This is a genomic window from Peribacillus sp. NPDC060253 (assembly GCF_042727425.1).
Classification (GTDB): Bacteria; Bacillota; Bacilli; order Bacillales; family DSM-1321; genus Peribacillus.
In genome coordinates, this window is the sequence record NZ_JBHXAS010000031.1 from 1 (window position 1) to 45,872 (window position 45,872).

General features: G+C 41.8%; 49 protein-coding genes and 1 other annotated feature. Of the genes, 43 read left to right on the plus strand and 6 right to left on the minus strand.

Translation table 11 applies throughout. The features are described from left to right. Positions 1-69 precede the first annotated feature (69 nt). Positions 70-855: a phosphatidylserine decarboxylase gene (locus ACFWE9_RS10615; protein WP_377356701.1), complete on the plus strand. Its 786-nt coding sequence runs from the start codon at positions 70-72 to the stop codon at positions 853-855. A 60-nt stretch (positions 856-915) separates the two neighbouring features. On the opposite strand, the gene ACFWE9_RS10620 is transcribed toward ACFWE9_RS10615, so the two are convergent. Continuing rightward, positions 916-1,056, minus strand: a complete 141-nt coding sequence (locus ACFWE9_RS10620; RefSeq protein ID WP_034311351.1) for a sporulation histidine kinase inhibitor Sda — start codon at positions 1,054-1,056, stop codon at positions 916-918. A gap of 465 nt (positions 1,057-1,521) precedes the next feature. Between ACFWE9_RS10620 and ACFWE9_RS10625 the strand changes: the two genes are divergently transcribed. The 8 genes from ACFWE9_RS10625 to ACFWE9_RS10660 are packed head-to-tail and all read left to right on the plus strand — an operon-like array spanning position 1,522 to position 6,537. Continuing rightward, entirely contained in the window at positions 1,522-2,043 is a 522-nt protein-coding gene (locus ACFWE9_RS10625) for a YqeG family HAD IIIA-type phosphatase (RefSeq protein ID WP_230155214.1), read from the plus strand. After that, positions 2,040-3,149, plus strand: a complete 1,110-nt coding sequence (gene yqeH / locus ACFWE9_RS10630) for a ribosome biogenesis GTPase YqeH (protein WP_377356704.1) — start codon at positions 2,040-2,042, stop codon at positions 3,147-3,149. Before ACFWE9_RS10625 ends, yqeH begins: the two co-directional genes overlap by 4 nt. Positions 3,150-3,171: 22 nt before the next feature. After that, entirely contained in the window at positions 3,172-4,014 is an 843-nt protein-coding gene (gene aroE, locus ACFWE9_RS10635) for a shikimate dehydrogenase (RefSeq protein ID WP_230155217.1), read from the plus strand. Then, positions 4,008-4,298 carry a ribosome assembly RNA-binding protein YhbY gene (gene yhbY, locus ACFWE9_RS10640; protein ID WP_230155220.1) on the plus strand — a complete coding sequence of 97 codons (291 nt, stop codon included), beginning with the start codon at positions 4,008-4,010 and terminating at the stop codon, positions 4,296-4,298. Before aroE ends, yhbY begins: the two co-directional genes overlap by 7 nt. A gap of 11 nt (positions 4,299-4,309) precedes the next feature. Next, positions 4,310-4,879: a nicotinate-nucleotide adenylyltransferase gene (locus tag ACFWE9_RS10645; protein ID WP_230155222.1), complete on the plus strand. Its 570-nt coding sequence runs from the start codon at positions 4,310-4,312 to the stop codon at positions 4,877-4,879. Then, complete coding sequence (yqeK, locus tag ACFWE9_RS10650) at positions 4,869-5,441, plus strand: bis(5'-nucleosyl)-tetraphosphatase (symmetrical) YqeK (RefSeq protein ID WP_377356707.1); 573 nt, start codon at positions 4,869-4,871, stop codon at positions 5,439-5,441. Before ACFWE9_RS10645 ends, yqeK begins: the two co-directional genes overlap by 11 nt. Next, positions 5,441-5,797, plus strand: coding sequence for a ribosome silencing factor (rsfS, locus tag ACFWE9_RS10655; protein WP_101222622.1), 357 nt, complete (start codon positions 5,441-5,443; stop codon positions 5,795-5,797). The genes yqeK and rsfS overlap by 1 nt, the downstream gene beginning before the upstream one ends. Beyond that, on the plus strand, positions 5,794-6,537 hold the full coding sequence (locus ACFWE9_RS10660) for a class I SAM-dependent DNA methyltransferase (protein ID WP_230155226.1): 744 nt from the start codon (positions 5,794-5,796) through the stop codon (positions 6,535-6,537). The genes rsfS and ACFWE9_RS10660 overlap by 4 nt, the downstream gene beginning before the upstream one ends. Positions 6,538-6,640: 103 nt before the next feature. Here ACFWE9_RS10660 and comER read toward each other — a convergent pair whose 3' ends face one another. Further along, positions 6,641-7,471, minus strand: a complete 831-nt coding sequence (comER, locus tag ACFWE9_RS10665; RefSeq protein ID WP_290370506.1) for a late competence protein ComER — start codon at positions 7,469-7,471, stop codon at positions 6,641-6,643. Positions 7,472-7,581: 110 nt separating this feature from the next. On the opposite strand from comER, the gene ACFWE9_RS10670 reads away from it, so the two are divergent. The 3 genes from ACFWE9_RS10670 to ACFWE9_RS10680 all read left to right on the plus strand — a co-directional run bounded on the left by ACFWE9_RS10670 (position 7,582) and on the right by ACFWE9_RS10680 (position 11,194). Next, a complete protein-coding gene (locus tag ACFWE9_RS10670; RefSeq protein ID WP_377356710.1) occupies positions 7,582-8,220 on the plus strand; it encodes a helix-hairpin-helix domain-containing protein in 639 nt (212 codons plus the stop codon). Positions 8,221-8,307: 87 nt separating this feature from the next. Continuing rightward, positions 8,308-8,868 (plus strand): ComE operon protein 2, encoded by a 561-nt coding sequence (locus tag ACFWE9_RS10675; protein WP_377356712.1) that lies wholly within the window; start codon positions 8,308-8,310, stop codon positions 8,866-8,868. A 19-nt stretch (positions 8,869-8,887) separates the two neighbouring features. After that, positions 8,888-11,194: a DNA internalization-related competence protein ComEC/Rec2 gene (locus tag ACFWE9_RS10680; protein ID WP_377356714.1), complete on the plus strand. Its 2,307-nt coding sequence runs from the start codon at positions 8,888-8,890 to the stop codon at positions 11,192-11,194. Between the two features lie 76 nt (positions 11,195-11,270). Here the strand turns inward: ACFWE9_RS10680 and ACFWE9_RS10685 are convergent, their stop codons facing one another. After that, positions 11,271-11,405 (minus strand): YqzM family protein, encoded by a 135-nt coding sequence (locus tag ACFWE9_RS10685; protein ID WP_081108861.1) that lies wholly within the window; start codon positions 11,403-11,405, stop codon positions 11,271-11,273. Positions 11,406-11,747: 342 nt separating this feature from the next. Here ACFWE9_RS10685 and holA point away from each other — a divergent pair, with 342 nt between their 5' ends. Then, entirely contained in the window at positions 11,748-12,761 is a 1,014-nt protein-coding gene (gene holA, locus ACFWE9_RS10690; RefSeq protein WP_230155234.1) for a DNA polymerase III subunit delta, read from the plus strand. Positions 12,762-12,852: 91 nt separating this feature from the next. Here holA and rpsT read toward each other — a convergent pair whose 3' ends face one another. Then, a complete protein-coding gene (gene rpsT, locus ACFWE9_RS10695) occupies positions 12,853-13,119 on the minus strand; it encodes a 30S ribosomal protein S20 (RefSeq protein ID WP_034308554.1) in 267 nt (88 codons plus the stop codon). A gap of 274 nt (positions 13,120-13,393) precedes the next feature. Here rpsT and gpr point away from each other — a divergent pair, with 274 nt between their 5' ends. The 13 genes from gpr (at position 13,394) to deoC (ending at position 28,554) form a co-directional block, all read left to right on the plus strand. Further along, complete coding sequence (gene gpr, locus ACFWE9_RS10700; protein ID WP_230155236.1) at positions 13,394-14,512, plus strand: GPR endopeptidase; 1,119 nt, start codon at positions 13,394-13,396, stop codon at positions 14,510-14,512. Between the two features lie 86 nt (positions 14,513-14,598). Then, on the plus strand, positions 14,599-15,798 hold the full coding sequence (spoIIP, locus tag ACFWE9_RS10705) for a stage II sporulation protein P (RefSeq protein ID WP_230155238.1): 1,200 nt from the start codon (positions 14,599-14,601) through the stop codon (positions 15,796-15,798). Positions 15,799-15,818: 20 nt separating this feature from the next. Beyond that, a complete protein-coding gene (locus tag ACFWE9_RS10710) occupies positions 15,819-16,142 on the plus strand; it encodes a YqxA family protein (protein ID WP_230155240.1) in 324 nt (107 codons plus the stop codon). Between the two features lie 164 nt (positions 16,143-16,306). Beyond that, positions 16,307-18,142, plus strand: a complete 1,836-nt coding sequence (lepA, locus tag ACFWE9_RS10715; RefSeq protein WP_230155243.1) for a translation elongation factor 4 — start codon at positions 16,307-16,309, stop codon at positions 18,140-18,142. An 88-nt stretch (positions 18,143-18,230) separates the two neighbouring features. Further along, the gene (gene hemW, locus ACFWE9_RS10720) at positions 18,231-19,382 is read left to right on the plus strand and encodes a radical SAM family heme chaperone HemW (RefSeq protein ID WP_377356717.1); all 1,152 of its coding nucleotides are present in this window, start codon (positions 18,231-18,233) and stop codon (positions 19,380-19,382) included. A 123-nt stretch (positions 19,383-19,505) separates the two neighbouring features. Then, positions 19,506-20,534, plus strand: a complete 1,029-nt coding sequence (hrcA, locus tag ACFWE9_RS10725; RefSeq protein WP_230155253.1) for a heat-inducible transcriptional repressor HrcA — start codon at positions 19,506-19,508, stop codon at positions 20,532-20,534. A 98-nt stretch (positions 20,535-20,632) separates the two neighbouring features. Next, entirely contained in the window at positions 20,633-21,217 is a 585-nt protein-coding gene (gene grpE, locus ACFWE9_RS10730) for a nucleotide exchange factor GrpE (protein WP_290370507.1), read from the plus strand. Between the two features lie 37 nt (positions 21,218-21,254). Beyond that, positions 21,255-23,090 (plus strand): molecular chaperone DnaK, encoded by a 1,836-nt coding sequence (gene dnaK / locus ACFWE9_RS10735; RefSeq protein ID WP_230155255.1) that lies wholly within the window; start codon positions 21,255-21,257, stop codon positions 23,088-23,090. A gap of 305 nt (positions 23,091-23,395) precedes the next feature. After that, entirely contained in the window at positions 23,396-24,511 is a 1,116-nt protein-coding gene (gene dnaJ, locus ACFWE9_RS10740; RefSeq protein ID WP_230155257.1) for a molecular chaperone DnaJ, read from the plus strand. A 36-nt stretch (positions 24,512-24,547) separates the two neighbouring features. Next, entirely contained in the window at positions 24,548-25,489 is a 942-nt protein-coding gene (gene prmA, locus ACFWE9_RS10745) for a 50S ribosomal protein L11 methyltransferase (protein WP_230155259.1), read from the plus strand. Positions 25,490-25,628: 139 nt separating this feature from the next. Then, a complete protein-coding gene (locus tag ACFWE9_RS10750) occupies positions 25,629-26,381 on the plus strand; it encodes a 16S rRNA (uracil(1498)-N(3))-methyltransferase (protein ID WP_377356721.1) in 753 nt (250 codons plus the stop codon). A gap of 6 nt (positions 26,382-26,387) precedes the next feature. Beyond that, entirely contained in the window at positions 26,388-27,725 is a 1,338-nt protein-coding gene (gene mtaB, locus ACFWE9_RS10755; protein WP_377356723.1) for a tRNA (N(6)-L-threonylcarbamoyladenosine(37)-C(2))-methylthiotransferase MtaB, read from the plus strand. A 157-nt stretch (positions 27,726-27,882) separates the two neighbouring features. Then, positions 27,883-28,554: a deoxyribose-phosphate aldolase gene (gene deoC / locus ACFWE9_RS10760; RefSeq protein WP_230155265.1), complete on the plus strand. Its 672-nt coding sequence runs from the start codon at positions 27,883-27,885 to the stop codon at positions 28,552-28,554. Positions 28,555-28,680: 126 nt separating this feature from the next. Here deoC and ACFWE9_RS10765 read toward each other — a convergent pair whose 3' ends face one another. Next, complete coding sequence (locus ACFWE9_RS10765; RefSeq protein ID WP_377356725.1) at positions 28,681-29,166, minus strand: hypothetical protein; 486 nt, start codon at positions 29,164-29,166, stop codon at positions 28,681-28,683. A 162-nt stretch (positions 29,167-29,328) separates the two neighbouring features. Beyond that, the gene (locus tag ACFWE9_RS10770; protein ID WP_230155277.1) at positions 29,329-30,261 is read right to left on the minus strand and encodes a Na/Pi symporter; all 933 of its coding nucleotides are present in this window, start codon (positions 30,259-30,261) and stop codon (positions 29,329-29,331) included. A gap of 224 nt (positions 30,262-30,485) precedes the next feature. Between ACFWE9_RS10770 and rpsU the strand changes: the two genes are divergently transcribed. The 17 genes from rpsU to glyS all read left to right on the plus strand — a co-directional run bounded on the left by rpsU (position 30,486) and on the right by glyS (position 45,754). Beyond that, positions 30,486-30,659, plus strand: a complete 174-nt coding sequence (gene rpsU, locus ACFWE9_RS10775) for a 30S ribosomal protein S21 (protein ID WP_028391853.1) — start codon at positions 30,486-30,488, stop codon at positions 30,657-30,659. A 14-nt stretch (positions 30,660-30,673) separates the two neighbouring features. After that, entirely contained in the window at positions 30,674-31,117 is a 444-nt protein-coding gene (locus tag ACFWE9_RS10780; RefSeq protein WP_230155278.1) for a GatB/YqeY domain-containing protein, read from the plus strand. 340 nt (positions 31,118-31,457) lie between these two features. Next, entirely contained in the window at positions 31,458-32,741 is a 1,284-nt protein-coding gene (locus ACFWE9_RS10785; RefSeq protein WP_377356735.1) for an NfeD family protein, read from the plus strand. 27 nt (positions 32,742-32,768) lie between these two features. Further along, positions 32,769-33,788 carry a flotillin-like protein FloA gene (floA, locus tag ACFWE9_RS10790; protein ID WP_230155281.1) on the plus strand — a complete coding sequence of 340 codons (1,020 nt, stop codon included), beginning with the start codon at positions 32,769-32,771 and terminating at the stop codon, positions 33,786-33,788. A 22-nt stretch (positions 33,789-33,810) separates the two neighbouring features. Continuing rightward, positions 33,811-34,311, plus strand: a complete 501-nt coding sequence (locus ACFWE9_RS10795) for a hypothetical protein (RefSeq protein WP_377356728.1) — start codon at positions 33,811-33,813, stop codon at positions 34,309-34,311. Positions 34,312-34,433: 122 nt separating this feature from the next. After that, the gene (gene yqfC / locus ACFWE9_RS10800; protein ID WP_230155285.1) at positions 34,434-34,718 is read left to right on the plus strand and encodes a sporulation protein YqfC; all 285 of its coding nucleotides are present in this window, start codon (positions 34,434-34,436) and stop codon (positions 34,716-34,718) included. 15 nt (positions 34,719-34,733) lie between these two features. Then, entirely contained in the window at positions 34,734-35,921 is a 1,188-nt protein-coding gene (yqfD, locus tag ACFWE9_RS10805; RefSeq protein ID WP_230155287.1) for a sporulation protein YqfD, read from the plus strand. 3 nt (positions 35,922-35,924) lie between these two features. Then, the gene (locus ACFWE9_RS10810; RefSeq protein WP_230155289.1) at positions 35,925-36,887 is read left to right on the plus strand and encodes a PhoH family protein; all 963 of its coding nucleotides are present in this window, start codon (positions 35,925-35,927) and stop codon (positions 36,885-36,887) included. 192 nt (positions 36,888-37,079) lie between these two features. Beyond that, positions 37,080-39,236 (plus strand): HD family phosphohydrolase, encoded by a 2,157-nt coding sequence (locus tag ACFWE9_RS10815; protein WP_377356730.1) that lies wholly within the window; start codon positions 37,080-37,082, stop codon positions 39,234-39,236. Between the two features lie 14 nt (positions 39,237-39,250). After that, positions 39,251-39,727 carry an rRNA maturation RNase YbeY gene (gene ybeY, locus ACFWE9_RS10820; protein ID WP_230155382.1) on the plus strand — a complete coding sequence of 159 codons (477 nt, stop codon included), beginning with the start codon at positions 39,251-39,253 and terminating at the stop codon, positions 39,725-39,727. Further along, positions 39,705-40,082, plus strand: coding sequence for a diacylglycerol kinase family protein (locus ACFWE9_RS10825; protein WP_063233011.1), 378 nt, complete (start codon positions 39,705-39,707; stop codon positions 40,080-40,082). Before ybeY ends, ACFWE9_RS10825 begins: the two co-directional genes overlap by 23 nt. Before the next feature lie 39 nt (positions 40,083-40,121). Continuing rightward, positions 40,122-40,520: a cytidine deaminase gene (gene cdd / locus ACFWE9_RS10830; protein ID WP_230155384.1), complete on the plus strand. Its 399-nt coding sequence runs from the start codon at positions 40,122-40,124 to the stop codon at positions 40,518-40,520. Further along, complete coding sequence (gene era / locus ACFWE9_RS10835; RefSeq protein ID WP_230155291.1) at positions 40,513-41,442, plus strand: GTPase Era; 930 nt, start codon at positions 40,513-40,515, stop codon at positions 41,440-41,442. The genes cdd and era overlap by 8 nt, the downstream gene beginning before the upstream one ends. Before the next feature lie 99 nt (positions 41,443-41,541). Continuing rightward, the gene (locus ACFWE9_RS10840) at positions 41,542-41,685 is read left to right on the plus strand and encodes a YqzL family protein (protein ID WP_230155292.1); all 144 of its coding nucleotides are present in this window, start codon (positions 41,542-41,544) and stop codon (positions 41,683-41,685) included. A gap of 31 nt (positions 41,686-41,716) precedes the next feature. Further along, entirely contained in the window at positions 41,717-42,469 is a 753-nt protein-coding gene (gene recO / locus ACFWE9_RS10845; RefSeq protein ID WP_230155293.1) for a DNA repair protein RecO, read from the plus strand. A 57-nt stretch (positions 42,470-42,526) separates the two neighbouring features. Further along, positions 42,527-42,704 (plus strand) — a binding site (T-box leader). 100 nt (positions 42,705-42,804) lie between these two features. Then, the gene (glyQ, locus tag ACFWE9_RS10850) at positions 42,805-43,701 is read left to right on the plus strand and encodes a glycine--tRNA ligase subunit alpha (protein ID WP_230155294.1); all 897 of its coding nucleotides are present in this window, start codon (positions 42,805-42,807) and stop codon (positions 43,699-43,701) included. Continuing rightward, a complete protein-coding gene (gene glyS, locus ACFWE9_RS10855; protein WP_377356733.1) occupies positions 43,688-45,754 on the plus strand; it encodes a glycine--tRNA ligase subunit beta in 2,067 nt (688 codons plus the stop codon). The genes glyQ and glyS overlap by 14 nt, the downstream gene beginning before the upstream one ends. The last annotated feature ends 118 nt before the right edge of the window (positions 45,755-45,872 follow it).

The following is a 45,872-nucleotide window of genomic DNA, read 5'->3' on the forward strand; positions in this document are numbered from 1 at the left end:
ATAATATTTTATTTAACACAATTTATGCAAGGTATTTTTGAATAATTTTACAATTTGGAGTGGTTTTATTTGTATCAGTCTTTGTATCGCATTCTTATTGAACTGACGAATGGAAGGTATTCATCAGGTTTATTAAAGCATTTTAGCCAATCGCGCTGGAGCAGGCCCTTAATTTTACTATATGTAAAAACATTCAACCTTAATCAACAAGAATTTGGAAAGGATATAAAAGCGTATAGCAATTTGCACGAGCTATTTACAAGGCAATTAAAGGCAGAAGCCAGGCCGATTACGGCAGTCCCGTCTGCGGTGGCATGTCCCGTGGATGGTGTTCTTGAGGATTCAGGGGAAATACGCACGGATAAAAAGATCGTCGTTAAAGGAAAAGTATATTCAATGGAGGAAATGGTCGGGGATGAGCTATTTTTGGAAAAGTACTTAGGCGGCAAATATCTCGTGTTATACTTAAGCCCGAGTCATTACCATAGGATCCACGCACCAATCAAGGGTTCAGTGGTCAAACGTTGGACGCTTGGAAGGAAATCGTACCCCGTTAATAAATGGGGGATGAAATATGGAAAAGAGCCTTTGTCAAAAAATTATCGCACAATAACTGAGCTTCAAAATGAAGCGGGAAATTTGGCAATGGTGAAAGTTGGTGCCATGTGTATCAATTCGATCGTCATTACTGATGAATCGGATAAATTGGAAAAAGGACAGGAATTTTCCTATTTCAGTTTTGGCTCGACAGTCGTCCTTCTTTTTGAAAAAGGCAGTTTTGAACTGGAAGGGAATTTATCCATTCCCGCCGATGTCCGTGTCGGTGAAACAATCGGATACATGAGAGCCGTTTAACCTTAACCACATAGTAAAAATAAGAAGGCTGACATATGATGTCAGCCTATGTATTTCATATTAAAATATTGATCGGATTTTATGTGTTAAGGATCTTCGATGAATTTCCGTTTCTATGAGGCGGATGAAATCGGTACTTAACTTTAAATTCTGCGCTTTAAAATAGGATTCCAGCAACAGGTCATCAGATAGTTTTTGCATTAGAACGCCACTTACGGCTGCTCACCTCCAGTAGAAATTGCGAGGAATAGTTTGGTGTTTCCTTGCATATATTGATAAGTCATCCTTGATGTACCCCTACTGTATCAGAAATAAACGTGGAGAACAATCGTTCTGTTATCCACAGTTGAAAGTGGATAACCTGTGGTTAAGTTGTTTACAAAGTGAATGAAATGATGCACATCAGTATGGGAAATGTTAGTAAAGTTATCCACAGGTTGGGTAAATGAATTTTTTGTCGAAATCTTTTGGGAATAATTAGTTCTTTTGTTCTGTTCGACCCACTAATTTCTCCTTCTTTAATAAAAAATGCCTTCCCATATCAGAAAACTTACATTATGATGTTTTTTTACCGTCAGCCATTCTTTTCTAATTTTTTTTGAAAGTAAGCCGGAAATTCGATATGATGGAGACGGTAAATTTTAATGAAAATATAGAGGTGCAATTATGCTTAAATTATTTTTGCCGAGTGAACATGTTAAAAGCATTTTTAATATAGATCCTCAAGAATTGAAAAAAAGAGGGATTAAGGGAGTCATTACCGATTTGGATAATACTCTCGTTGAATGGGACAGGCCAACGGCTACCCCTGATTTAATCAAATGGTTCGACAATATGCGGGACCATGGGATTTTAGTGACGATTGTGTCCAATAATAATGAAAAACGGGTTCGGTCATTTTCCGATCCGCTTCAAATTCCGTTCATTCATCAGGCTAGGAAACCGATGGCAAAAGCTTTTCATAAAGCCCGTAAGACGATGGGACTGAAGTTAGAAGAAACAGTGGTAATCGGCGATCAGTTATTGACGGATGTATTGGGAGGGAACAGAGGCGGGTTTCATACGATTTTAGTGGTCCCTGTCGCCCAAACCGACGAATTCAGAACGAAAATCAATCGTTATTTTGAAAGAAAGATCATGGCGTTTTTTAAACGAAAAGGAATGATAAAATGGGAGGATCACAATTGAACAATCATCAAGAATTAGTATGCATCGGGTGTGGCGTGAAGGTCCAGACGGAAGATCCGAAGGAGTTGGGCTTTGCGCCTCAATCAGCTCTGGAAAAAGAGAGCATCGTTTGTCAGCGCTGCTTTAAATTGAAACATTATAACGAAGTTCAAGATGTATCCTTAACAGACGATGACTTCTTGAAAATCTTGAATAAAGTAGGCGAAACCGATTCCTTAATCGTCAAAATCGTCGATATTTTTGATTTCAATGGAAGCTGGCTTCCGGGCCTACATCGATTTGTTGGAAGAAATGATGTTCTTCTCATTGGTAATAAGGTCGACTTATTGCCTAAATCAGTAAAACCGAACAAATTGATTAATTGGATGAAGAAATCGTCGAAGGAGCTGGGGCTAAACCCGGTTGATGTCCTGCTTGTCAGTGCAGAAAAGGGAAAGCACGTACTGGAAGCGGCTGATGCGATTGAACGGTATCGCAGAGGAAAGGATGTCTATGTCGTGGGCTGTACGAATGTAGGTAAATCGACTTTCATAAACCGACTTATAAAAGCAGTGAGTGGAGAAGGTGATATCATTACGACATCCCACTTCCCAGGCACAACTTTGGATATGATTGAGATTCCTTTGGATGATGGACAGGCATTGATCGATACACCAGGAATCATTAATCATCATCAAATGGCTCATTATGTGGACAAACGGGATTTCAAGGTGATTATGCCTAAGAAGGAAATCAAACCGAGGGTGTATCAATTGAATGAAGGGCAGACGTTATTTTTCGGAGGATTGGCTCGGCTGGATTATGTTTCCGGGGGAAGACGTTCACTGACTTGCTACCTTTCAAATGAATTGAACATCCACCGTACGAAATTGGAAAATGCCGATGAATTGTATGAAAATCATGCCGGGGAATTATTGACGCCCCCACGTCCTGATCAAATCGAGGAGTTTCCGAAGTTGATTCCACATGAATTCTCCTTAAAAGATGGTAAAATGGATATTGTGTTTTCTGGTCTTGGCTGGGTTACGGTCAATGAGCCGGGAGCGAAAATCGTTGCGCATGTCCCGAAAGGCGTCAATGTGATCGTTCGTAAATCATTAATCTAAATATATAGGGGTCGTCTAGTCTATGAAAAAGATATATGGGGTAATGGGAGATCCAATTGCACATTCAATGTCACCAGACATTCATAATGATGCATTTGAAAAAGAAAATATAGAAGCGGTTTATCACCATTTTCATGTGACGAAAGAAGGTTTGGGCGATGCTGTAAAAGGCATGAAAGCCCTTGGTATAGAAGGGTTTAACATCACGATTCCTCATAAGACTTCCATCATTCCGCTCCTTGATGAAGTGGATGAACTGGCCCTTGCAATTGGGGCTGTAAATACGGTTGTTAACAAAAATGGTCGATTTATAGGGTATAATACAGACGGAAAAGGATTTTTCAAATCTTTATGCGATGAAATATCAGGTGACATTAAGGCTAAAAATACGTTAGTGATCGGAGCGGGCGGTGCTGCGCGTGCGATTTATTTTACCCTTGTAAAAGAAGGGGTAAAGCAAGTTGATATTGCAAATCGGACAAAGGAAAAAGCGGCCGGACTTGTTTCTGATTGCCCATATGATAAAGTATCGAAGGCACTCTCGATTATCGAAGCGGAAGAAAGCTTATCACAATATGATTTAATCATCCAAACGACTTCTTCTGGGATGAGTCCGGAAGTGGATCATTCACCGTTGAAGATCGACCAGCTCAAAACCGGTGCAATCGTCAGCGATATCATCTATAACCCTCTGCAGACCAAGCTGCTGCGTGAAGCGGAGGAAAAAGGGGCGGAAACGCAAAATGGTTTGGGGATGTTCATCAACCAGGCTGCGCTCGCTTTTGAGATATGGACAGGCATTATGCCGGATACAGCAAGAATGACAGATATTGTCTTGAACAAACTAGGAGGTAACACATGTTAACAGGAAAACAAAAAAGATTCTTACGATCAAAGGCCCATCACCTGAATCCAATTTTTCAAGTTGGTAAAGGCGGAGTCAATGATAATCTCATCAAGCAAATTGGTGAGGCGCTTGAAGTACGTGAAATAATCAAGGTCAGCATCCTGCAAAACTGTGAAGAGGACCGCAATGATGTGGGACTTTCTTTATCAAAAGGAGCAAGGGCGGAATTGGTTCAGATTATCGGCAACACAATTGTGCTGTATAAAGAATCAAAAGAAAACAAACAACTTAAATTACCTTAAGGAACCTATCTATGAAAAAAATTGGAATTCTTGGCGGTACATTCAATCCCCCGCATATCGGTCATTTAATTATAGCGAATGAAGTGCTGGACGCTCTTGAGCTAGATGAAATTAGATTCATGCCAAATCATGTTCCTCCTCACAAGGAAAAATCGGAGGAAGTAACTGATATGGACAGGCTGGCAATGTTGGAAAACGCGATAGCCGGAAACCCATCTTTTTATATTGAGGGTATTGAAATAGAAAGAAAAGGCACATCTTATACGTATGATACGATAAAATTGCTGAAAGAACTTGAGCCAACCAATGAGTTCTATTTCATAATTGGCGCAGATATGATTGAGTATTTACCTAATTGGCACCGTATTGAAGAACTGATGGACCTGGTCAATTTCGTCGGGGTGAAGCGCCCTGGCTATAATGAAAAGACCGTATACCCAATCACGATGGTAAAAGTCCCGCAGATGTTCATATCATCTTCCATGATACGCAGGAAGTTAAGAACGGGAAAAACCGTGAAATATTTAATAGCAGATCCAGTGGTGAAGTATATTAAAGGGAATGGTTTATATGAATCGTGAGAAAGCATTGGCGCTGGTCAAGGAGCAAATAACCGAGCGCAGGTACATTCATACTTTAGGTGTTGTAGAATCAGCCATTGAACTTGCCGAAATGTATGGAGCTGACGTCAAAAAAGCGGAACTGGCAGCAATTTTCCATGATTATGCAAAATTTCGTCCGAAAGAGGAAATGGATCAAATTATAATCTCTGAAAACATGGCGCCGGATTTACTCCAATATAATATGGAGTTGTGGCATGCTCCTGTCGGGGCTTATCTCGTGAAAAAGGAAGCAGGTATCACCGACGTTGAAATATTGGATGCGATTGCCTATCATACGTCCGGCAGGGTTGGCATGAGCCTATTGGATAAGGTCGTATATCTTGCTGACTATATTGAGCCCGGACGTTCTTTTCCCGGAGTCGATGAAGTCAGGCAGACTGCCAAGCAAAATTTGGACCATGCTGTCATCCAGGCTTTAAGGAATACAGTTGTTTTTTTAATGAAAAGAAATCAGGCAATTTACCCTGACACATTTAAGACATATAATGATTTGATCATGAATTTGAAGGAGAAGATGTAATGACTGAACGTGAACTTCTTGTAATTGCAGCAAAAGCGGCGGATGATAAAAGGGCCGAAGATATCGTAGCACTGAACATGCAAGGGATATCCCTTGTCGCGGATTACTTTTTAATCTGTCACGGTAATTCTGAAAAACAAGTTCAAGCCATAGCTCGTGAAATGAAGAGCAAAGCTGATGAATCAGGAATCAATGTAAAACGCCTTGAAGGTTTTGACGAAGCGAAATGGGTGCTAGTGGATCTTGGCGATGTAGTGGCCCACATTTTCCATAAGGATGAAAGAAACTATTATAACCTCGAACGTTTATGGGGAGATGCACCTTTTGAGGATCTAGAGAGTGAACTGACTACATGACCTACGAACGCTTTGCCTATGTATACGATGAATTGATGAAGGACGCTCCCTATGAAAAATGGCTGGTGATCCTTACGGCGAAGCTGGAGCAGTACGGAATTGACGGAAGGAAGGTCCTGGATTTAGCGTGTGGAACCGGGGAAATGACCGTTGAATTGGCGCAACACGGATTTGAAGTCACGGGCGTGGATTTATCGGATGAAATGCTTCTGGTTGCCAATGAAAAAGCGGTCAAGCTTGGATTATCGATTCCTCTTTTCCAACAGAATATGGCAGAACTCGAGGGACTTGGTCAATTTGACTGTGTCACGATTTTTTGTGATTCGTTGAACTACCTTCGTGACGAAGCGGATATAGTTAAAACGTTTAACCGGGTTCATGAGCATTTGAAGGATGGCGGATTATTTTTGTTTGATGTCCATTCCATTTATAAAATGGAAAAAGTCTTTCAAAATCATACGTTCGCGGTCAATGATGAAGAAGTATCTTATATCTGGGACTGTTTCCCGGGTGAAGAACCTTACAGTGTGGAACATGATTTAAGTTTTTTTGTAAGGGACGATGAAAGTGGTCTGTATGACCGTTTTGATGAGTTGCATTATCAACGGACCTATCCAGTTGAACAATATAAAAAGTGGCTGCAGCAAGCAGGTTTTACGGTTTCTGAACTACTGGCGGATCTTGAAGAAGCACCGCTTGTAACGGAAACCGAAAGAATCTTGTTTGTAGCCAGTAAATAATGAAGAGGTCAAGAATCTCCGTTCGTACATCACGCGTACGAGTGGAGGTCTGACCTCTTCTTTTTTTTATATTAAGAAGGAAAATAGATATAGATTACGAATATTAATAAGGATGGCCGAACTGCTTTTCAACTTCGTGAAGATCTTCAGCAAACTTTTCATGTGTCGCTTGAAAAAGATGATGGAACATTTCCCCGGTTTCAGCTTCTAAAACCTTGATCCCCTCACCTGTTATTCCACCCTTTACACACACCTTTTCCTGTAAGGCCGGCAATGTATAAACTCCCTTCCCAAGTAGTTCCCCTAAGCCTATCAGCATGTTCTCAGTCAAAGTCGTAGCGGTTTCCTTGTCTATCTTCGTCGTTTGGCAGGCCGCGTCAATAAAAGCTTGTGCTAAATAGCTAAAGAAAGCCGGACCGCAGCTGACGATGTCGGAAGAGACCCGGGTGATATCATTTTCAATGATGACCGGTGCCGATATGGCGGATGCCAAATCATATAAAGAAGACTTTGTCTCCACACTGCAGCTTTTTCCAAAGCTTAGTAATGATACCCCTGAACCCACACGGTTCGTTATGCTAGGGATAAAACGGGCACAAGGGGCACTCACTGCCGATTCAAGCTGAGAGACTGAAAGCGGACTTGTAATGGAGATAAGTAGTTGTTCTTTTTTTATATGATGTTTGATGCCCTGTAATAGGCTATCAATTTGTAATGGTTTTACACAGATAAAAATAAAGTCCGCTTGTTGGGCTATTTCGACTGCGCTTTTTGCAACCTCGATACCTGGGTGCTTTTCTTTCAGCATTAATGCTTTGGAAAGTGTTCGGTTCGTTATCAATAAATCTGCCGGATTCAATTTTTTTGCCTCCAGCCAAGCCTCAATTAAGATGGTACCCATATTGCCGGTTCCAATTACACCGATTTTCTTCAATGCCGATCAACTCCTCTCTCTTAAAGCGATTGATTCTCCTAAAAACACTATGTATTTTTAATCTGTCCTATGACAATGTATTATCCGATATCTAGCAAGGAGGCAAAGAAATGGATGGAATTTCAAAAAAGAAAATGGTGATGACAGCCGCTGCAATGGCAACTGTAGTAGCGGCGATTTCCTTTTTTTTGCAACCAGGAAAGGATCCGGTTAATCCGCAGCCGGAAGATATATTTGCCGTTTCTGCAAAAAAGGATGGAATGGAACAAAGTGAAAGTGAAATCGATGAAGAACCTCCTATCATTAAAGTCGATGTAAAAGGAGCGGTACTGGCCCCAGGCGTATTTACTGCCCAGGCGGGTGACAGGGTAATCGATTTGATTTCGGCTGCGGGCAGTTTTACGGACAGGGCCGATAAGAATAAAGTGAATTTTGCCCAAATTGTCGAGGACCAAATGGTCATTTATGTACCGGAAGTAGGTGAAGAAGACGGGGGAATAACGGAGAATATACAAGTCGCTTCATCTGGCTCTGCTTCACTAGGGACGTCAAGTGGGCAGGTGAACTTGAACACGGCTACCCAGGAAGAGCTGGAGACCCTGACGGGAATTGGACCATCCAAAGCGGCCGCGATCTTGGAGTATAGGGAAACGGTAGGGAAATTCGAGCAGGTTGATGACTTGAAGAAGGTATCGGGGATCGGCGATAAAACATTTGAAAGGTTACAGGCTTCCATTTCGGTGAAATGAATGATTGAATAGGCTACACAAAAGGACAAGAAGAGGGTAAAATTGAAGAAAATCATTCAACCGAATTAGGGGATTGGGGATAACAACATGAACAGAATTAGTTGGGATCAATATTTTATGGCGCAAAGCCATTTATTAGCTTTAAGGAGCACATGCACACGCCTCACTGTCGGCGCGACGATCGTCAGGGATAACCGAATCATTGCTGGAGGATATAATGGATCCATTGCAGGAGGGACGCACTGTATTGATGAGGGGTGTTATGTCATTGATAACCATTGTGTCAGAACGATACATGCCGAAATGAATGCACTATTGCAATGTGCGAAATTCGGGGTGCCTACTGATAAGGCAGAAATATATGTAACGCATTTTCCATGCCTTCAATGCTGTAAATCACTCATCCAAGCTGGAATCAAAGCTGTTTATTATGCGGAGGATTACAAAAATCATCCATATGCTCTTGAATTATTCAAGCAGGCTGGTGTCAAGACCGAAAAGGTTGAATCGAAAGGGGCCATCGATGTTAACGGAAAAGAAAAACTGGACTTTGTGCATTCATTGCTAGCCCAACTTAAACATTCAGGAATGAAAAGCGATGCAGTATTGGAGCTGGAAAGGCAGGCAAAGCAGATATTCGGTAATTAAATTGGACGGGAGGGCAGGCATGGCCAGACACCTTCTCTTACTAGCCATTTCGGCAACATTTGGAGTTTCGGCCCATTCATTTTTTAATGTAAGGTTTCTAATCGTTATCCTTATTTTTCTTTGTTTCCTTTATTATACGGTCGGGTTGAGTGTGAAGGCACTTAGCCTGCATTTAGTGATCATGGCAATTTTTATAGGTGCCGCCACCTTAGCTGATCATCGAAACAACACCGTCTATACTGGATCGGAAAGCGACTTTATCATCACATTTACCCACCAACCGAATATAGATGGAAATGCATTGAAAGGATTCATCGAAAGTGAGCGAGGCGAACGGCTAATGCTTCGTTATAAAATTACCACCGAACAAGAAAAGGAAAATCTGAGCAGGCTACTGCAAATCGGCTTATCCTGTCGGGCCGAAGGGAACTTGCAAACTCCCGACAAACACAGGAATGAAAACGGATTCGATTATCAGCGTTATCTTTTGCGGCAAGGCACCCATTGGATATTTAAAGCTGATTCCATTTCATTTCAAGAATGTGTTGTGGATGGAAATTCGATGGTCGTTTCGATTCGTAATCTGCGCATGAAGGGAATTGCTTATATTAGAGAACACTTTCCGGAAGAATCGAGTGGTTTCGTCACAGCTCTCGTTTTCGGTGATCAGACATATATTGATGCAAATGACCTTACTAATTATCAGCGGCTTAGTCTGGTGCATTTACTGGCGATCTCTGGCCTTCATGTCAGTTTTTTAACGGGGTTGTTATTTTATCTTGGCATCCGGATTGGAATTACACGGGAAAGGATGACGGTGGCCATCCTAATCTTCCTTCCGGTTTACATGATACTTACAGGAGCTAGCCCATCAGTGGTGAGATCATGTTTAATGGCCATGCTATTGTTTTTACTCCTGCTATTCAAGAAACGAGTCTCGGCTGGTGCCGCAATCGGAGCGGTTTATATGGCATTGATATTTTTTCAACCTAATATGCTCTATGATATAGGTTTTCAACTTTCATTCGCGGTCACTTTTTCAATCATCATGTCTTCACGCATTTTCTCATATTATCCGCAAAAAACGATGCAGCTTTTCATCATCAGTTCCATCTGCCAATTGTCAGCACTTCCAATTTTGCTTTTTCACTTTTTTGAAGTATCTTTTCTTGGAGTGTTCTTGAACGTATTGTATGTGCCGCTTTATTCCATCATTTTGCTTCCTTTGTCACTGATTTCCCTCTTTATTCATTTATTGCTGCCTTCCATCGGACAGCCCCTTCTATCGATATTGAACTTCACCTTCATACTCTCTAATAAAGCCGCAGATGCAGCAGCGAATTTGCCCCTATCCTCTATTTCATTTGGAAAACCACATTTCATCATGATGATATTTCTTGTTATTACCCTTTTAGGATTATATCTGAATTGGGAAGAATCTTTTGATAAAAGTAAAATCTGGTGGGGAATTATGATGGTTCTTTTACTTTTTCAATATAATTTGCAAAAGCTTTCTCCCTTTGGTGAAGTACAAATGATCGATGTCGGACAAGGTGACTCCATTTTGATTATCCTGCCGTTCAACCGCGGAAATTATTTGATCGATACGGGCGGTCAAATTACATTCCCCATCGAAACATGGGCAAAAAAGCGAAAAAAGTTCAATACGGCGGAAGATATCATTATTCCTTTATTGAAAAGTAAGGGAATTCACCAATTGGACAAACTGATTTTAACTCATGCGGATGCAGATCATGTGGGCAGTGCAAAAGAATTAATTGATCATTTCAAAGTGGAGGAAATCGTGATTGGAGGCTGGAATGAAGAGCATTTTCGAGACTTGGATTTTGTGTCAAGGGCAAGAGAGAAAAAGATGAAGATAACGGTCATGAAAAGGGGAGACCAATGGGTAATGGGCGGAGCGCGGTTTTCCGTTCTAGATCCTCATGAAAAAGAAGAAAATAAAAATGATTCGTCCATAGTCATATACGCAGAGCTTGGGGGATTGTCATGGTTATTAACGGGAGATATGGAGGAAGAGGGGGAAAGGGGATTTTTGGACACTTTTCCACAGATACAGGCGGATATCTTGAAGGTTGGTCACCATGGGAGCAAGACATCTTCTTCCTCCTCCTTTCTTGAACAGGTAAAGCCAAGAGCTGCGCTTATTTCAGTTGGAAAAGATAATAGATACGGTCACCCTCACGGAGACGTAATCAGGAATCTGGAGGAAAATGGCACACGGGTGTTCAGGACGGATGAAGATGGTTCTATTATTTACAAGTTTTACAAAAGGAAAGGAACCTTTCGAAAGACTCTTCCATAGTATGTAGAAAATCAAAAAGAAAGAGACTGCAACGGCAGCCTCCTTCCGGAAAAATAAGTGCATGTTTAAAATGAAATCAGGATCCGACAGCTTTAATGACGACAGCTATGGTGAACATGGCAGCGAAGAATACAAAAGAACCGATGAATCCCATAGCGGAATCAGCGACGTCATCTGTCTTTGATTGGACATTCTTTTCGAATTCGTTCATTATTTACCCCTCCTATTTCTGCTAATAGTATAAAACATTACCAAAAAAAAATCTACCGGCTGCATTACTTCATTTCCTTTACTGACAAGAGTTGTCACAAATAGTTTGGGACTTTGAGGTCAAAATAAAGGTACAAACAAAGCAAGCAAAAAAGAAAAGCTCAATTTATGTTCTACATGAATACTTTACCCGCTTTCAAGGGAGATTACCCGGGCCTTCCTTGAAAGTGTTCATATAGATCCGGAACTAGTCCTTTAGGGGGCTAGTTCCCTTTATAGCTTGTCAAATGGTCCATCCACCTATACCATTAGAGAAGAATACATAAAAAAGAGGCGGATTCTATTGGTATTAGACGTATGGAAAAGCATAAAAAAAGGGCAATTCGCGCCAGTATACTTGTTGTATGGAACGGAAGCCTATCTAATTAATGAAACGAAGCAGCTATTGATTGAGAATATCCTTCACGAGGATGAGATGGATTTTAACTTTTCACAATTTGATTTAGAAGAGACGCCTGTTGAAACAGCGCTTGAAGATGTCGAGACCCTTCCATTTATCGGGGAAAGACGTCTTGTATTCATGCAAAACCCATTTTTTTTGACAGCTGAAAAAACGAAGTCGAGAGTTGAACATAATGTGAAAAGACTTGAAGCATATTTGGCTGATCCTGTTCCTTATTCTATTGTTGTATTAACCGCTCCTTATGAAAAACTGGATGAACGGAAAAAAATCACCAAGGAACTGAAGCGTAAAGCGGTTCTCGTTGAAGCGAAGAAGCTTGGGGACCATGAGTTAAAGGGGTGGGTGAAGGAGCGGGTTGAAGCTTCTTCGGTCCAAATAGATGAACAGGCCACAGAGCTTTTACTTGAACTTGCAGGAACGAATTTGATGATGCTGACGAATGAACTGGATAAAATGGTGCTTTATGTAGAAGCTGATAAACACATAACAGTCGATGTTGTGGAAAAGCTAGTCGCTAAATCCCTGGAGCAAAATATATTCACGCTTGTTGATCATGTATTACAGCGGAAGATGGAGAGCGCCATGACGATTTTACATGATCTTCTCCGCCAGAATGAAGAGCCGATTAAGATATTGAGCGTTATGGCGGGACAGGTCAGGTTAATGTATCAAGTGAAGGAGCTTTCTCGACAAGGATATAGCCAGCAAAAAATTGCAGGACAATTAAAGGTGCACCCATACAGGGTAAAGCTGGCACTTGAAAAGACGGGGAAATTCCAGGAACGCGAGCTGTTGAGCATCATGAATGACTTAGCGGAGGCAGATTATAAAATGAAGACTGGGCAAGCCGATAAGGCGATAACGCTTGAGTTGCTGCTTTTAAAAATTAGATAAAAAAAAGGTGGCAGATACACTGTCACCTTTTTTTACACGAAAAAACACGCACAAAAAAAACGATCCTATTGGATCGTTTATTTTTTTGTCATTATGCGTTAAGAGCGTTAAGTCTTTTCGCTAAACGAGATTTTTTACGGGCTGCCGCATTTTTATGGATTAATCCTTTAGATGCAGCTTTGTCTAATTTTACAGCAGCTGTTAAAAGAGCTTCTTTAGCAGCTTCAACGTTTTCACCAGCTAATGCAACTTCAGCGTTTTTCACTGTAGTACGCATAGTTGATCTAACAGTAATGTTATGAACGCGTTTTTTGTCGTTGATTTTCACACGTTTAATAGCAGATTTAATGTTTGGCATTCCGTTCACCTCCTACAAAGAAATCGAGATTATATGAACTCGACTTTTCAAATCCATATCAAATAGCACAAGTGATATTCTATCAGACTGCTCATGAATATGCAATACTTCAGATTGAGAATCGAAAAGGAATTATAATTTCTGGAATAAATTCATCTCGTCATAATTGATTGTACCAAAAAAATGAATAATAAAAAAGCAAAAACGACAGAATGTTTAAGAGAGACTAGTGAAATTACTAGATTAGATACAATTCAAACAGCAGGAGGGCGCTATGGAAAAACATTTGGATCTTAGTAAATACGGAATTCGAACAGATTTGGCGATTGAAGCAAAGGAAATTGCCCTTGAACATAAAGGTGTTGTTGAGGAAGTGGATGTATCCCATATTGAAGGGGTCATCATTAAGGAAAAAGATGTGGATGATCTGAAGGTATCCTTAGTCGAAGTCACGGCGGAGGGGGAAAAAGAAATTGGTAAAAAACAGGGCAGTTATTTAACTATCGAAGTCCAGGGGATCCGTCAGCAGGATACGGATACGCAGCAGAGGGTAGAAAAGGTGTTTGCCGATGAACTGGCTTATTTCTTAAAACGGAATAAAATCACCAAGGAAAGCAGTTGTTTAGTTGTCGGACTGGGTAATTGGAATGTTACTCCTGATGCCCTGGGGCCTGCAGTCGTTGAGAACCTTGTAGTCACGAGGCATTTGTTCGAGTTGCAGCCGGAGTCCGTTAAGGAAGGGTATCGGCCAGTCAGTGCTATTTCTCCAGGCGTGATGGGAATTACAGGAATTGAAACGAGTGACATCATAAAAGGTGTCATTGAGAAAAGTAACCCCGATTTCCTGATCGTCGTTGATGCTTTGGCTGCCCGTTCGATCGATCGTGTAAACTCAACGATTCAAATTACGGATACAGGCATTCATCCTGGCTCTGGTGTAGGTAATAAACGAAAGGAAATAAGTCAGGATACACTTGGAGTTCCTGTAATAGCCATTGGGATACCTACCGTCGTTGATGCTGTAGCGATTGCTAGCGATACGATTGATTATATTTTGAAGCATTTTGGCAAGGAAATGAATGAAGGTGACAGACCATCACGTTCGTTGGCTCCCGCCGGATTCAGTTTTGGAAAGCGTACAAAGCTGACCGATGAAGATATGCCAGGGGAGAAGGAACGCCAAACCTTCATGGGAATGATAGGTGTCCTCCCTGATGAAGAGAAGCGGAAATTGATTTATGAGGTGCTGTCACCGCTCGGTCAAAATTTAATGGTTACACCGAAAGAAGTGGATGTTTTCATTGAGGATATGGCCAATTTGATAGCTAATGGGTTGAATGCAGCGTTGCATAACTCAATAAATCAAGAAAATACTGGCTACTACACCCGTTAAATCCTTTTTAGTGCCCAAAAATGGTGTTCTACCCTTTCTAGCAAAGTCATAGGTATTAATAGACAAGCTGTAGAGAGGGTGGAAGGATGAAAAGAAGATATTCCCCAGGGATCATAACAGCCATTCACGGATCAACAATTATAAAAACTTTTCTAGGTATTCTCGCCTTGCTTCTTTTTGTTTTTTCAGTCAGTGGGGTCATGACTTCCCTAAGACCTGAGTATCGGATATCTTCGGATTCCGTACATACTGTAGCCAACCAATTTTCAGGGAAAATGCTGTTCTCGATGCTGGCCAATGAAAACCATTATTTTTTTAATGCCCTGCCAGAAGGGAAACAAGAATCGGTGATCACGAAACAGTTGATAAAGGTATCGACCAACATTTCATTGGAGGACCCGCGAAGTTTACTTGGCCGGGAACTTCCTGGCTTTTCAATTTTTGATAATGAGATCCTCGTCGCTGGGGAAGGAACGAATTATACGAATATGCCGTATGAATCGTCGCCGCCTCTAGACGTCCTGAATGAAGAAAGGGATGCATCCCTGCAAAACCTGGATGAGATTGAAGAACCGGAAAAAGGAGTGGCCAATCAGCCTAAACAAACGACCAATGGGCGGAAAGTGGTTGAGATTTATCATAGCCATAACCGGGAATCGTATCTTCCTTATTTAAAAGGTGTGACCAATCCGGACCTTGCCTACCACTCTAAGATCAATATTACGAAACTCGGGGAACGGATGGTGGAAGATCTAGCTGATAAGGGGATTGGTTCCTCGCTCGATAGAACGGATATCATGGGTAGTCTGAATAATAAAGGATTGAATTATACTAAATCCTATCAAGAATCCCGAAAATCCGTGCAGACTGCAATGGCCAATAATAAAGATTTGGAATATCTCATTGATATCCATCGCGATTCAAAACGGAAAAAAAATACGACCATTACAATCAATGGTAAAGAGTATGCCAAGATCGCCTTCGTGATCGGTGGCAATAACCCGAACTTTGAAAAAAATGCCGCGCTTGCCAATAAGCTTCATAAAGCATTGGAAAAAAAATACCCAGGTATTTCACGCGGTGTTATGAAACAGGGCGGATCTAGCCATAATGGTATATATAATCAAGATTTATCAGGCAATGCCATGCTCATTGAAATTGGCGGAGTCGATAATACTTTCGAAGAAATGTACTTGACAGTCGATGCCTTTTCCGATGTTTTCAGTGAATTCTATTGGGATGCCAAGGCGGTGGATAAAACGACTGGGGAATCGGAAGCGAAGTAATTTGAAAGGAGTTCTCGATCATGGTTCGATTTTGGTTGAAATGTACAGGGATTGTGCTCGTGTTATTTTTAGGTGTTCTAATTGGGATGCAGCAGGCGAACGATGGGATGAAAAAAATGAAGGGGTATGAAGATCCCTCCTTGAATAGTGCATTCATTATCAACCAATCGGACCAAGGGGAGATGGAAGCGGATATTCTTGGCCAAAAAGTAACGAGTCATGATTTGGAGACGAAAAAAGAAAAGCTTGAAGAAATGAAGGCCTTCAACTTTTTCTCATCGATCGGCAAAACGCTTGGTGATACCATATCAGGAGCCTTTCAAGCACTTATAGATATGATCTAGTTGAGTGGGCTCTATCAAAAGGTTGCATCCGAATCCGGCATGCAGCCTTTTTTGATGCTTTGCCTTACAATGATGCTTCTTTTGTAACTATTCTGTTGAATCTTGCATTTTCTATTGATATAATGAAAAATAGTGTATTGTGTCGACTAGTGGGAGTGAACGTCATGAATAGAGAAGAAAAATTAAAAAGACAATCAAAGATTCGTAACTTTTCCATCATCGCTCATATTGATCATGGTAAATCAACATTGGCGGATCGTATCATTGAAAAAACGAACGCCATGACTCAGCGTGAAATGAAGAGTCAACTGTTGGATTCCATGGATTTAGAGCGTGAGCGTGGAATTACGATTAAATTGAATGCCATTCAATTGAAATATAATGCGAAAGATGGCGAAGAATATATTTTCCATCTTATTGATACACCGGGACATGTCGATTTTACTTATGAGGTTTCAAGAAGCCTTGCGGCGTGTGAAGGTGCTGTCCTTGTTGTCGATGCGGCACAGGGCATTGAGGCCCAAACGCTTGCAAACGTTTATTTGGCATTGGACAACAACCTGGAAATCATTCCTGTCATCAATAAAATTGACTTGCCGAGTGCCGATCCGGAACGAGTACGTGGAGAAATCGAGGAAGTAATCGGATTGGATGCTTCTGATGCAGTTTTGGCTTCGGCTAAGGCGGGAATCGGAATCGAGGAGATTTTGGAGCAGGTCGTAGAATTAGTGCCGGCACCGCAGGGAGACCCTGATGCCCCATTCAAGGCACTTATTTTCGATTCGCTGTTTGATGCATATCGTGGTGTGGTTGCCTATATCCGTGTTGTTGAAGGTTCCATTAAAGTGGGCGACAAAATCAAAATGATGTCCACTGGCAAGGAATTTGATGTAACCGAATTGGGTGTCTTCAATCCAAAAACCCAACAGTTGGATGAACTGAACGTCGGTGATGTAGGTTTCCTTACTGCAGCCATTAAAAACGTCAGTGACACGACTGTTGGTGATACGATCACAGGTGCCGTGAATAGTGCGGTAGAACCGTTGCCGGGTTACCGGAAGATGAATCCGATGGTATATTGCGGTTTATATCCAATTGACGCATCGAAATTCAATGATCTACGGGATGCTTTGGAGAAATTGGAATTGAACGATTCGGCGCTACAGTTTGAAGCGGAATCATCCCAAGCATTGGGCTTCGGTTTCCGTTGCGGCTTCCTTGGACTCCTTCATATGGAAATAATCCAGGAACGGATTGAACGCGAATTCAAGATTGATCTGATTACAACAGCCCCGAGTGTTATTTATGATGTTATCCAGACTGACGGAACGGTCCTGAAAGTGGATAACCCGTCTAATATGCCTGATGCTCAAAAGATAGAACGAGTTGAGGAGCCATATGTAAAAGCAACGATGATGGCACCGACGGAGTTCGTCGGAACGATCATGGAAATCTGTCAAAATAAACGCGGTAACTTCATTGATATGGAATATATCGATGAGACTCGTGTAAGCATTCATTATGAAATACCATTATCCGAAATCGTGTATGATTTCTTCGATCAACTGAAATCTAATACAAGAGGCTATGCTTCATTTGACTATGAGTTAATCGGTTACCAGCCGTCCAAGCTTGTGAAGATGGATATCTTGCTGAATGCTGAAACTGTCGATGCCTTAAGTTTCATCGTTCATAAGGATTTCGCCTATGAACGAGGTAAAGTCATCGTTGAAAAATTGAAGAAATTGATTCCAAGACAACAATTTGAAGTGCCGATCCAAGCAGCTATCGGGCAAAAAATCGTGGCCCGTTCTTCGATTAGTGCAATGCGCAAAAACGTATTGGCTAAATGTTACGGCGGCGATATATCCCGTAAACGTAAGTTGCTCGAAAAACAGAAAGAAGGTAAAAAGCGGATGAAACAGGTAGGTTCCGTTGAAGTGCCGCAAGAAGCTTTCATGGCTGTTTTGAAAATGGATGATACGACACCAAAAAAATAATGAAAATAAACGATAGAAAGAAAAAAGAGGGTAGAGGAAATCTAGCCTCTTTTTCTATCGACTCATACGATTAAAGGTTGTGAACACAATGATTAAAAGCGCCTACCTCCATATACCATTTTGTGAACATATCTGTCACTATTGTGATTTTAATAAAGTGTTTTTACAGGGACAGCCGGTCGACGAATATTTACAGATGATGAAAAGAGAAATGGTGATGCAGCTTTCCAAGTACCCGACAACAGGATTGGACACGGTTTTCGTCGGTGGAGGGACACCGACCTCTTTGGATGAAAAGCAGCTGGCATTCTTATGTGAAGCAATAAATGAAACGCTCCCATTTGATCCGAAAAAAGCTGAATATACTTTTGAAGCCAATCCAGGAGATCTTTCGAAAGAAAAACTCGAGATCCTTTATCGTTCAGGTGTCAACAGACTTAGCTTTGGAGTGCAAAGCTTCAATGATGAATTATTGAAACGAATTGGTCGGACTCACCGGGCTTCTGAGGTATATGAAACGATTCATTTGGCTCAAGAGGTGGGCTTTACGAATATCAGCATCGATTTGATTTACGGGCTGCCGGGGCAAACGATGGAAGATTTCAAGGACACGCTAGATAAAGCCATCGCCCTTCAATTGCCGCACTATTCCAGTTACTCATTGATTGTTGAGCCGAAGACGGTTTTTTATAATCAAATGCGAAGAGGTAAATTAAATCTGCCGCCTCAGGAGCTCGAGGCTTCAATGTATGAGCGGCTGATGGAAGAGATGGAGAAGCATGGTAACCACCAATATGAAATCAGTAATTTTGCCCGGGCAGGGTTTGAAAGCCGGCACAATCTGACATATTGGGATAATGTGGAGTATTATGGGATTGGTGCCGGAGCTCATGGCTATACTGGTGGAAAAAGAGTGGCCAATCATGGACCGGTGAAGAAATATATCGCACCATTGATGGAAAACCAGCTGCCGGTATTGGAGGAACATCCAGTTCCGCTTCATGAAAAAATGGAAGAGGAGATGTTTTTGGGACTCCGGAAAACAGAAGGAGTTTCATTGGAGAACTTCAAGAATAAATTTTTTGTTGAAATGACGGAGATTTTCAGGAAACCGCTCGAAGAAGAATCTGCAAAAGGTCTGCTATTGATTGAAGGTGGGTTCGTACGCTTGACCGAGCAGGGGAAACTGCTTGGGAATGAGGTGTTCCAATCGTTTTTAGGCGTTATTGAATCAGAATAAGAAAATCTCTTGTTATTTAACGATGAATTAGCGGTTTTCATTGTTGACATCATAAGCTTCATTTGATAATTTATTAGTATATTAGCACTCGGAGAGATAGAGTGCTAACAGAGGTGATCATACATGCTAACTGATCGTCAATTATTGATTCTGCAAGTGATAATCGAGGATTTTATCCATTCTGCCCAGCCAGTCGGGTCACGAAGCTTGTCGAAGAAAGATGAAATTACGTTCAGCTCTGCCACAATCCGCAATGAAATGTCCGATCTGGAAGAAATGGGCTTTTTAGAAAAAACCCATACATCTTCCGGTAGAATTCCTTCTGAAAAAGGGTATAGATATTATGTGGATCATTTACTTTCTCCTCAAGCTCCGAAAAAGAATGAAATGAAGTTATTAAAATCCGTTTTTGTGGAACGAATTTATGAATTGGAAAAAATCGTTCAGAAGTCAGCGAAAATCCTTTCGGAACTGACAAATTATACGGCGATTGTACTAGGGCCAAAAGTGAATGAACATAAGCTGAAAAAGATTCAGATCATTCCGTTGAGTCCTGAAACGGCTATCGCCATTATTATTACTGATACAGGTCATGTAGAAAATCGAATGATTTCCTTACCTCCTTCGTTTGATATAAACGAAATCGAAAAGATGGTGAACATATTAAATGCCCGATTGGTCGATGTTCCGCTTATAGATCTAAAGGATAAGATTTATAAGGAAGTGGCTGTTCTTTTGAGCCGCCACATTCATAACTATGGATCGATGGTATCGGTCCTGGCGGAGACGCTGACTGATACTAAGCCCGAAAAAATCTTTTTCGGCGGGAAAACGAATATGCTGAGGCAGCCGGAGTTCCATGATATTGCTAAAGTGAGCACACTGTTATCAATGATTGAGCAGGAACAAGGGTTTTATGAACTCATTACCCAAAATCCTTCTGGCATCCACGTCAAGATTGGTCGTGAAAATCAAAATACAGTGCTCGATGACTGCAGCTTGATTACCGCAACCTACTCAATCGGACAGGAGCAAGTGGGCACATTGGCCATCTTGGGTCCTACGAGAATGGAATATTCGAGAGTGATCAGTTTGCTTTCGTTTTTCTCGAAAGATTTAACGGCCCTGATGACAAAACTGTATCAAAAATAGGAGCAAAGGTAATATTGTTAAGGTGGCGGAGTGCAGATTCCGCAGCCTGGCATATTACTTTAGCATAAATTGTATAACCCTTTTAGGGAGGTGAGATTGTGACAGAAAATAAAAACGAAGAACAAACATTGGAAAATGAAACAATCGAGGAAAGCGCTGCAGAAGCAGTTTTCGCTGAAGCGGAACAAAACCAGGAGGAAACTCCGGTTGAAAAAGATGAACTTCAATTGGCTCATGATAAGATTGTTGAGCTTCAGGCAAAAATCGAAGAAATGGATAACCGTTATCTTCGTCTGCAGGCCGATTTTGATAATTCAAGACGCCGTGCCAAGCTTGATATGGAGGCGGCTCAAAAATATAGAGTTCAAAGTATTGCGATTGATTTAGTGGAGGCTCTTGATAATTTTGAAAGAGCTACAAAAATCGAAGCGGAAAATGAACAGACAAAATCCCTGCTATCCGGCATGGAAATGGTCTACAAAGCGATTATAGATGCATTGACTAAAGAAGGCATCGAGCCGATCAGTTCGGTTGGTGAAGAGTTCGATCCGCGTTTGCATCAAGCGGTCATGCAAGTTCAAGATGAAAACTTCGGTTCTAACATCATCGTCGAGGAATTCCAAAAAGGATACCTTCTTAAAGACCGAGTCATTCGACCTGCAATGGTAAAAGTGAACGAATAAAGATTTTACATATAAATAATTGGGAGGTAGTGAAACTATGAGCAAGATTATTGGTATTGACTTAGGTACAACAAACTCTTGTGTATCTGTACTTGAAGGCGGGGAACCAAAAGTAATCCCGAATCCAGAAGGAAACCGTACAACACCATCCGTAGTTGCATTCAAAAATGGAGAAAGACAAGTTGGGGAAGTGGCAAAACGCCAAGCGATTACAAACCCTAATACGATCATTTCCATTAAACGTCATATGGGTACAAACCATAAAGAAGTCATTGAAGGAAAAGAATACTCTCCGCAGGAAGTTTCTGCCATCATCCTTCAATACTTAAAAACTTACGCTGAAGAGTATCTAGGCGAAAAAGTGACAAAAGCGGTCATCACTGTACCGGCTTACTTCAATGATGCAGAACGTCAAGCGACTAAGGATGCTGGACAAATTGCTGGTCTTGAAGTGGAACGTATCATCAACGAACCGACAGCTGCAGCACTTGCATACGGTTTGGATAAAACGGAAGAAGATCAAACGATTCTTGTATTCGACCTTGGCGGCGGTACATTTGACGTATCGGTCATGGAACTTGGAGATGGCGTATTCGAAGTTAAGTCCACTGCCGGTGACAACCGTCTAGGTGGAGATGATTTCGACCAAGTCATCATTGACTATCTAGTAGAAGCATTCAAGAAAGAAAATGGAATCGATCTTTCTAAAGACAAAATGGCCGTTCAACGTTTGAAAGATGCTGCTGAAAAAGCGAAAAAAGATCTTTCAGGTGTAACTTCTACACAAATTTCATTACCATTCATCACTGCTGGAGACGCTGGCCCGCTTCACTTGGACGTAACGATGACTAGAGCTAAATTCGATGAGCTTTCTTCTGGTCTTGTGGAACGTACAATGGGACCTACTCGTCAAGCAATGAAAGATGCAGGTCTTTCAGCATCTGAAATTGATAAAGTCATCCTTGTTGGTGGATCAACGCGTATTCCTGCGGTTGTTGAAGCAATCAAAAAGGAAATCGGTCAAGAACCAAGCAAAGGTGTTAACCCTGATGAAGTAGTGGCCATGGGTGCTGCGATTCAAGGTGGCGTATTAACTGGAGATGTTAAAGACGTTGTTCTTCTTGACGTAACTCCACTTTCACTTGGAATTGAAACGATGGGCGGAGTATTCACGAAATTAATCGACCGTAATACAACGATTCCAACAAGTAAATCACAAGTATTCTCAACAGCGGCTGATAATCAAACAGCAGTTGATATCCATGTTCTTCAAGGTGAGCGTCCGATGTCAGCAGATAACAAAACGCTTGGCCGTTTCCAATTGAGTGACATTCCACCGGCACCGCGCGGAATTCCACAAGTCGAAGTAACTTTCGACATTGATAAAAATGGTATCGTAAACGTTCGTGCGAAGGATCTTGGCACAAACAAAGAACAAGCAATCACCATCAAATCATCTTCTGGTCTTTCTGATGAAGAAATCGACCGCATGGTACGTGAAGCGGAAGAAAATGCTGATAGCGACAAACAACGTAAAGAAGAAGTTGAACTTCGTAACGAAGCAGATCAACTAGTCTTCCAAACGGAAAAAACGCTTAAAGATCTAGAAGGAAAAGTGGATGAAGCGGAAGTAACAAAAGCAAACGAAGCGAAGGATGAACTGAAAGCTGCCATCGAGAAAAATGAGCTGGAAGAAATCCGCGTGAAAAAAGATGCACTTAACGAAATCGTTCAAGCTTTGACAATGAAGCTTTATGAAGAAGCGGCAAAAGCTCAGCAAGCTAGCGAAGCTGGTGCTGGCGAAGCCGGTGCAAAAGACGATAATGTAGTAGATGCAGAATACACGGAAGTTAACGAAGAAGAGAAAAAATAAAAAGTGACCCAAGCGGGACACTGATATATTGGGCAGTGAATTTCTGCCTGCCATTACAGAAAAGTCAAAGTCAGGTTATCTTGACTTTGGCTTTTTTTACAATGTATGGAATCATTGTCAGGAAGTGTCAACATCAACAGTTGCTGATGGGGGAAGGATTCCTGAGAATAAAGTGTACAAAATGATGTTGGCAGGATCAGATACAAAAAAGTGTTCAGGCCGTTTGTGCTTTTCTAGTTGATTATTATCTTCGTTCAGTGATAATATTACCTTTATGTGAAACGAATCGGGAGTGGATTTTAGATATGAGTAAACGCGATTATTATGAGGTGTTAGGCCTTTCGAAGAGTGCTTCGAAGGATGAAATCAAAAAAGCGTATCGAAAGCTCTCCAAACAATATCACCCTGATATTAATAAAGCGGACGATGCTGCGGATAAATTCAAGGAAATTAAGGAAGCTTACGAAGTATTGAGTGACGAACAGAAAAAGGCCCATTATGACCAATTCGGACATACAGATCCAAATCAGGGCTTTGGCGGTCAGGACTTTGGTGGTTTTGGCGGATTTGAAGATATTTTCAGCAGCTTCTTTGGCGGCGGCGGGCGCAGGAGAGATCCTAATGCACCTCGTCAAGGGGCAGATTTACAGTATACGATGACGCTTTCTTTTGAAGAGGCAGCATTTGGAAAAGATACTGAAATCGAAATTCCGCGTGAAGAGAATTGTGATACATGTAAAGGATCTGGCGCTAAACCAGGTACAAAAGTGGAAAACTGTTCCCATTGTCATGGAACCGGTCAATTGAATGTTGAACAAAACACAGCGTTCGGAAGGATTGTGAACCGGAGAGCATGTCATCATTGCCAAGGAACAGGAAAAATCATTCCTAGTAAATGTTCAACATGCGGCGGTGACGGGAAAGTACAAAAACGTAAAAAGATCCAAGTCAAGGTGCCAGCCGGAATTGATGATGGTCAGCAATTGCGTGTAACTGGCCAAGGTGAGCCAGGAATCAATGGCGGACCAGCTGGAGACCTGTATGTAGTCTTCCATGTGCGCAGCCATGAGTTCTTTGAACGTGATGGCGATGATATTTATTGTGAAATGCCAGTTACTTATGCTCAAGCGGCATTAGGGGACGAAATCGAAGTACCGACGCTGCATGGAAAAGTGAAGCTGAAAATTCCTGCTGGTACACAAACTAGCACTCGTTTCCGTTTAAAAGGAAAAGGTGTTCCGAATGTTAGAGGATATGGCCAAGGAGATCAGCATGTCGTCGTGTTAGTGGTCACACCTAAAAAATTAACGGATAAACAAAAGGAACTGCTTCGTGAGTTCAGCGATATAAGCGGACAAGATATAGATGAACAAGATGATGGCTTTTTCTCAAAAGTAAAGCGTGCTTTTAAAGATAGGTGAATAAAAGTAAAAGAACAAATTGGGAGTTGGTAGATTATGAAGTGGTCTGAATTTGCAATCCAAACAACGAATGAAGCGGTTGAACCTGTTTCGAATATTCTTCATGAGGCAGGTGCCAGCGGTGTTGTCATTGAGGATCCTCTAGAATTAGTCAAGGAACGCGAAAATGTTTTTGGCGAAATCTACCACTTGAACCCAGATGATTATCCGGATGAAGGTGTATTGATTAAGGCATATTTGCCAGTTAACAGCTTCCTTGGTGAAACGGTTGATGCCATTAAGGAATCAATCAATAATCTCCTTCTTTTCGATATAGACCTTGGGAAGAATGTTGTTTCAATTAGTGAAGTGAATGAAGAAGAGTGGGCGACCGCTTGGAAAAAATATTATAATCCTGTCAAGATTTCCGAGCGTTTCACCATCGTGCCAACATGGGAAGATTACACTCCAGTTAGCAGTGACGAATTGATCATTGAACTTGATCCCGGCATGGCCTTTGGAACGGGTACACATCCGACAACCGTCATGTGCATCCAAGCGCTGGAACGTACAGTACGCTCTGGGGATTTAGTTGTTGATGTAGGAACGGGTTCAGGCGTTCTAAGCATTGCGGCTGCATTATTGGACGCAAAAAAAATCCAGTCCCTTGATTTGGATGAAGTGGCTGTACAGTCAGCTATACAGAATGTAGAGCTGAATAATGTGCAGGATAGAGTGACCGTTTCACAAGGCAACTTGTTGGATGGTGTGAATGAACAAGCGGATGTCGTCGTGGCGAATATTCTTGCCGAAGTCATCATGCGTTTTACGGATGATGTGGCGAAGGTGGTTAAACCTGGCGGATATTTTATAGCTTCTGGGATCATTCAACCAAAGAAACAAGATGTGAAGGATGCGATTATAGCATCTGGCTTCACTGTTGAGGAAACGATCTTGATGGAAGATTGGGTAGCAATAATCGCGAAAAGAAATGATTAAATGAAAAAAGTTACTCTGGTTATCGGGTCTTTTGATAGTCAGGGTACCTTTTTTTAGCTTGAATCTTTGCACGGCTTGCACTCGGGAAACCGGACTGTTAGCCTGTAAGTTTTTTAGACTAGACGAAGTAGGTGGCAGTGTGCAACGGTATTTTCTTAACGATGAAGACATCATTGGAAACACGGTGACGATATCTGGCGATGATTTTCACCATATCGCCAGGGTGATGAGAATGGGACCAGGAGAGCGGATCATTACGGTGAAAGCTAGCGGCATGGCTGCTGTCACGGAAATTTCGGAAATTACGGATCATTCTGTTATAGGAACCGTGATCGAATGGAAGAATGAAGAAAAGGAACTTCCTGTAAAGGTTGTAATAGCGAGCGGTCTGCCTAAAGGGGATAAATTGGAATATATCGTTCAAAAGGGCACTGAACTGGGTGCCAATGAATTTATCCCTTTTATTGCTGCTCGTTCGGTGGTAAAATGGGACCGCAAAAAGGTAGGTAAGAAATTGGAGAGGCTCCAGAAGATTGCAAAAGAGGCGGCTGAGCAGTCTCACCGCACGGTTGTCCCTGCCATCAAGGATCCGATGACGGCAGATCAGATAGCTGGGTATGCTTCCGGTTTTGATCATAAATTAGTCGCTTTTGAAGAAGAGGCAAAACGGGGGGAAACTTCCGTTCTTGCTTCTGTCTTGAAAGATATCACCGCTGGGCAATCGATTCTGTTCGTGTTTGGTCCTGAAGGTGGCTTAGCAGAGAAGGAAATCGAAAAACTGTCCTATGCCGGTTTTGTAGCTTGCGGTCTTGGACCAAGAATATTAAGAACTGAAACAGCACCTTTATATGCACTTTCCGCTGTTTCTTATCATGTAGAACTTTTGAGGTGATGAAAAATGGCAACGGTCGCTTTCCATACATTAGGCTGTAAAGTAAATCATTATGAAACAGAGGCTATTTGGCAATTATTCAAAACTGGAGGATATGATCGTGTTGAGTTTGAAAACACATCAGATGTATATGTCATCAACACATGCACGGTGACCAATACTGGCGATAAGAAGAGCCGTCAGGTCATCCGTCGTGCCATTCGTAAAAATCCGAATGCCGTCATAGCGGTAACGGGATGCTACGCTCAGACATCGCCAGCTGAAATCATGGCCATACCAGGTGTGGATATTGTTGTAGGAACACAGGACAGGGTTAAACTTCTTGATTACATCGAGCAGTTCAAGGTTGAACGTGAACCAATCAATGCTGTCGGAAATATCATGAAAAACCGTGTTTACGAAGAGCTGGATGTACCTGCTTTTACAGACCGTACCCGCGCTTCACTTAAGATTCAGGAAGGCTGCAATAATTTCTGCACTTTCTGTATCATTCCATGGGCTCGTGGCTTAATGCGTTCCCGCGATCCAAAGGAAGTCGTTCATCAAGCAGAGCAGCTTGTCGAGGCAGGGTATAAAGAGCTAGTCTTGACAGGAATTCATACTGGGGGATACGGAGACGACCTGAAGGACTATAATTTGGCTATGCTGCTGCGTGACTTGGAAAAGATCGATGGGTTGAAGCGTATCCGTATTTCGTCCATTGAAGCCAGTCAAATTACGGATGAAATCATTGAAGTGCTTACCAAATCGAAAAAAGTGGTACGTCATTTGCATATTCCGATCCAATCGGGGTCAGATACGGTTTTAAAACGGATGAGACGAAAATATACGATGGATTTCTTCGGTGATCGCATTGAAAAGTTGAAAATTGCACTCCCAGGTCTTGCCGTTACCTCTGATGTCATTGTAGGTTTTCCAGGTGAAACGGAAGAAGAATTCATGGAGACATATAACTTTATAGAAAAATATAAATTCTCCGAACTCCATGTCTTCCCTTATTCAAAACGGACTGGGACTCCGGCTGCGCGTATGGAAGATCAAGTGGATGAAGATGTTAAAAACGAACGCGTCCACCGACTTATCGCTTTGTCTGATCAGCTGGCAAAAGAGTATGCCTCCCGATTCGAGGGGGAAGTTCTTGAAGTCATTCCTGAGACGAAGCTTGAAAATGGTCTTTATGAAGGCTATTCCGATAATTACATGAAAATCGTTTTCCCGGCCTCGGATGACATGGTTGGTGAAATCGTAAAAGTGAAGATTATAAAGTCTGGCTATCCTTTTAGTGAAGGTCAGTTCGTGACGGTTGTCAAAGATTTTCCGTTGCAACAAGCCGTTAATATTTAAGACAGCGTTTTTCGCTGTCTTTTTTTTTATCCACTATTTGATGTGTTATCTTGGAACATTAGGGTAAAGACTATATATATCGTCAAAGTGGAGAAACTATGGTATGATGAGAGGTACGTACAACTAGGTATAGATTGTTTTTTGAGGAGGATTATTAATGTCACAAAATGTAGCAGGTTTAATTGACCACACGTTATTAAAAGCAGATGCAACGAAAGAGCAAATAAAGGTATTATGCGAAGAAGCGAGAGAGTATAACTTTGCTTCCGTATGCGTAAACCCAACTTGGGTGAAGTATGCAAGCGAACTTTTGGAAGGTTCAGAAGTAAAAGTTTGTACGGTTATCGGGTTCCCTCTTGGTGCAACTACACCGGAAACCAAAGCATTTGAAACAAAAGATGCCATCTGCAATGGCGCTCACGAAGTCGATATGGTGATCAATATCGGCGCATTGAAGGACAAGGATGATGAGCTGGTAGAGCGGGATATTCGTGCTGTAGTAGCGGCAGCTACTGGTAAGGCTCTTTCAAAAGTAATCATTGAAACCTCATTATTGACTGAGGAAGAAAAAGTCCGTGCTTGTGAACTTGCCGTAAAAGCGGGAACGGATTTCGTAAAAACATCAACTGGTTTTTCAACTGGCGGTGCAACTGTTGAAGATGTCGCGCTTATGAGAAAAACGGTCGGCCCGGATATCGGTGTCAAAGCTTCAGGTGGGGTCCGCAACACGAGTGATGCCCAGAAAGTGATTGAAGCGGGTGCAACGAGAATTGGTGCGAGTGCAGGTGTGTCCATCTTAAAAGGCTTAACTGCTGACTCAGATTATTAATTTTTCAAGTGAAAAAAAAGGCGGAGAATAAATTTTCTCCGCCTTTTTTTTATTCCTTAAATGCTTGAGATATTGCTATGATGTCATCCTACGTATTGACCTTCATTAAAAATGCTATTTTAGTACTTATTGTCCCGGAAATGAGCAAAACTCACGAGTAAGGAAATGCCCCGAAATTACGAAGAAAAGCTCAATTTTGAGGGGTAAATCGAAACTCACGAGTAAACAGCCGAAATTCACGAGTAAAAGCACAAAACTCGCGAGTAAGCGGCCGAAACTCACGAGTAAAAGCACAAAACTCACGAGTAAACCGGCGAAACTCGCGAGTGAAAGCACAAAACTCACGAGTAAAAGCACAAAATTCACGAGTAAACCGGCAAAACTCACGAGTAAAGCGCAAAACTCACGAGTAAAAGCACAAAACTCACGAGTAAGGCGCAGGTATTGAGTGAGGAAATGCCCCGAAATTACGAAGAAAAGCTCAATTTTGAGGGTAAATCGAAACTCACGAGTAGGGCGCAGGTTTTGAGTAAGGAAATGCCCCAAAATTACGAAGAAAAGCTCAATTTTGAGGGGTAAATCGAAACTCACGAGTAAACCGGCGAAACTCACGAGTGAAAGCACAATATTAAGGTGTGGAACTCACTCACGAATTGAAGGTAAAACTTCTTATATTGAGTGGTTTGATCTTTTTAAGCTATATAAGCAATTATAATAATCGGTTGCACCTTTTGTCGCTACGGGCTGTCCCAAAAATCAGTTTTTGATACCTCTTTATTTTCTTCTATGAGGACGATGCAATAAAAGAATGAAGTTTGAGAATTGGCGTGCTAAAGGCAAGACTGCCAAAGAAGTCAAGATATTGAAAATGACACTTGCATGGGCGAGTTGTATCCCCTTGTTTTCGGTGAAAAAGGCAGCCGTTCGTTCCAGTATGTCCACAAAAGGAAGGAATGCACAAACCCCGATGACGTTTAGCCAAATATGCGCATAAGCCGTAAATGCAGCTTGTCTGCCAGAACCGATGCTGGCCATGTATCCGGTGATGCAGGTGCCTATATTGGAACCAAGCATGATGATGATGGCAGAAGCGACGGATAACTCCCCATTCATTAAGAAGCTCATGGCTATCCCGATGGTTGCTGAACTTGAGTGAATAAGTGCCGTTATTAAAATCCCGGCCAATAGGGCATAACTCATATGGCCCTCTATGTAATGGATGAGCGTTTGAATGGAAGGATAGGCTGCAATCGGTGTGGAAAGCATTTTAAAACCACTCATCGCCGCGAAAATCGCTGAGATGCCGATCAAGGACATCCCTAAGCTTCTCGATAATACTTTTGGCATGAAGCAAAGGAAAGCGCCGCTGATGACTCCGGGAATGATCCAACGATCCAAAGAGAAGGTCATGAACTCTGCTGTAAGTGTGGAGCCGATATTCGTTCCAAGAATAATACCGATTGTTTGAGGGAATGATAAACTTCCTGCAGAAACGAGGCCGACAGTCATAACCATGACAGCCGAGCTGCTCTGCAGGATGCCCGTAAATAGGGTTCCGGCGATAAAACCTTTCCAAGGCTTATCCGTTACCTTTGAGAGGAAAGTTTTTAATGCGGCACCTGACATATTGAACAGTCCGATTCGTAAAACCGACATACCTGCAAGAAATATCCCAATGAATAAAAGGAATAAAAATAGCTCATACATGACTCTCACCTCATAATAAGCTTATGGTCCATTTAGGTGAGACATGCTATAAACAGGATTTCTTGATCGTTTAGTGAAAAATTATGATAATAACATGATAATATTCAAAATAAGTTTGGTTTTATTGGTTGACCTGCTAAAGATGATATATTATAATTGTTTAGTACATGTATAACATGTTGACAACTTGAGTTAGTGTGTTGTTTTCGGAGGGAGGGAAAGAGATGTCTAAAACCGTCGTTCGTAAAAACGAATCGCTTGAAGATGCTCTTCGTCGTTTCAAACGTACTGTATCTAAAGCAGGATCGCTTCAGGAAGCTAGGAAGCGTGAATTTTATGAAAAACCAAGCGTAAAACGTAAGAAAAAGTCTGAAGCTGCTAGAAAACGTAAATTCTAAGAGAGGGTGGAAAGATGAGTCTTCTCGAGCGTTTAAATAATGATATGAAACAAGCGATGAAGAACAAGGAAAAGGACAAACTATCTGTTATCCGGATGCTGAAAGCTTCTATTCAAAACGAAGCTCTGAAGCAGAGACAAGATTTAACAGATGATGAAGAATTGACAGTGCTCTCTCGCGAATTAAAACAACGCAAAGACTCCCTCCAGGAGTTTGAAAACGCAGGTCGTTCCGATCTCGTGGATAAAGTCCGCACCGAACTAGTATACGTAGAGGCATATATGCCTGAGCAACTTTCAGAAGAAGAGATTTCTAACATTGTTAAACAAACGATGGAAGAAGTCAATGCAACATCCAAAGCAGATATGGGGAGAGTTATGGGAGCTTTAATGCCTAAAGTTAAAGGTAAAGCGGATGGTTCTCTAGTAAACAAATTAGTACAACAACATCTATCTTAAACTCGAAACTTAAAACTCGAAACCTAACCGCAGGCAAATTGCCTGTGGTTTTTGTGTATTTCACGATATTTATGCGTATATTATGGGAACCAAGCCCGAGATAATAGGGACCTCTCAAATTTATTTGCTTTTTTTGAAACTTTTTTCATATACATACGTAATAACTAAAGAACAGAGTGAAGGGTTGCTTCGCTTGCCCTTATTCGAATTTTAGTTGCGGGCTGAATTTTTTCTGGTAAGTATCCTCCTGGAATTGGTGGCACTTACAGCGTTTAATACGGGAAAGGGGGCGTTCTGCCTGAAAATTTGGCGTTATTTATCTGTACTCTTATTTGGATTGCTGTTCACCGTGTCTTCATTATGGGGATCATCGGCTTCTGCAAAAGAGAAGATCGTTTACCATGTTCCGATTGAAGAAACGGTGGAAAAGGGACTCTCGGCTTTTTTGGAGCGTGCGCTGACCACTGCTGAAGCAGCTGATGCAGATCTTGTCATTTTCGAGGTGAATACCCCTGGCGGTGCTGTGGATGCAGCAGGGGAAATTGCAAAGTTACTGTCCGATTCACCCATTAAGACAGTTGCCTACGTCAATAACAGGGCATTATCTGCAGGTGCCTATATTTCTCTAAGCGCAGATGAGATCTATATGGTTCCAAGCGCTACTATGGGATCGGCAGCGGTAATTGATTCAGCAGGGAACGCTGCAGGTAAGAAAGCGCAGTCTTATTGGCTTGCTGCCATGAAGACTGCAGCAGAACAAAATGGGCGCGACCCTATATTCGCGCAGGCGATGGCGGATGATGACATCAACCTTCCCGAATATGGTGCCGAACGGGGAAAACTGCTGACATTTACAGCTGAACAGGCAAAAAAGGCTGGCTATAGTGAAGGCACGGTCTCGGGGAAAGAGGAGCTGTATAGTATACTTGGGGTTGAGCATGCCGATATTCGGTCCATCGAAGAAAGCTTTCCTGAGAAACTTGCCCGCTTTTTGACCAATCCGATTGTGATTCCCATTTTATTAACGATAGCGGGAATCGGGATTGTGATTGAATTGTTTTCGCCTGGTTTTGGAATTCCAGGAGTTATTGGGATCTCTAGTCTTGTATTGTTCTTTTATGGTCATCTTGTTGCAGGTATCACCGGGTACGAATCGTTAGCGATGTTCATCATCGGGGTCATTCTCGTACTAGTTGAATTTTTTATCCCCGGGGGGATTATCGGTCTGCTTGGATTCACGGCGATTGTAGGGAGTTTATTCCTTGCATCAGGTGATCCGGTTCATATGACCATATCCTTGCTCATTGCGATCACCGTATCCATTTTGGTATTCATCCTACTTGTAAAGGTGTTTGGAAAACAAATGAAATTTTTCAGGAAAATGATTTTAACCGATGCTACAAAAACGGAACAAGGATATGTGAGCAATCCGAATCGCGTGGATTTATTAGGTGTAAGCGGGAAGGCCCTCACAGATTTAAGGCCTTCAGGAACAGCTTTGATGAATGATGAAAGAGTGGATGTCGTGACTGAAGGAAGCTTCATTTCCAAAGGTTCGTCAATCATAATCGTTAAAGTTGAAGGATCTAGGGTAGTCGTCCGGGAAATTCCGGATTCAAATTAAATTTAAAATTAAATGGATACAGGAAGGATGAATCATTTAGTGATAACTTCAGGAACGATCTTTATTGTACTGGCAGTGATTGCTGCTATCATCGTATTGGCAGTGTTTTTCACATTCGTACCAGTAATGTTATGGATTTCCGCCTTAGCGGCAGGAGTCAAAATCAGTATATTTACATTAGTGGGGATGAGGCTTCGCCGAGTTATACCAAGCAGGGTTGTCAATCCTCTTATTAAGGCCCATAAGGCTGGCATCAATGTTTCAACGAATCAATTGGAGAGTCATTACCTTGCAGGCGGTAATGTCGATCGCGTCGTGAATGCATTAATTGCGGCAGAACGTGCCAATATCGTGTTACCTTTCGAACGGGGTGCGGCTATTGACCTTGCCGGCCGTGATGTTCTGCAAGCCGTTCAAATGAGCGTTAACCCAAAAGTGATTGAAACTCCGTTCATCTCTGGTGTGGCGATGAATGGGATCGAAGTGAAAGCGAAGGCCAGGATTACGGTCCGTGCCAATATTGAACGTCTAGTCGGTGGTGCTGGTGAAGAGACAATCATTGCCCGTGTAGGGGAAGGGATCGTATCAACAATCGGTGCTTCGAAAATGCACACAGATGTCCTGGAAAACCCTGATTTGATTTCAAGAACGGTTTTATCAAAAGGATTGGATTCAGGAACGGCATTCGAAATTCTTTCCATTGATATCGCCGAAGTGGATATCGGGAAAAACATCGGGGCCATCCTACAGACGGACCAAGCCGAGGCTGATAAGAAAATTGCCCAGGCAAAGGCTGAAGAACGCCGTGCCATGGCTGTTGCCCTTGAACAGGAAATGGTTGCCCGTGTCCAGGAAATGAGAGCAAAGGTTGTCCAATCCGAAGCGGAAGTTCCATTGGCGATGGCCGATGCGCTGAAAAGCGGAAACCTTGGAGTGATGGATTATATGAATATCCAAAATATAACGGCTGATACGGATATGCGTGATTCCATCAGTAAAATATCCGATAATCCAAAAGATAACAACAATAATAACCATAATAATTAGATTGGGGAAGGGAGGTCTCTAAATGGGAGATTTTATTGATTTCTTTCTCAAAAACCCATTCCTTATCATTGTCTTGATCGGTATTTTATCGTCCATATTAGGTAAAAAAAAGCAGCAACAGCAAAATGATCCTAACACACCTCCGAAAAAGAAATGGCAGGAGGTCATGCGGGAGCTTCAAGGTGAAATGGGGCAAGGGAATCAGCAGCAAAGGCCTGCACCTGCTCCTGTCAGGAAACCTGAACCGCAGGCAACACAGGCTGTTGAAGTAATGGATGAAACGAAGAACGAAGCGAACAAAAGGATTGCGGAGCTTAGACTGCTTCAGCAGAAGTACGACCAAGAGCGTTTATATCAAAAAGCGAAGGCAGATAAAATCACATCAGCGATATCTGATAATAGCAGTCCGGTTTATCGGAAGGGGCCTTCTTTTGGCAAAAAGCAGCTGATTGATGGCATCATCATGTCTGAAGTGTTGGGACCGCCACGGGCGAAGCGAAGTCTTCAGAGGTCTAGAAGATAATTCGCCAGCTGGCTTTCTCAACTCGTATTTTACGCTTGAAAAAATAGACTTCCGTTCAGATATAATTTTGTGCTAGAACCCTCTTTCATTTCATACATTGAGATGAAAGGGGGTTCTTTTTTATGGCACGGAATTGGGGAAAAAAAATGAAACAGCTTATGACCAAAACAATGGACCTTCCGCAAGATGTCATGATGGACCTGCCGCGAATTACAATGATTGGACAATTACATATTTATATTGAAAACCATCGTGGCTTATTGGCTTTTACTGACAGCGAAGTACGATTGATGCTGAAAACTGGTCAGTTGCTGATAAAGGGAAACGCCTTTGTCATAAAGACCATCTTGCCTGAAGAAATCATGCTCGAAGGCAAAATTGACAAGGTTTATTTTATCAATGAATGATCCCGGGAGGTCTCCATGAAAAACCAATGGACAAACTATTATACAGGCTATGTTAAAGTGAAGGCTTATGGTAAAGGTGCAGAACGGCTGATTAATATGCTGACGAGAAGAGGGCTTCATGTCTGGGATGTGAAGCGCGTCGGCAGCGAAGCCCTAATTTTTCATATGGAGGTCAGGGATATCCCGAAACTCCGTCAGGTCATGCGTAAGAGCGATTGTAAAGTGAAATTCATGCAGGGAAAGGGTGTCCCTTTCCTAATGAAGAGAGTGATGAAAAATAGCGGGTTTTTAGTGGGTCTCATTGCCTTCCTGCTTTGCATTTTTGTCCTTTCCAATATGGTTTGGGGGATCGAGGTGCAAGATGCAAAGCCCGCAACCGAGCATGCCATCCGAAAAGAATTGGACAAGATGGGTGTGAAGATCGGTAAAGTGCAATTCTTTGTTGATGATGTGGATACAATCCAGCGTAAGCTTTCGGACCGGATTGGTGCATTGACATGGGTAGGGGTCGAGCTCAAGGGAACGACGTACCATTTCCGCGTCGTTGAAAAAAGGCAGCCGAAAGAAGTCGAGAAAACATCTCCACAGAATTTGGTAGCTTCCAAAAAAGCGATCATCACAGAAATGTTCGTTGAAAAAGGACAATCTATAGTAAATGTAAATGATTATGTAGGAAAAGGACAGCTTCTTGTTTCAGGTTTGATTGGAAAAGAGGATAAACAGGAAATTGTATCCGCACAGGGAGTAATAAAAGGGAAAACGTGGTATAAGGCGAAAGTGGAAGTTCCGTTAAAAACCAAGTTTTCTGTTTTTAACGGAAATGAAACGAGCAGGCACTATTTGAAAATGGGGGACTTTTCCTTGCCTGTATGGGGATTCAAGGATCCGGGATATGAAAAACAGGAAGAAGAAACGACAGTGAGGCCGTTTCATTTTCTTCAATGGGAATTGCCCATTTCCTATAAGCAGGTGACCTTAAGGAGCAAGGAAGATATTGTTCGAAGTTACACGAAGGAAGAAGCGGTGAAGGAAGGAAGAAAAATGGCTAAAGCGGAATTGGAAAAGCATCTGGACGAGGAAGATGAAATCGCCGGAGAAAAAATTTTGCACGAAAGCATGGAGAATGGTAAAGTTAAATTATCTATACATTACCAAGTTATTGAAGATATAGCGATTGGACAGCCAATCATTCAAGGAGACTAACGAATGACAGATGATGTGAAGGTAATTAAGCTGGAAATAGAATCACCTAATGAAGCTATCGCTTTATTGGGCAATGGGGATTCAAATGTAAAGGTGCTTGAAGAGGAACTTGGAATTTCCGTCATTACCCGAGGTGAAGCGGTGAGTGTTGCCGGGGATATCGAGCGGGCAACGATGGGGCAGGAAATCCTGAAGGCTCTATTGACAGTGATTAGAAAAGGAATTGCAATCAGCTCGAGAGATGTGCTTTATGCGATTGAATTGGCTAGAAAAGGTACCTTGGAGTATTTCGGTGAATTGTATGATGAGGAAATCGCAAAAACTGCTAAGGGAAAATCCATTAAGGTCAAAACAATCGGGCAGAGATACTATATCCAAGCTATAAAGAAACAAGACCTGGTATTTGGGATTGGACCTGCTGGAACCGGGAAGACCTATCTGGCTGTAGTGATGGCGATCAATGCATTGAAAAATGGACATGTTAAACGAATCATCCTGACACGCCCTGCTGTAGAAGCGGGCGAAAGCCTAGGTTTTCTGCCGGGTGATCTGAAGGAAAAGGTAGATCCGTACCTAAGGCCGCTGTATGACGCTCTCCATGACCTTCTTGGGATGGAACAGACCCTAAGGATGATAGAACGTGGAACGATCGAAATAGCTCCTCTGGCTTATATGAGGGGCCGTACGCTTGAAGATGCCTTTGTCATTTTGGACGAGGCCCAAAATACGACGGAAGCCCAAATGAAAATGTTCTTGACCCGGCTTGGTTTCGGTTCGAAAATGGTCATTACGGGAGATCGGACCCAGATTGACCTTCCGAAAGGCATAAAGTCAGGTTTGGTACGGGTAGAAGAGATCTTGAAGAATGTTAAAGGACTTGCCTTTGTTTATTTTGAACAAAGTGATGTAGTAAGACATCCGCTTGTTGCCAAAATCATTACTGCTTACGAGCAAGCGAAGGAATAAGAAAAAATCCGCCATTTTCAATCGGCGGATTTTTCGCGATGTGTCTAAAATGACATACCTTTTTTAGGGAAAAGTGGTAATGGAACGAAAGAAGCTTTACATTTATCAATACGAAGGTGAAAATTTACATAAAAACTGTTATGATTTTACATATCTAGAATAATAAACATCATTTTTTTAGGAGGACCTTCCTTGAATCGAATCCAGAAATTTTTCACTAAAATAAAAGGGCTATTGGTCCATCGCTTTTTTCAAGTGCTTTTGTTTATCATACTTGGTTTGTTTGCTTATGCATTAATGTTTTCAAACGTTAAACCAGAAAGGGTCCAGGTAGAGCTTTTCAAGCCTGCGGAACAAACCATTCGCTCAACCAAGACGGTGGAGGATACCTATAAGACGGAACAAGAAAAAGAAGAGATTTCAAAACAAGTGGCGGATGTATATACTTTAAAAAAAGAATATGCGAAAAATAAAGTCGATCTGATCTCATCCATTTTCGATTCAGCGATCGAGGTGAATAAAGAAACGGACCCCGATAAAGATCATAAAAAAGATGAGGGTAAGGAAAATAAAAAGGAGACCATAAAGACGGATGCTCAAAAGGTTTCCATTTTAAAAGAAAAATTGACAGATGAAGTCAATAAAAATATTGAGGAATCCGTCTTCCTTGCTTTAGTGCAGGCGGATGAAGATGAGTTGGAAATAGCGAAGGATTCAACCATTACTGCCGTGAATAATGTGATGAGCTCCAGGATCGCAGCTAGTGACGTCGAAAATGCCAAGAAAAAGGTAGTAGAGGAATTGGGCTATATGAGCATAAGCAGCGATATGAAAAAAGCCTCTAATTCCCTTGCCCGTACGGCAATCATCCAGAATGTGTTTTTCGATAAGGATAAAACCGAGGAACAGCGCAGGAAAGCCATCGAAAGCGTGGAGCCCATCAGGATCCTCCAAGGACAGATCATTGTTGAAGAAAATCAGTTAGTGGATAGGGATGTATACCGGCAGCTTGAACTTGCAGGGTTTTTAAATACGGAGTCTACGATTTACCCATATATTGGCTTGCTGCTATTCATCTTTCTAACATTTACCGCATTTTATTACTTTTTCTACTATTCCATTTCCAATAAGGATAACAAGTATAATCAACTATTGATCTTCAGTCTTGTCTTTATCCTTTCCATGACTACGATGAAAACGGTCAGCATTCTTGCAGACCTGAAAAACTCGAATTTGGAATACGTCTTCCCGGGTGCGATGGCGGCGATGCTCATCAAGATATTATTGAATGATAAGTTGGCGGTAGCCATGATCATCTTGTTAGGTTCGTATGGTACGATTATATTTAATGGTGATACACCTGGCAATTTGGATTTCTCGATGGGGCTTTTTATCATTTTCGGTGGATTGTCGGCAATCATCATCTTATCGAGGCCTAATTTCAAATCAAAGGTACTTGTTGCAGGGTTGCTATTGTCTTTAATAAATATGGCCTTTGTCTATTCACTCATCTTTATTATGGACGGCCATTATACTAGAATGGAGTATTTGTATTATGCTCTTGCTGCCATTGGCTCTGGAGTGGGTTCAGCGGTTTTGACAATGGGCTTGTTACCGTTTTTCGAGGCAGGTTTTGGGATCTTATCATCCATGAAGCTAATTGAACTTGCAAATCCTAATCATCCATTACTGCGGAAGATCTTGATTGAGGCTCCTGGGACTTACCATCATAGTGTAATGGTCGCCAATTTGGCGGAATCTGCTTGTGAAGCCATCGGTTCAAATGGATTGCTGGCAAGGGTCGGCAGTTATTATCATGATATCGGTAAAACGAAGCGGCCGCATTTTTTCATCGAAAACCAGATGAATGCGGAGAATCCTCATGATCGACTGCTCCCGGAAACGAGCAAGGATATCATCATTGCCCATGCCGTCGATGGCGGGGAGATGTTGCGCAGTCATAAATTCCCGAAAGAGATTGTGGATATTGCAGAGCAGCATCATGGGACCACATTATTGAAATTTTTCTACCATAAGGCAAAAAAAGAGGATGAAGCCACACTGGAGGCAGCTTACCGCTATCCTGGGCCGAGGGCGATAATGAAGGAAGTAGCCGTCATAGGCATAGCCGATAGTGTGGAAGCTGCAGTGAGATCTATGCAGCACCCAACTCCGGATAAGATTGAAGAATTGGTAAGTTTCATTATTCAGGACAGGATTCAAGATGGTCAATTTGATGAATGTGACATTACTATGAGAGAATTGAGTATCGTGAAGCATTCCTTATGTGAATCGCTGAACGGTATCTTCCACTCCAGGATTGAATATCCGGAGCCGGATAAATTATGACAGAAGGTGAAAGAATGATTTTAGAAATCGATTTATTGGATGAAACGAACGAAGTAACGGAAGAAGCTCAGCAACTTGTTGAAAGCATTCTGCAATTTGCAGCAAAAAAAGAAAACATTGAATTAGATACCGAGTTGTCTGTCACATTTGTAAACAATGAGAGAATTCGGGAAATCAATAAAGAATATCGTCATAAAGATTCAGCTACAGATGTCATTTCTTTTGCACTTGAAGAAATGGGTGAAGATGAAGTGGAAATTGTCGGCGCGGAAATGCCTCGCATGTTAGGCGATATCATCATTTCCATTGAGCGCACGAAAGAGCAGGCTGAAGAATATGGTCATTCTTTTGACCGTGAACTTGGATTTTTAGCGCTGCATGGTTTTCTGCATTTATTAGGCTTCGATCACATGAATGAAGAAGAGGAAAAAGAGATGTTCACTAAACAAAAGGAGATCTTGGAAGAATATGGACTTTCAAGAGAAGGATAAAAAACGGTATCCTTTATTAAAAAGTTTCTCTTTTGCCTGTCAGGGGATTTTGGAGGCAGTACGAACGGAGCGCAATATTAAGATTCATTTCGCGTTAACGGCAATCGTCGTATTCTTTGGCTGGTACTTTTCATTGAATGGGATGGAATGGCTCTTCATTTTGGCAGCCATTGCCGGGACTATTACGCTAGAGCTAGTTAATTCAGCGATTGAAAGGGTAGTAGACCTAGTAACGGATCAAATCCATCCACTCGCCAAGCAGGCAAAAGATATTGCAGCCGGAGCTGTATTCATATATGCTATATTTTCTATAATAGTTGGTTTGATTATCTTTTTGCCTAAGTTTGGCCTGTAGGTGGCGAAAATGGTACTCAATTTGAAAGGACGATGTGAATTGAATACGAATGAATTGATTGAGGAAGCTAAAAAAGCAAGGGAAAAAGCTTATGTGCCTTATTCCAAATTTAAAGTGGGTGCAGCCCTTTTAACCGCGGATGGCAAGGTCTATCATGGTTGTAATATAGAAAATGCTGCATACAGCATGTGTAATTGCGCCGAAAGGACCGCTTTATTCAGCGCTTATGCCCATAACGATAAAACATTCACCAAACTTGCAGTCGTGGCAGATACCGATGGTCCCGTCTCTCCATGCGGGGCGTGCAGGCAGGTTATTTCAGAACTGTGCGAACAGGATATGCCGGTTGTTTTGACCAACTTAAATGGGGATATAAAAGAACTAACAGTACAGGAATTGCTTCCAGGAGCTTTTTCACCGGAGGATTTAAATGGATAAATTATTTGACGAAACACAAGTAAAAGGTTACAAATCAGGTTTCATTTCGATTATTGGCCGACCTAATGTCGGAAAAAGCACGTTTCTGAACCGGGTTATCGGTCAAAAAATTGCCATCATGAGTGATAAACCGCAAACTACTAGAAATAAGGTTCAGGGTGTCCTAACACAAAACGATTCACAAATGATTTTCATTGATACACCAGGCATCCATAAACCAAAGCATAAACTTGGCGACTTTATGATGAAAGTGGCGACGAATACATTGAAAGAAGTCGATTTGATTCTCTTCATGATCAATGCGACCGAAGGATACGGACGTGGTGACGAGTTTATCATTGAAAAACTTCAAACCGTAAAAACGCCTGTTTTCCTTGTAGTAAACAAAATCGATGCGATGCACCCGGATGAATTGCTTCCGATCATTGAAAAATACCAACAACTATACCCTTTTGCGGCAGTCGTTCCGATTTCTGCGCTTGAAGGAAATAATGTCGATACACTGCTTGCCCAGATAAAGGACCACCTGCCAGAAGGGCCACAGTTTTATCCAGCTGACCAAGTGACCGACCATCCGGAACGTTTTATCATTTCCGAATTGGTCCGTGAAAAGGTACTTCACCTGACACGTGAAGAAATTCCGCATTCAGTGGCCGTTGTCATCGATTCAATTAAAAAAATGGACAACAGCGATACCATTAATGTCATGGCGACGATTGTTGTCGAGCGTGATTCACAAAAAGGCATCGTCATCGGAAAGCAAGGGAAAATGCTTAAAGAAGTCGGGAGCCGTGCGAGAGTGGACATAGAGAACTTACTGGGCTCAAAGGTATTCTTGGAACTGTGGGTCAAGGTACAGAAGGATTGGCGTAACAAAGCCAGCCAGCTTCGCGATTATGGTTTCAATGAGAGCGAGTATTAATTAGCAAAATTTACGCTTCATGAAAGTTTGGAAAACGGTCAAGCTAATCATATGGTCGGATATTCATATTGCTAGTTAAAAATGAAAGGTGGGCTTTATATGTTGGATTTTACCTGGGAATTATTTAGTGAAACAGGTAATGTGGACACCTATTTGCTGTTTAAGGAGATAGAAGTCGAAAGACAGGAGAGACCCTTGGTATTGAATGAAGAGCTAGCAGAATTTGATTTTCCTGTTTCATAGGTTAGTCTTGGCGAGCATGGGTGGTGTCTTGGTGCTCCAAAAATGTGAAGGCATTGTCATAAGGCGAACTGCATATGGAGAAAATAACAAAATCATTACTATATATACCCGAGAGCTAGGAAAAATTGGTGTTATGGCTAGAGGAGCCAGTAAACCTAACAGTAGGCTTGCTGCCGTCACCCAGCTTTTTTGCTCCGGGTATTTTCTTGTAACAACATCAACCGGACTCGGAAGTCTTCAGCAGGGGGAAATGGTCGACTCGCTTCGTTTTATTAGGGAGGATCTTTTTGCCACTGCCTATGCTTCTTACATTGTTGAATTGCTTGATAAAAGCGTCGATGATAAAAAACCGAATCCATATTTGTTTGAATTGCTTTCGCAAACCTTGCATTACATAAACGAAGAATATGATGCAGAAGTTTTGAAATTCATTTTTGAAATGAAAATGCTGCCCGTCAACGGGATTAACCCGGTGCTTGATCAATGTGCTGTTTGTGGCGAAACGGAAGGGGAATTCTCATTCTCGCTTCGGGAGGCGGGTTTTATTTGCCACCGCTGTCTGGGAAAAGACCCCTATCATTATAAAATTTCACCGGCAGCCGTCAAATTGCTGCGGATATTTTATTATTTGGATTTATCAAGACTCGGAAACATTTCCGTTAAGCCTGAAACGAAAAAAGAACTGCGGAAAATCATTGATGCTTACTATGAGGAATATTCTGGCCTTCATTTGAAATCAAAAAAGTTCCTAAAACAGATTGATACGATGAAAGATATGTTTTAGTTCTGGCCTATTGACATTCCAAGCTAGTTTGTATAAAATTCTAATCATCAAAATAAGAAGATTGCGTTGATGGAAAAGAGTATCTGTCATTCTCCATAAAAAGCGAACCTGGGATAGTGGAAGCCGGGATATGGATTTACAGGGAAGGGCGTTTCCGGAGCATATTGCTTTGAAAAGAGGCCGTTTTAATAAACGGCAATTAGGGTGGAACCGCGGGTAAACTCTCGTCCCTATGCATTTCGCATAGGGACGGGAGTTTTTTGTTTGCAAAAAAGTGTATGAATTCCGTTCCCGAATTTTTCAAAGAGCCGTTTTAAATAACCTGGAGGTGTACGATGAATATTCAAAATATGATTTTAACGTTACAAAAGCATTGGTCAGAACAGGGCTGCATCTTAATGAATGCTTATGATGTCGAGAAAGGGGCTGGAACGATGAGCCCATATACGTTCCTTAGAGCCATTGGACCTGAGCCTTGGAGCGTTGCTTACGTGGAGCCGTCACGCCGTCCGGCAGACGGCCGTTATGGTGAGAATCCTAATCGGCTGTATCAGCATCATCAATTCCAAGTGATCATGAAGCCGTCACCAGACAATATCCAAGAATTATATCTGGATTCACTGCGATCATTAGGGATTAATCCGCTTGAACATGATATTCGCTTTGTAGAGGACAATTGGGAAAATCCATCTCTAGGATGTGCTGGTCTCGGTTGGGAAGTTTGGCTTGATGGTATGGAAATTACACAATTTACATATTTCCAACAAGTAGGCGGTCTTGAGTGTAAGCCGGTTTCCGTGGAGATTACATACGGGATCGAACGTCTTGCTTCTTACATTCAAGATAAGGAAAACGTATTTGACCTCGAATGGACAGAAGGATTCACAGTACGTGATATTTTTGGACAGCCGGAATATGAGCACTCAAAATATACCTTTGAAACATCGGACCTTGATATGCTGTTTCAACTTTTCACAATGTATGAAAAGGAGGCACATCGCCAAATGGAAGAAGGGCTTGTACATCCAGCCTATGATTATGTTTTGAAATGCTCACATACTTTTAACCTTTTGGATGCCAAAGGGGCCATCTCGGTGACGGAAAGAACCGGATATATTGCCCGGTGCCGTAACTTAGCGCGTAAGGTTGCTAAAACCTTCTATGAGGAGCGGGAAAAATTAGGCTTCCCGATACTAAAATTGAAAGGGGAGAATACAAATGAGCAAGCGTGATTTGTTATTGGAAATTGGATTGGAAGAGTTGCCGGCTCGTTTTGTGACAGCATCCATGAAACAGTTGTCAGATAAAGTGCAGAAATGGCTAACGGAAAAAGCGATTGAATTCGGAACGGTTGAAGCTTTTTCCACACCAAGACGTTTGGCCATATTGGTGAAAGACGTGGAAGCATCGCAAAAGGATATCGAAGAAGAAGCAAAAGGACCGGCTAAGAAAATCGCTTTGGATAGCGAAGGCAACTGGTCTAAAGCAGCATTGGGATTCGTCAGGGGTCAAGGGATGACTTCAGAGGATATTTATTTTAAAGAACTTAAGGGTGTTGAATATGTCCATGTGAATAAATTCATTAAAGGACAGCCGACAGTTCAGCTTTTGTCTCAGCTTGCTGAAATCATCAGCGGCATGACGTTCCCGAAAAATATGCGTTGGGCCAATCAAGAGCTCCGCTTCGTCCGGCCGATTAAATGGCTGATTGCCTTGTTCGGTAATGAGGTAGTGCCATTTACCATCGCTGATGTGGAAACGGGCCGTGAAACGAAGGGACATCGTTTCTTGGGCGATAACGCAATCATCGAAGAGCCGGCACAGTACGAAGAAACATTAAGAAAACAATTTGTCATGGCGGATCCTGATAAACGCCGACAAGTTATTTTAGATCAAATTAAAAAGCTTGAGCAGGAAAAAGGCTGGATCATCCCAGTTGATGAAGAACTGCTTGAAGAAGTCAATAATTTGGTAGAGTATCCAACGGCGTTATTTGGACATTTTGAAGAAGAATTCCTTGAGCTTCCTGCAGAGGTACTGATCACTTCGATGAAGGAACACCAACGTTATTTCCCGGTTAAAGATCAAGACGGCAAATTACTTGCTTTCTTTGTAACGGTGCGTAACGGGGATGATCGTCATTTGGATAAGGTTTCTAAAGGAAATGAAAAAGTTTTGCGCGCCCGCCTCTCGGATGCAGGATTCTTCTATAAAGAAGATCAGAAAAAAGAGATTGCAGATGCTTTGAAAAAGCTTGACAGCATCGTTTATCATGAAGAAATCGGTACGTTGGCCGAGAAAACTGCCCGAGTTACTGCAATGACCGGTGACCTTGCGGATGCTCTGAATTTAAAGGCTGAAAAAGAAATGGCGCTGCGTGCAGCAGAAATTGCCAAATTTGATTTGGTGAGTAATATGGTTTATGAATTCCCTGAATTGCAAGGTTACATGGGTGAGAAGTATGCACTCCTAAAAGGAGAAGCCAAAGAAGTGGCCGCGGCAATCAATGAACACTATATGCCGAGACATGCGGATGACGATGTGCCGCCTTCAGTCATTGGAGCGGTTGTTAGTTTAGCTGAAAAAATGGATACTTTGGCGTCATTCTTTGCTATAGGTGTCATACCGACAGGTTCCCAGGATCCATATGCTTTAAGAAGGCAGGCGAGTGGTGTCGTTCAAATTTTAGCCGAGAAGAAATGGAATATCTCTTTAGAAGAGCTTATTGTTTTAGGCCTTAAGGGACTTGAATCAAAGAACATCTTAAAACGCGATCCTGAGGAAGTTAAAGCGGATATGTTCACTTTCTTTAAAGCCCGGGTCAAGCATTTACTACAAGAACAGCAGATCCGTTACGATTTGATTGACGCAGTTCTGTTCAATGAGATCGGTTTTATTCACTCTATCGTAGAACGTGCACACGTCTTGGATGCGAAAAAAGACGAAGCAGGTTTTAAAGAAAGCCTGGAAGCTTTAAGTCGGGTCATGAACATTGCCGTAAAGTGTGACAATAAAGTGTCAGTGGATTCAAATGCTTTTGAAAATGATCAAGAAAAAGCGCTATACGAAAAATATCAAGATATAGCAAAGCGTTATACTGAAACTAAAATTGAGAATGAACGGTTTGAACTGCTTATTTCACTCCAATCGGAAATCGAGTCCTATTTCGAGAATACAATGGTCATGGCAGATGATGAAGCAATCCGTAATAACCGTTTATCCCTTATGAAGGAAATAAGTGATTTGGTTGCAGGTTTTGCAGCCATGAACAAAATCATCCTTTAATAATTGAAGGGTGTCTGAAAATCGGAAACCCTCTAAATAAGGGTTTCCGATTTCTTAAACAGATAAAATCGTTAATCAATAGGACAAACATGCCTTTATTACATATTTAGTATATAAT

What these genes read in the sequence shown, in the direction of transcription:
- ACFWE9_RS10620 (WP_034311351.1), bottom strand. Translation starts at nt 1,056, where the DNA reads ATGCAAAAACTATCTGATGACCTGTTGCTGGAATCCTATTTTAAAGCG.
- ACFWE9_RS10625 (WP_230155214.1), top strand. Translation starts at nt 1,522, where the DNA reads ATGCTTAAATTATTTTTGCCGAGTGAACATGTTAAAAGCATTTTTAAT.
- aroE (WP_230155217.1), top strand. Translation starts at nt 3,172, where the DNA reads ATGAAAAAGATATATGGGGTAATGGGAGATCCAATTGCACATTCAATG.
- yhbY (WP_230155220.1), top strand. Translation starts at nt 4,008, where the DNA reads ATGTTAACAGGAAAACAAAAAAGATTCTTACGATCAAAGGCCCATCAC.
- ACFWE9_RS10645 (WP_230155222.1), top strand. Translation starts at nt 4,310, where the DNA reads ATGAAAAAAATTGGAATTCTTGGCGGTACATTCAATCCCCCGCATATC.
- yqeK (WP_377356707.1), top strand. Translation starts at nt 4,869, where the DNA reads ATGAATCGTGAGAAAGCATTGGCGCTGGTCAAGGAGCAAATAACCGAG.
- rsfS (WP_101222622.1), top strand. Translation starts at nt 5,441, where the DNA reads ATGACTGAACGTGAACTTCTTGTAATTGCAGCAAAAGCGGCGGATGAT.
- ACFWE9_RS10660 (WP_230155226.1), top strand. Translation starts at nt 5,794, where the DNA reads ATGACCTACGAACGCTTTGCCTATGTATACGATGAATTGATGAAGGAC.
- ACFWE9_RS10670 (WP_377356710.1), top strand. Translation starts at nt 7,582, where the DNA reads ATGGATGGAATTTCAAAAAAGAAAATGGTGATGACAGCCGCTGCAATG.
- ACFWE9_RS10675 (WP_377356712.1), top strand. Translation starts at nt 8,308, where the DNA reads ATGAACAGAATTAGTTGGGATCAATATTTTATGGCGCAAAGCCATTTA.
- ACFWE9_RS10680 (WP_377356714.1), top strand. Translation starts at nt 8,888, where the DNA reads ATGGCCAGACACCTTCTCTTACTAGCCATTTCGGCAACATTTGGAGTT.
- ACFWE9_RS10685 (WP_081108861.1), bottom strand. Translation starts at nt 11,405, where the DNA reads ATGAACGAATTCGAAAAGAATGTCCAATCAAAGACAGATGACGTCGCT.
- rpsT (WP_034308554.1), bottom strand. Translation starts at nt 13,119, where the DNA reads ATGCCAAACATTAAATCTGCTATTAAACGTGTGAAAATCAACGACAAA.
- gpr (WP_230155236.1), top strand. Translation starts at nt 13,394, where the DNA reads ATGGAAAAACATTTGGATCTTAGTAAATACGGAATTCGAACAGATTTG.
- spoIIP (WP_230155238.1), top strand. Translation starts at nt 14,599, where the DNA reads ATGAAAAGAAGATATTCCCCAGGGATCATAACAGCCATTCACGGATCA.
- ACFWE9_RS10710 (WP_230155240.1), top strand. Translation starts at nt 15,819, where the DNA reads ATGGTTCGATTTTGGTTGAAATGTACAGGGATTGTGCTCGTGTTATTT.
- lepA (WP_230155243.1), top strand. Translation starts at nt 16,307, where the DNA reads ATGAATAGAGAAGAAAAATTAAAAAGACAATCAAAGATTCGTAACTTT.
- hemW (WP_377356717.1), top strand. Translation starts at nt 18,231, where the DNA reads ATGATTAAAAGCGCCTACCTCCATATACCATTTTGTGAACATATCTGT.
- hrcA (WP_230155253.1), top strand. Translation starts at nt 19,506, where the DNA reads ATGCTAACTGATCGTCAATTATTGATTCTGCAAGTGATAATCGAGGAT.
- dnaK (WP_230155255.1), top strand. Translation starts at nt 21,255, where the DNA reads ATGAGCAAGATTATTGGTATTGACTTAGGTACAACAAACTCTTGTGTA.
- dnaJ (WP_230155257.1), top strand. Translation starts at nt 23,396, where the DNA reads ATGAGTAAACGCGATTATTATGAGGTGTTAGGCCTTTCGAAGAGTGCT.
- prmA (WP_230155259.1), top strand. Translation starts at nt 24,548, where the DNA reads ATGAAGTGGTCTGAATTTGCAATCCAAACAACGAATGAAGCGGTTGAA.
- mtaB (WP_377356723.1), top strand. Translation starts at nt 26,388, where the DNA reads ATGGCAACGGTCGCTTTCCATACATTAGGCTGTAAAGTAAATCATTAT.
- deoC (WP_230155265.1), top strand. Translation starts at nt 27,883, where the DNA reads ATGTCACAAAATGTAGCAGGTTTAATTGACCACACGTTATTAAAAGCA.
- ACFWE9_RS10770 (WP_230155277.1), bottom strand. Translation starts at nt 30,261, where the DNA reads ATGTATGAGCTATTTTTATTCCTTTTATTCATTGGGATATTTCTTGCA.
- rpsU (WP_028391853.1), top strand. Translation starts at nt 30,486, where the DNA reads ATGTCTAAAACCGTCGTTCGTAAAAACGAATCGCTTGAAGATGCTCTT.
- ACFWE9_RS10780 (WP_230155278.1), top strand. Translation starts at nt 30,674, where the DNA reads ATGAGTCTTCTCGAGCGTTTAAATAATGATATGAAACAAGCGATGAAG.
- floA (WP_230155281.1), top strand. Translation starts at nt 32,769, where the DNA reads ATGAATCATTTAGTGATAACTTCAGGAACGATCTTTATTGTACTGGCA.
- ACFWE9_RS10795 (WP_377356728.1), top strand. Translation starts at nt 33,811, where the DNA reads ATGGGAGATTTTATTGATTTCTTTCTCAAAAACCCATTCCTTATCATT.
- yqfC (WP_230155285.1), top strand. Translation starts at nt 34,434, where the DNA reads ATGGCACGGAATTGGGGAAAAAAAATGAAACAGCTTATGACCAAAACA.
- yqfD (WP_230155287.1), top strand. Translation starts at nt 34,734, where the DNA reads ATGAAAAACCAATGGACAAACTATTATACAGGCTATGTTAAAGTGAAG.
- ACFWE9_RS10810 (WP_230155289.1), top strand. Translation starts at nt 35,925, where the DNA reads ATGACAGATGATGTGAAGGTAATTAAGCTGGAAATAGAATCACCTAAT.
- ybeY (WP_230155382.1), top strand. Translation starts at nt 39,251, where the DNA reads ATGATTTTAGAAATCGATTTATTGGATGAAACGAACGAAGTAACGGAA.
- ACFWE9_RS10825 (WP_063233011.1), top strand. Translation starts at nt 39,705, where the DNA reads ATGGACTTTCAAGAGAAGGATAAAAAACGGTATCCTTTATTAAAAAGT.
- era (WP_230155291.1), top strand. Translation starts at nt 40,513, where the DNA reads ATGGATAAATTATTTGACGAAACACAAGTAAAAGGTTACAAATCAGGT.
- ACFWE9_RS10840 (WP_230155292.1), top strand. Translation starts at nt 41,542, where the DNA reads ATGTTGGATTTTACCTGGGAATTATTTAGTGAAACAGGTAATGTGGAC.
- glyQ (WP_230155294.1), top strand. Translation starts at nt 42,805, where the DNA reads ATGAATATTCAAAATATGATTTTAACGTTACAAAAGCATTGGTCAGAA.
- glyS (WP_377356733.1), top strand. Translation starts at nt 43,688, where the DNA reads ATGAGCAAGCGTGATTTGTTATTGGAAATTGGATTGGAAGAGTTGCCG.